Source organism: Vibrio sp. THAF190c, from assembly GCF_009363355.1.
Classification (GTDB): domain Bacteria; phylum Pseudomonadota; class Gammaproteobacteria; order Enterobacterales; family Vibrionaceae; genus Vibrio; species Vibrio fortis_A.
On sequence record NZ_CP045338.1, the window covers coordinates 1,959,760 to 2,017,430 of the forward strand.

Annotated in this window: 45 protein-coding genes (2 of these 45 only partly in view); 23 read left to right on the top strand and 22 right to left on the bottom strand. The window is 44.6% G+C overall.

Translation table 11 applies throughout. The annotated features are described in order from the left end of the window. On the bottom strand, positions 1 to 1,151 hold the 5' portion of the coding sequence (locus FIV04_RS08695) for a fumarate hydratase (protein ID WP_152468900.1). The gene continues 364 nt to the left of window position 1, outside the view; the window shows 1,151 of its 1,515 coding nt (coding positions 1–1,151); the start codon lies at positions 1,149 to 1,151; the stop codon falls past the left edge of the window. A 267-nt stretch (positions 1,152 to 1,418) separates the two neighbouring features. Here FIV04_RS08695 and pabB point away from each other — a divergent pair, with 267 nt between their 5' ends. Then, positions 1,419 to 2,789 carry an aminodeoxychorismate synthase component 1 gene (gene pabB / locus FIV04_RS08700; protein WP_152468901.1) on the top strand — a complete coding sequence of 457 codons (1,371 nt, stop codon included), beginning with the start codon at positions 1,419 to 1,421 and terminating at the stop codon, positions 2,787 to 2,789. A gap of 131 nt (positions 2,790 to 2,920) precedes the next feature. Here pabB and FIV04_RS08705 read toward each other — a convergent pair whose 3' ends face one another. Next, positions 2,921 to 4,636, bottom strand: a complete 1,716-nt coding sequence (locus FIV04_RS08705) for an ATP-binding protein (RefSeq protein ID WP_152468902.1) — start codon at positions 4,634 to 4,636, stop codon at positions 2,921 to 2,923. A 4-nt stretch (positions 4,637 to 4,640) separates the two neighbouring features. Continuing rightward, on the bottom strand, positions 4,641 to 5,180 hold the full coding sequence (locus tag FIV04_RS08710; RefSeq protein WP_152468903.1) for a heme NO-binding domain-containing protein: 540 nt from the start codon (positions 5,178 to 5,180) through the stop codon (positions 4,641 to 4,643). A gap of 293 nt (positions 5,181 to 5,473) precedes the next feature. Here FIV04_RS08710 and FIV04_RS08715 point away from each other — a divergent pair, with 293 nt between their 5' ends. From FIV04_RS08715 to FIV04_RS08725, 3 genes are all read left to right on the top strand, one after another. Next, positions 5,474 to 6,073: a CoA pyrophosphatase gene (locus tag FIV04_RS08715; RefSeq protein WP_152468904.1), complete on the top strand. Its 600-nt coding sequence runs from the start codon at positions 5,474 to 5,476 to the stop codon at positions 6,071 to 6,073. 309 nt (positions 6,074 to 6,382) lie between these two features. Then, positions 6,383 to 7,636: an aromatic amino acid transport family protein gene (locus FIV04_RS08720; protein ID WP_152468905.1), complete on the top strand. Its 1,254-nt coding sequence runs from the start codon at positions 6,383 to 6,385 to the stop codon at positions 7,634 to 7,636. Positions 7,637 to 7,769: 133 nt separating this feature from the next. After that, the gene (locus FIV04_RS08725) at positions 7,770 to 9,131 is read left to right on the top strand and encodes an L-serine ammonia-lyase (protein ID WP_032548739.1); all 1,362 of its coding nucleotides are present in this window, start codon (positions 7,770 to 7,772) and stop codon (positions 9,129 to 9,131) included. Between the two features lie 94 nt (positions 9,132 to 9,225). Here the strand turns inward: FIV04_RS08725 and FIV04_RS08730 are convergent, their stop codons facing one another. Both FIV04_RS08730 and FIV04_RS26910 read right to left on the bottom strand, forming a co-directional pair. Next, positions 9,226 to 10,380 carry an amino acid permease gene (locus tag FIV04_RS08730; protein ID WP_253895334.1) on the bottom strand — a complete coding sequence of 385 codons (1,155 nt, stop codon included), beginning with the start codon at positions 10,378 to 10,380 and terminating at the stop codon, positions 9,226 to 9,228. Between the two features lie 87 nt (positions 10,381 to 10,467). Then, positions 10,468 to 10,641 (bottom strand): hypothetical protein, encoded by a 174-nt coding sequence (locus FIV04_RS26910; protein ID WP_160168781.1) that lies wholly within the window; start codon positions 10,639 to 10,641, stop codon positions 10,468 to 10,470. A 527-nt stretch (positions 10,642 to 11,168) separates the two neighbouring features. Here FIV04_RS26910 and FIV04_RS08735 point away from each other — a divergent pair. Next, positions 11,169 to 12,791, top strand: coding sequence for a methyl-accepting chemotaxis protein (locus FIV04_RS08735; RefSeq protein WP_150894303.1), 1,623 nt, complete (start codon positions 11,169 to 11,171; stop codon positions 12,789 to 12,791). Positions 12,792 to 13,057: 266 nt separating this feature from the next. Beyond that, positions 13,058 to 14,458 (top strand): asparagine--tRNA ligase, encoded by a 1,401-nt coding sequence (gene asnS, locus FIV04_RS08740; protein ID WP_150868825.1) that lies wholly within the window; start codon positions 13,058 to 13,060, stop codon positions 14,456 to 14,458. An 83-nt stretch (positions 14,459 to 14,541) separates the two neighbouring features. On the opposite strand, the gene FIV04_RS08745 is transcribed toward asnS, so the two are convergent. The 4 genes from FIV04_RS08745 to FIV04_RS08760 all read right to left on the bottom strand — a co-directional run bounded on the left by FIV04_RS08745 (position 14,542) and on the right by FIV04_RS08760 (position 18,495). After that, complete coding sequence (locus FIV04_RS08745) at positions 14,542 to 15,720, bottom strand: serine protease (protein WP_152468906.1); 1,179 nt, start codon at positions 15,718 to 15,720, stop codon at positions 14,542 to 14,544. Positions 15,721 to 15,722: 2 nt separating this feature from the next. Then, complete coding sequence (locus FIV04_RS08750) at positions 15,723 to 16,412, bottom strand: hypothetical protein (RefSeq protein WP_152469552.1); 690 nt, start codon at positions 16,410 to 16,412, stop codon at positions 15,723 to 15,725. A gap of 363 nt (positions 16,413 to 16,775) precedes the next feature. Continuing rightward, the gene (locus tag FIV04_RS08755; protein ID WP_032548732.1) at positions 16,776 to 16,982 is read right to left on the bottom strand and encodes a hypothetical protein; all 207 of its coding nucleotides are present in this window, start codon (positions 16,980 to 16,982) and stop codon (positions 16,776 to 16,778) included. Between the two features lie 106 nt (positions 16,983 to 17,088). Next, complete coding sequence (locus tag FIV04_RS08760; RefSeq protein WP_152468907.1) at positions 17,089 to 18,495, bottom strand: PLP-dependent aminotransferase family protein; 1,407 nt, start codon at positions 18,493 to 18,495, stop codon at positions 17,089 to 17,091. A gap of 211 nt (positions 18,496 to 18,706) precedes the next feature. Here FIV04_RS08760 and FIV04_RS08765 point away from each other — a divergent pair, with 211 nt between their 5' ends. The 3 genes from FIV04_RS08765 to FIV04_RS08775 all read left to right on the top strand — a co-directional run bounded on the left by FIV04_RS08765 (position 18,707) and on the right by FIV04_RS08775 (position 22,140). Continuing rightward, on the top strand, positions 18,707 to 19,006 hold the full coding sequence (locus tag FIV04_RS08765) for a hypothetical protein (protein WP_032548730.1): 300 nt from the start codon (positions 18,707 to 18,709) through the stop codon (positions 19,004 to 19,006). Between the two features lie 238 nt (positions 19,007 to 19,244). After that, positions 19,245 to 20,747, top strand: coding sequence for an HD-GYP domain-containing protein (locus FIV04_RS08770; protein ID WP_152468908.1), 1,503 nt, complete (start codon positions 19,245 to 19,247; stop codon positions 20,745 to 20,747). A 202-nt stretch (positions 20,748 to 20,949) separates the two neighbouring features. Beyond that, a complete protein-coding gene (locus FIV04_RS08775) occupies positions 20,950 to 22,140 on the top strand; it encodes an amino acid aminotransferase (RefSeq protein WP_152468909.1) in 1,191 nt (396 codons plus the stop codon). A gap of 106 nt (positions 22,141 to 22,246) precedes the next feature. Here the strand turns inward: FIV04_RS08775 and FIV04_RS08780 are convergent, their stop codons facing one another. Then, positions 22,247 to 22,831, bottom strand: coding sequence for an outer membrane beta-barrel protein (locus tag FIV04_RS08780; RefSeq protein WP_253895407.1), 585 nt, complete (start codon positions 22,829 to 22,831; stop codon positions 22,247 to 22,249). Positions 22,832 to 23,037: 206 nt separating this feature from the next. Here FIV04_RS08780 and FIV04_RS08785 point away from each other — a divergent pair, with 206 nt between their 5' ends. Continuing rightward, complete coding sequence (locus tag FIV04_RS08785; protein WP_150868830.1) at positions 23,038 to 24,927, top strand: DUF294 nucleotidyltransferase-like domain-containing protein; 1,890 nt, start codon at positions 23,038 to 23,040, stop codon at positions 24,925 to 24,927. Between the two features lie 5 nt (positions 24,928 to 24,932). Beyond that, entirely contained in the window at positions 24,933 to 25,649 is a 717-nt protein-coding gene (locus FIV04_RS08790; RefSeq protein WP_150868831.1) for a 3'-5' exonuclease, read from the top strand. Positions 25,650 to 25,757: 108 nt separating this feature from the next. On the opposite strand, the gene FIV04_RS08795 is transcribed toward FIV04_RS08790, so the two are convergent. The 4 genes from FIV04_RS08795 to FIV04_RS08810 all read right to left on the bottom strand — a co-directional run bounded on the left by FIV04_RS08795 (position 25,758) and on the right by FIV04_RS08810 (position 31,719). Further along, a complete protein-coding gene (locus FIV04_RS08795; RefSeq protein ID WP_152469553.1) occupies positions 25,758 to 27,695 on the bottom strand; it encodes a GGDEF domain-containing protein in 1,938 nt (645 codons plus the stop codon). A gap of 23 nt (positions 27,696 to 27,718) precedes the next feature. Then, entirely contained in the window at positions 27,719 to 28,864 is a 1,146-nt protein-coding gene (locus FIV04_RS08800; RefSeq protein ID WP_152468910.1) for an extracellular solute-binding protein, read from the bottom strand. Positions 28,865 to 29,166: 302 nt separating this feature from the next. After that, positions 29,167 to 30,261, bottom strand: coding sequence for a 3-phosphoserine/phosphohydroxythreonine transaminase (gene serC / locus FIV04_RS08805; protein ID WP_152468911.1), 1,095 nt, complete (start codon positions 30,259 to 30,261; stop codon positions 29,167 to 29,169). Between the two features lie 195 nt (positions 30,262 to 30,456). Then, entirely contained in the window at positions 30,457 to 31,719 is a 1,263-nt protein-coding gene (locus tag FIV04_RS08810; RefSeq protein ID WP_152468912.1) for a DUF945 family protein, read from the bottom strand. 185 nt (positions 31,720 to 31,904) lie between these two features. Here FIV04_RS08810 and FIV04_RS08815 point away from each other — a divergent pair, with 185 nt between their 5' ends. The 3 genes from FIV04_RS08815 (at position 31,905) to FIV04_RS08825 (ending at position 35,068) form a co-directional block, all read left to right on the top strand. Beyond that, positions 31,905 to 33,848: an ATP-binding protein gene (locus FIV04_RS08815; RefSeq protein ID WP_152468913.1), complete on the top strand. Its 1,944-nt coding sequence runs from the start codon at positions 31,905 to 31,907 to the stop codon at positions 33,846 to 33,848. Then, the gene (locus tag FIV04_RS08820) at positions 33,841 to 34,338 is read left to right on the top strand and encodes a response regulator (protein WP_032548719.1); all 498 of its coding nucleotides are present in this window, start codon (positions 33,841 to 33,843) and stop codon (positions 34,336 to 34,338) included. The genes FIV04_RS08815 and FIV04_RS08820 overlap by 8 nt, the downstream gene beginning before the upstream one ends. Before the next feature lie 187 nt (positions 34,339 to 34,525). After that, the gene (locus FIV04_RS08825) at positions 34,526 to 35,068 is read left to right on the top strand and encodes a hypothetical protein (protein ID WP_032548717.1); all 543 of its coding nucleotides are present in this window, start codon (positions 34,526 to 34,528) and stop codon (positions 35,066 to 35,068) included. Between the two features lie 120 nt (positions 35,069 to 35,188). Here FIV04_RS08825 and FIV04_RS08830 read toward each other — a convergent pair whose 3' ends face one another. Continuing rightward, positions 35,189 to 35,770 carry a TfoX/Sxy family DNA transformation protein gene (locus tag FIV04_RS08830; RefSeq protein ID WP_150868835.1) on the bottom strand — a complete coding sequence of 194 codons (582 nt, stop codon included), beginning with the start codon at positions 35,768 to 35,770 and terminating at the stop codon, positions 35,189 to 35,191. A 364-nt stretch (positions 35,771 to 36,134) separates the two neighbouring features. Between FIV04_RS08830 and FIV04_RS08835 the strand changes: the two genes are divergently transcribed. From FIV04_RS08835 to FIV04_RS08855, 5 genes are all read left to right on the top strand, one after another. Then, entirely contained in the window at positions 36,135 to 37,055 is a 921-nt protein-coding gene (locus tag FIV04_RS08835; protein WP_150868836.1) for an HDOD domain-containing protein, read from the top strand. A gap of 34 nt (positions 37,056 to 37,089) precedes the next feature. After that, entirely contained in the window at positions 37,090 to 37,995 is a 906-nt protein-coding gene (locus FIV04_RS08840) for a lysine exporter LysO family protein (RefSeq protein ID WP_152468914.1), read from the top strand. A gap of 207 nt (positions 37,996 to 38,202) precedes the next feature. Next, entirely contained in the window at positions 38,203 to 38,730 is a 528-nt protein-coding gene (locus FIV04_RS08845) for a hypothetical protein (RefSeq protein ID WP_032548712.1), read from the top strand. Between the two features lie 133 nt (positions 38,731 to 38,863). Next, the gene (gene panP, locus FIV04_RS08850; protein ID WP_152468915.1) at positions 38,864 to 40,507 is read left to right on the top strand and encodes a pyridoxal-dependent aspartate 1-decarboxylase PanP; all 1,644 of its coding nucleotides are present in this window, start codon (positions 38,864 to 38,866) and stop codon (positions 40,505 to 40,507) included. Between the two features lie 370 nt (positions 40,508 to 40,877). Further along, positions 40,878 to 41,732, top strand: a complete 855-nt coding sequence (locus FIV04_RS08855) for a MurR/RpiR family transcriptional regulator (RefSeq protein ID WP_032548710.1) — start codon at positions 40,878 to 40,880, stop codon at positions 41,730 to 41,732. Positions 41,733 to 41,800: 68 nt separating this feature from the next. On the opposite strand, the gene FIV04_RS08860 is transcribed toward FIV04_RS08855, so the two are convergent. After that, positions 41,801 to 43,081, bottom strand: coding sequence for an iron-containing alcohol dehydrogenase (locus FIV04_RS08860; RefSeq protein WP_152468916.1), 1,281 nt, complete (start codon positions 43,079 to 43,081; stop codon positions 41,801 to 41,803). A gap of 436 nt (positions 43,082 to 43,517) precedes the next feature. On the opposite strand from FIV04_RS08860, the gene FIV04_RS08865 reads away from it, so the two are divergent. Beyond that, a complete protein-coding gene (locus FIV04_RS08865) occupies positions 43,518 to 43,781 on the top strand; it encodes a GrxA family glutaredoxin (protein ID WP_032548707.1) in 264 nt (87 codons plus the stop codon). Positions 43,782 to 44,015: 234 nt separating this feature from the next. Then, on the top strand, positions 44,016 to 45,698 hold the full coding sequence (locus FIV04_RS08870) for an aspartate:alanine antiporter (protein WP_150894274.1): 1,683 nt from the start codon (positions 44,016 to 44,018) through the stop codon (positions 45,696 to 45,698). Positions 45,699 to 45,978: 280 nt separating this feature from the next. On the opposite strand, the gene fabV is transcribed toward FIV04_RS08870, so the two are convergent. The 3 genes from fabV to FIV04_RS08890 form a co-directional block, all read right to left on the bottom strand. Beyond that, positions 45,979 to 47,181, bottom strand: coding sequence for an enoyl-ACP reductase FabV (gene fabV / locus FIV04_RS08875; protein WP_032548703.1), 1,203 nt, complete (start codon positions 47,179 to 47,181; stop codon positions 45,979 to 45,981). A gap of 209 nt (positions 47,182 to 47,390) precedes the next feature. Then, positions 47,391 to 49,673 (bottom strand): acyl-CoA dehydrogenase, encoded by a 2,283-nt coding sequence (locus FIV04_RS08885; protein WP_152468918.1) that lies wholly within the window; start codon positions 49,671 to 49,673, stop codon positions 47,391 to 47,393. A gap of 55 nt (positions 49,674 to 49,728) precedes the next feature. Further along, the gene (locus tag FIV04_RS08890; protein ID WP_032548700.1) at positions 49,729 to 50,358 is read right to left on the bottom strand and encodes a TetR/AcrR family transcriptional regulator; all 630 of its coding nucleotides are present in this window, start codon (positions 50,356 to 50,358) and stop codon (positions 49,729 to 49,731) included. A gap of 661 nt (positions 50,359 to 51,019) precedes the next feature. Between FIV04_RS08890 and FIV04_RS08895 the strand changes: the two genes are divergently transcribed. Then, complete coding sequence (locus FIV04_RS08895; RefSeq protein WP_152468919.1) at positions 51,020 to 52,327, top strand: TolC family outer membrane protein; 1,308 nt, start codon at positions 51,020 to 51,022, stop codon at positions 52,325 to 52,327. A 53-nt stretch (positions 52,328 to 52,380) separates the two neighbouring features. Beyond that, positions 52,381 to 52,935, top strand: a complete 555-nt coding sequence (locus FIV04_RS08900) for an OmpA family protein (protein WP_253895408.1) — start codon at positions 52,381 to 52,383, stop codon at positions 52,933 to 52,935. Positions 52,936 to 53,146: 211 nt separating this feature from the next. Here the strand turns inward: FIV04_RS08900 and nhaA are convergent, their stop codons facing one another. From nhaA to FIV04_RS08915, 3 genes are all read right to left on the bottom strand, one after another. Continuing rightward, positions 53,147 to 54,310, bottom strand: coding sequence for a Na+/H+ antiporter NhaA (gene nhaA / locus FIV04_RS08905; protein WP_152468921.1), 1,164 nt, complete (start codon positions 54,308 to 54,310; stop codon positions 53,147 to 53,149). A 275-nt stretch (positions 54,311 to 54,585) separates the two neighbouring features. After that, on the bottom strand, positions 54,586 to 55,722 hold the full coding sequence (locus FIV04_RS08910; protein ID WP_152468922.1) for a lipocalin-like domain-containing protein: 1,137 nt from the start codon (positions 55,720 to 55,722) through the stop codon (positions 54,586 to 54,588). After that, positions 55,723 to 57,671, bottom strand: partial view of an ABC transporter permease gene (locus FIV04_RS08915; protein WP_152468923.1) — the 3' portion only. 505 nt of this gene lie beyond the right edge of the window; only the last 1,949 of its 2,454 coding nucleotides appear in the window; the start codon falls outside the window, past its right edge; the stop codon is at positions 55,723 to 55,725.

Genomic DNA, 57,671 nt, shown 5'->3' on the forward strand with positions numbered 1-57,671 from the left:
TCACCTACTGCATCAACCGGACCTACGTAGTAGATAAACTTACCTTCGAAATCGACACCTTCAGGTAGACCTTCACCGCTCTCTAACATGCCTTGAATACGCTTATGCGCAGCATCACGGCCAGTAAGGATTTTGCCTGATAGAAGAACCGTTTCACCCGTCTTCCACTCTTGAACGTCTTCTTTAGTTACTTCATCAAGGTTAACACGACGTGTATTCGCGCCCGCTTCCCAAGTGATATCTGGCCACTCTTCTAGTTTAGGTGGCGTTAGCTCTGCCGGGCCGCTGCCGTCTAGCGTGAAGTGTACGTGACGAGTCGCTGCACAGTTAGGGATTAAACATACTGGCTTAGATGCTGCGTGTGTTGGCGCAGTTTTGATTTTTACATCAACAACGGTAGTTAGACCACCAAGGCCTTGTGCACCAATACCTAGTTTGTTTACGCGGTTGAAGATATCGAGACGAAGCTCCTCTTCTGCGTTCTCAGGGCCTTTTTCGATAAGCTCTTGGATATCGATGTGCTCCATTAGAGACTCTTTCGCCAGTACCGCCGCTTTTTCAGCCGTACCACCGATACCTATCCCTAGCATGCCCGGTGGACACCAACCTGCACCCATGGTTGGTAGTGTCTTTTCTACCCATTCTGCAATGTCATCAGAAGGGTTAAGCATGACCATCTTAGTTTTGTTTTCGCTGCCGCCGCCTTTCGCCGCGATTTGGATTTCAACCTTGTTACCTGGAACCATATTAATGTGAACAACCGCTGGCGTGTTGTCTTTGGTATTAATACGCTTACCTGCTGGGTCCATTAGGACAGATGCACGCAGTGGGTTATCTGGGTTGTTGTAAGCTTGACGAACGCCTTCATCAACCATCTCTTGAACTGTTAGGTCTGTTTCCCATTTCACATCCATACCGATGTTGACGAAACAGGTTACGATACCCGTATCTTGACAGATTGGACGATGACCTTCTGCCGACATACGAGAGTTAATCAGAATCTGAGCGATCGCATCTTTTGCTGCTTGGCTCTCTTCTTTCTCATAGGCTTTTTCTAGGGCTTGGACAAAGTCTAAAGGGTGGTAATAAGAAATGTACTGAAGTGCGTCAGCGACACTGCTGATCACATCTTGCTTACGAATAACCGTCATTGCATGCCTCTTTATTGTTCTAGTTCCATGTTGGGCTCATGGCTCTATGGGTGTTTAGCTTATTATAATGTTGAGCTTAATTTAGTTGCTTTAACACTCGCCTATCTGAGCCGTTAAATAACCAAGATAGTCGCCTGCTTCGCTTTGCACTAAACCCCTTGTTTTGAACTGTGTGAATCAGGAGCCCATTTTAATTTCAATTTATGATACTCTTGCTTCCTCTCACACGCCATGCAGTGATCGAACTCTTTGTCACAAATTAAACAAATGAATAACAACGAACTCCAGTCTATCCAAATCAAGCCGCTCGAATATCAATCAACTTTAGCTAAACAGCTGTTTTCAGATATAGAAACCCTACCGTGGGCAATGCTATTACGCTCAGCTTCAGAAAGCCATGTTGATAGTCGTTTTGACATTTTGGTTGCTCAACCGGTCGCCACATTCGAGACAATCGGTCAAAAAACCACGATAAATGTTCATGAAAATCGTATCGTTTCAGAGAACGATCCATTTGAGTTGCTGCATCAGTATCAACAGGAATTAATCCCCGATCTTGATTGTGAACATGACCTGCCGTTTGTTGGTGGTTCATTGGGTTATTTCAGCTACGATTTGGGACGTCGTGTAGAGACACTACCCGAGCTGGCGAAACACGATATTAGCGCGCCCGATATGGCTGTGGGCTTGTATGATTGGGCGGTTGTTGTTGACCATAAGCTCAAGACAGCGTGTGTAGTTGGTTTAAATGTTGAGGCGCGACTAGCATGGCTTCAAGATCATAGCCCTGTACCTCATACGCCATTTAGCTTAACCACTGAGTGGCAGTCGAACATGAGTCAGGATAGCTACGGCAATAAGTTCGATTCTGTTCAAGAGTACCTATTATCTGGCGACTGCTATCAGATCAACTTGGCGCAGCGCTTTAATGCTCAGTACCAAGGCTCAGAGTGGCAAGCGTATGAAAAGCTTGAGCAATACAACAGTGCACCGTTCTCTGGCTTTATTCGCCTTGAAGATTGCGCCATTTTAAGTGTCTCTCCAGAGCGCTTCCTTGAGCTAAAAGACAACACAATTGAGACCAAGCCAATCAAAGGTACCCGCCCTCGCTCTGAAGAAGCTCGAGCCGATGCTGAATACGCGAACGATTTAGCTAATGCAGAGAAAGACCAAGCAGAGAACCTGATGATTGTTGACCTGCTGCGCAATGACATTGGTCGCGTGGCAAAACCGGGCACAGTACACGTTCCGAAACTGTTTGATATCGAAAGCTTCCCTGCGGTGCATCACCTTGTGAGTACCATTCGTGCTGATCTCGATGAACAATACAACGCCGCTGACTTATTAAGAGCGTGCTTCCCAGGAGGCTCCATTACTGGTGCACCGAAAGTAAGAGCAATGCAGATCATTGAAGAGTTAGAGCCGCATAGACGCTCTGCTTATTGTGGCAGTATCGGTTATATCAGTCGCCACGGTCGTATGGATACTAGTATCACGATTCGAACCTTGGTTGCTGAGGACCAAACACTTTACGCATGGGCAGGTGGCGGCGTAGTTGCAGACAGTGATTGCCAATCTGAATATCAAGAGACACTAGACAAGCTCAGTAGAATCCTGCCTGTGCTTGCTCAAGACTAATCAAAAGCCAAACGCAGTGTTCTAGATGTGCTAACAAAATAAAAAACCAGAAGTCCGAGCTTCTGGTTTTTTTATTTGAGTCACACTAACAAAGTGTACAAGCTATTATCTTAATGCACTTTCCGCTGTACCTACTGAGTAACTGAGCTTACTCCCCACTTCTTGAGCATCTCTTTTAGATCGTTGGCTGTATAAGGCTTGCTGAGGATGTCATCCATCCCACATTCAATACAACGCTCTCGCTCCTCCAGAGTGGTGCCCGCAGTCAATGCCACAATCGATTTGGTGTAGCCTTTTGCACGTAGCTTCTCGGTCGCCTCAAAGCCATCCATTACTGGCATTCGACAATCCATGAATACCACGTCGTATTCATTGGCACTGGCAAGCTCAAAGCCTTCTACACCATTGTTAGCTATGGCTGGCTCAATCTCATGCTTGCGCAACATCTGCTGAATAATGATTTGATTCATCTTGATGTCGTCCACCACCAGCACTTTTAATAGTGATATACCTGTATCGGAAACGATGCTCTCTTTTACTTTCTCTTCGTAGTGAGACGTTTCTACTACGATGAGAGGCAGTGCGATGGTGAATGTGGTCCCAACACCTTGCTCACTTTTTACTGAGATATGGCCGTTCATCAGGCTCACTAATTTACGGCATATCGCAAGGCCTAAGCCGGTGCCTTCATAGTTTCGACTACTGGATCGGTCAGCTTGAGTGAACGGGTCGAACAAGGTGTTTATTGCGGTTTCGGCGATACCTACCCCGGTATCTTCCACAGCAAAAACGAATTGCCCATCTTTCCAGCTCACATCTACTCGGACGTAACCCTCTTCAGTGAACTTAATGGCATTGCCGATCAAATTCACAAACAACTGAGTGATTCGCTCCAAGTCACCATTAAAGTAGGCTGGAACCTGCTTGCCTATTGAAATCGTAAAGGCGAGCTGCTTCTCCGTCGCACGGTTGATGAAAATGCTTTCAATGGTGTTTTTCAGGTCGCGCAAAGCAAATGTTTTTGGAATCAGTTCCAGCATACCTGCGTTGATTTTACTGTAGTCGAGCAAATCATTGATGATGGTTCTGAGGAATTCACCAGACTGGCTGAGGTTGTTAATGATTTCACGTTGCGGCTCCGTCAGTTCTGTATCGCTAATCAGCTCTGCACTTCCTAACAATCCATTGAGTGGCGTTCGAAGTTCATGGTTAATCATCGCAACAAAGTCGCGTGTCGAACGTTCAGACTCTTCAGCTCGTCTTCTTGATTCGATGTTACGATTGATAGCCAGTTGGTGGGTAATGGCACTACAGATAAGATCCGTTACTAGCATCAGTTGGCTTTGGATGAAGTCGCCATCTTGATCACCGAGGTTTACCTTTACTAGCAGCGAACCAATAATAACCTTCTCTACCTCAAGTGGAATCACCAACACATCGCCTTGCCACATCAACTCTTGGGTATCCAAATCCACTCCACCGAGCGCAGCATCCCCATAGTCATTGGTTTTTAGTTCAGGCAGCAATTTTGGTGGCAGCACTAAACGGCTAGCTTCAATTAGATAACTGTTAGTGATGTTGGTGGTTAACTCTTGGAGCATAACGTCGTCTAGGTCGCTGCGTAAAAACGCTCGACCAAAATCGATCAACAAGTTATCTATCTGCTCTTGGAATTCGATCCGACGTATATTGGCGTTGGAGCGCTTCTCAAGCTGACGTAAAGCCAGTTCAAGCTGTTGGTTTGCTTCAAAGAGTTCTAGGCTTTTCTGCTCTAGTAATCTTTCTGCTTCTTTTCGTGCTGCAACTTGTCGTTTAAGCTTTCGCTCAATGGCCGACTCTGAACTCATACTGCTATTCTACTCTCAAGTTGAAACGAACAACGCTTTGGTCTTCATTTTGAGGAATCATCTCTATCGCGATAGATTCGTTGTGATATTCCGCGCACCCCTCTATTAAACCTAAGCAAACATGAGACATGCAGCGGGCGCTTTTATAGTCGAACACCAGTTGTGCTTCTTCCGTTGTTAAGAACGTAAACTGAGGAGGCTCAGCATCTGGATAGAGCTTCTTCACTTCTACGTGAATATAACGCTCTACATGCTGGATGAACTGAAAGGTGGTATTGCTATGGGTGAGACTGGCTTTATCAGGCAGAGAGTCGAGTAAGTTCTTGAATACAGACTGCCCAAATACGCGCTGCAGACTAGTTGCATCAATGTCAGTCTTTTTGCTGAGATTGATAATGAGTTTAACTAGGTCTTTGTGATCATAGCTGCCAACCGAGGTATAGATTCCTTCGTCGTCAGACATTTCAAGCACTTCCTCAAGAAGGTCAAGACCAAACTTATCTTCAACAAGCTCTAAGAATTCGGTAAATATGATTCCTTTCATTGCATACCTTCATTTTTTATTTTTTAGAATTATCACGCCGCTGCAGTTGCCGAGTCCGCTGGTCGCTATAGTCTCTAAGTAGCTATGATCTCTAGGTCGTTATGAGCGCTAGATTGCTAAGTACTTAACAGCCCAATGAAAACTTACAATATAGGCGGTGGTTTCTATCAATATAGCAAATATGCAACGCTTCGCATCCCTTCATTCCTAAAACTGTCGAGTGTTGCCGATTGGTGTTGAGCCAGAAGTTGTGCTTATACTTATTAGCATAATAATCAATACATTGGCTCAATATGGACAAACAGAACTTCTTACAGCAATTTCAACTTAACCCGATCGTGGGCTATCACCCAGAATCCATTGAACGCGTGGCTCAGATTCGTGATGAAGATCTACGCCAAGCTGCTGTGGTTGTCGGATTAGTAGAACGTGATAATGGACTTAACGTAATTTTTACTAAACGAGCTGCACATCTGAAACATCACCCCGGACAAGTGAGCTTTCCCGGCGGAAAATACGAACAAAGCGACCCGACATTGCAACATACCGCACTTAGAGAGCTACAAGAAGAGATCGGTATTGTTAAAGAGCAGGTCAAAGTGATAGGCCAGCTTCCCGCTCTGAATACCATCAGTAAATTTTCAGTAACGCCGATTGTTGCGCTGATTGATTCTAATTACGAGCCCAAAATTGATCGTAATGAAGTGGACTCAATTTTTGAAGTTCCTGCCGAATATGTGTTCGACCAAGCCAACTTACATAGTCATTTAGTGGATTTTAAAAAGGTCAAGCATCGCGTCTTCGCAATGCCGTTCAAAGACCAGTTGATCTGGGGTGTAACGGCACAAATTGTACAATCAATGCAGCAGCATGTAGTGAAACAGGTTACATAAAATGGAGGTTTCAGTTATTTTTTATTAACAAACGCTCAAAATTCCATGGAACAGATTTATTAATACGTTTTTACGCAAACGGTTACCTTGTATAAATCTAAAACAGCCCACCCTTCAGATAAAAAAAACTAATACCAGGCATGAGCAAAAATCACCTGTAGCACGCCAAAATCGTGATCACAAAACCGTTTTTCGCCTATCATATAACAAGCCGTTTCATTACATGATTTAGATCTATTTTTTGCCGAAGAAAATTCTGCAAAATTAGCCTCGACTTATTTCCTGTTCCCAAAAAATGAGTAATTTAACATGAATACAACAACTTCTTCGGCAAATGCCGTAAAAGACTCGAGCAAGTTTACTTATAAAGATTTTACTTGGTGCCTTTCTCTGTTCGGTACAGCAGTAGGTGCTGGCGTACTATTCCTTCCAATCAAAGCTGGTGCGGGTGGTTTTTGGCCATTAGTTATCCTAGCTCTAATCGCAGCACCAATGACTTGGTTTGCACATAAATCTCTAGCACGTTTTGTACTGTCTGCAAAAAATCCTGAAGCAGATATCACTGATACAGTAGAAGAACACTTTGGTAAGACTGGCGCGAACCTTATTACTTTCGCTTACTTTTTCGCTATCTACCCAATCGTTCTAATTTACGGTGTTGGTATCACAAACACTGTGGACTCTTTCCTTGTAAACCAAATGGGTATGGAATCTATTCCGCGTCCTCTTCTTTCTGGTGCACTTATCCTAGCTATGACTGCTGGTGTTGTATTCGGTAAAGAGCTAATGCTGAAAGCAACTTCAGCGATGGTTTACCCACTAGTATTCATCCTACTAGCACTGTCTTTCTACCTAGTTCCTGATTGGAACACATCTATGATGGACGTAAGCCCAGAATGGTCTTCTATGCCTTCTATCATCTGGCTAGCAATTCCAATCATCGTGTTCTCTTTTAACCACAGCCCAATCATCTCTCAGTTCTCTAAAGAGCAACGTCGTGTACACGGTGACAACGCAGTTAAGAAGACTGACGCTATCACTGGTGGCGCAGCAATGATGCTGATGGGTTTTGTAATGTTCTTCGTATTCTCTGTTGTACTTTCTCTATCTCCAGAGCAACTAGCAACAGCGCAAGCGCAAAACATCTCTGTACTTTCTTACCTAGCTAACGTTCACGAGTCTCCACTTATCTCTTACATGGGTCCTCTAGTAGCGTTCGCAGCAATCACTTCTAGCTACTTCGGTCACTTCCTAGGTGCACACGAAGGTCTAGTAGGTCTAATCAAATCTCGCTCTAACACTCAAGTAAGCAAGATTGAAAAAATCTCTCTAGCGTTCATCGTTGTGACTACTTGGATTGTTGCGGTAGTTAACCCAAGCATCCTAGGTATGATTGAAACAATGGGTGCTCCAATGATTGCAGCTATCCTGTTCCTAATGCCTGTATTCGCGATGAACAAAGTACCAGCAATGGCTAAGTACAAAACTTCAGCACCTGTACAAATCTTTACAGCTTTATGTGGTCTAGCGGCTATTACTTCTGTAATCTACGGCGCTCTTTAATCTCAGCACCATTACACTGACGCACATGAGTGAAGTATTACTCATTGATCAAGCTGAGCATTAAAACCAAATATAATGATAATAAATGAGCCTCCCTACTCCCCTTGGGAGGCTCTCTTTTGAGGTAATCACTATGATTAGTGTTTTTGATATCTATAAAATCGGTGTTGGTCCATCGAGCTCACACACAGTTGGACCAATGAAAGCGGGTAAAGAGTTTATTGATGATCTTCGTTCAATGGGAAAATTGCGCGACATCACTAAAATCACCGTGGACGTATATGGATCACTATCACTGACAGGGAAAGGTCACCACACAGATATCGCTATCATCATGGGTCTTGCTGGCAACACCCCTGAGAAAGTAGACATCGATTCTATTCCGGGCTTTATCGCTCGCGTAGAAGAAACTGAGCGCCTTCCTGTTGGCATGCACTGTCACACAGTATCGTTCCCGAAAGACGGTGGTATGAACTTCCATACTACTAACCTTGAGCTACACGAAAACGGCATGAGCATCCACGCTTGGATCGATGACGAAAAAGCGTACTCAAAGACTTATTATTCTATTGGTGGTGGCTTCATCGTTGACGAAGAGAACTTCGGCAAAGAAGAAGAGAACCCAATCAAGTCGCCTTACGAATTCACAACCGCTGAAGAGCTAGTGAACCAGTGTAAAGAGAGCGGCCTTTCTATCAGCACACTTGTGATGAAGAACCAGGCAGCCCTTCACTCTGATGAAGAGTCTCGCACTTACTTCGCGAACATCTGGAAAACGATGCGTGAATGTATGGATCGCGGCATGAACACTGAAGGTATTCTGCCTGGTCCACTACGTGTACCTCGTCGTGCTGCGGCACTTCGCCAACAGCTGATGACTTCAGAGAAAACGACTAACGACCCAATGTCAGTGGTTGACTGGGTTAACATGTTCGCTTTCGCTGTAAACGAAGAGAACGCAGCTGGCGGTCGTGTAGTTACTGCACCAACAAACGGCGCATGTGGCATCATCCCTGCTGTACTGGCTTACTACGACAAGTTTATCCAAACAGTAACAGAGAAAGACTACATCCGTTACTTCGCGGCTTCTGGCGCGATCGGTGGTCTTTACAAGCGTAACGCTTCTATCTCTGGTGCAGAAGTTGGCTGTCAGGGTGAAGTTGGTGTGGCATGTTCTATGGCTGCTGCAGGTCTTGCTGAGCTTATGGGTGGTAGCCCAGAGCAAGTATGTATGGCTGCAGAGATCGCGATGGAGCACAACCTAGGTCTAACATGTGACCCAGTTGCTGGCCAAGTACAAGTACCATGTATCGAGCGTAACGGTATCGCTGCGGTAAAAGCAATCAACTCGACTCGTATGGCACTGCGTCGTTCTTCTGCTCCTACTGTATCTCTAGATAAAGTTATCGAAACGATGCTAGAGACTGGTAAAGACATGAACGCGAAATACCGTGAGACTTCTCAAGGTGGTCTAGCAATCAAAGTGGTTTGCTAGTTAGCACTCACATTTAATTTGCTTATAAAGAAAAGGAACGCCGAGGCGTTCCTTTTTTGTATCTATTATTTTGATGCTTATGGCTAGCGTCGAATTAAATCACTTGAGAGATAATCAAGAAGCAACCAAACAGCAGAGAAAATAGCATCATCACGCTACCACCTTCCGCTGAGTATCTATCTTCAGCCACTTTCATAAATCGCTGCTTGTGCACCATCACTAGTGGGATAAACACCGCGAGGAACACCAAGATAATACCTGCGTAGTTCAATACCTGTAGGAACTTATCTGCAGCTAGCAATGAACCTGTAAGAGGCAGAATAAAGCTGATTACGTAAGTTACCGCAGTGTTCTGGTTAAACATGTCTCGGTTTTGGTTGAACAGAGCCATTGCTACACCGAAGAAAGAGGTTAACAGCGCCAAGCCCGTGAAGGTCGACAGGATATTACCAATCCAAGGTGACTTGGTCTCAAACGCGGCCATCAAGTCTGACACGTTATGGAAGCTTCTAAATTGCTCTTCGCTTAGGTTGCCCACTACGGCAAATAACCAACATAGGTAACACACAAGTGGAATCAAAGAACCGACAATCACCATATTGCGTAGTTGCTTGTCTGTCGCCTCTTGGTTGTAAGAAACCAGCGTAGGAATCACCACCATGAAACCAAAACTGGTAAACAAGATCGCACTGGTTTTAATTAGCGCGACGTGATCATAACTCGTTACTTGCGTCAGGTTTTCTTGTGTCATACCCGGAGCAAGGAACGTCATCGTAATCACAAGGCTTGCCAGCATCACAAAGAATAGCGCTCGGTTGAGCTTATCAATCACACCTGTACCACACGCAACCACTGCACCCGCAATCAAGGTAAATGCAATCTGGCCTGTCGTCGCACTGACATTAATGCCAAGGCTTGCAAGCAGTTGGCTTAGAAGATCGCCAGCACCTAGGATGTACGCCATCAATAAGCAGATTAGCAGAGCGTAAAGCAGGCCATTAGTAATCAGCTGCCCTTGTTTGCCGAGAGTTTTACGCGCGATTGAGTTCAAACCAAGGCCGCCACCAGCCTTGATTGTCGCTTCAAGAAGTAGAAGCGCCGCATAAGTAGTACCGAAGCAGATCAGTACCATCAAAAGTGAACCGTATAGCAATCCAAATTGAGCAAGTACCATTGGAATTGCAAGCATACCAGCACCCAGAGCGGTACCAGCGATAATTAGGGAGCTCCCTATCATTTTAATATTCATTGTCTTTAACTTATTTGTTTAGTTTTTAATAGGTGTACTTCTCTGTCATCAATCAAGATGCAAAGAAAATTCGAAAGAAGTTAAGCTTTAAAACGAATATCGATAGGAGCGATAAGCGGAGTTAAATCGCGAGAAGGCAGTAGAAAGCGAGCTGTGATAAAAGCGAGATTGTAGAGAAAGAGAGGCAACTGAAGAGTTCTGTTGCTGATGTGGTGAACCTTCTGTAGGTTCGATGATTGGTGATGTGATTTTGAATTTCATCTATGTGTCCAAAAAATTAATCACATTCCGTGTTATTACAAGCAGCGATCCTTTACTGCTTTCCTCAAGTATTGAGGTAAATTCATCTTAACGAAAGACACCTGAAAAACAACGGCACAACCTTATTTTCTGCTATTTTTTGTTCGTTTGTCTGTAATTTAAACAACCAGAGTTAAAAAACATCACATATATTCTAAATTACTCGTTCAAACGATCCTATTCGCCACATTTATTTAAAAGTCTTAACTCCTATTTACATGTTATTTTCATTTTCAATCTCACACCTATCACTATAGATAAATACATCAATTAAAAATCCCATTAGTTGAAAGAGGATCAAAATATGACGCTAAATGCGCTGTTTTTATGACGTTTTGACGCCAATTTTCCATCACAAAGCTGCTACATCACAGAAACATAACCACAATCGGAGTATGGTCACACAATTACCCCTTTATGGTAGGTACCGCATAACTTTGCCGCTACAGTATGCTCGTCATTATAATTAATAAAAATATGTGTTCGGTATGCGCTCAACAATAACGTTTAAGATTCTGGTAGCACTGGCCGTAGTTTTCTCCCTACTCCTCGCTATCTCTACATACTTTCAATACACGCAGCAAAAGCAACTTGTAAACTCAGTTTTGAGCGAGCAACTGCACGATAAAGCTAGTAACTATTTCGATAGCCTCAACATGATGATGCTGACAGGCACCATGTCGCAAAAAGAGACGCTACGTCATAAAGCACTGGCGCAAGAAGGCATCGAAGATGTTCGCGTGCTTAGAGCAGACACTGTCAGCAAACTTTATGGTCCTGGTAGTGCTGATCAGCAGCCGAAAGACGACATCGACAAACGTGCGCTCGCCGGTGAAACGGTCATTGAACCTTTCAGTGCAGATTGGGGTAAAGGACTGGTCATCGCCTTACCAATGAAATCGAGTGAGAATTACCGCGGTACCAATTGTGTATCTTGTCATATGGCACCGGAAGGCGAAGTGCTAGGCGCAATTCGTCTTGAGTACAACTTGAGCCATGTTAATGACCTTATCCATACGCAAACTGTGACTGCCATTGCCATCATGGCTGTGATCTCTTTCGTTGGCTTTGCTCTGACAATGGGGCTTATCCGCAAGATCATTGTCCGCCCTCTTCAGCAAACCGCTCGTTTCATGACGCGCGTCAGCGACGACAAAAACCTATCTGAAAGATTGCCAATTGAGCGTAATGACGAAATTGGTTCGCTATCAGCAGCGATCAACTCTTTTATGAAGACGGTCTCGAACAGTTTAGGTCAGGTACAAGACACCTCACATAAATTGAATGCGTCAGCAAACCAGTTAACGAGTGTTGCCCATATTACTGAGACAGCCGCCAGCGATCAGCAAGGCGAGACAGCCGAAGTGCAGAGCAATATTGAAGGGATTCAAGCGCAACAAGTAAGTGCTGAACAAGCCACTGTGACAGCTTCGAACCTTATCAACCATACCGCTGACGTCGCGTTCAAGAGCGCAAACCAAGCTCACGATGCAAGCAATGAGATTAAGAACCTAGTGACCAGCATCGAAGAGGTGAAAGATAAGATTTCTTCTCTCAATCAACAAACCGGTGAAGTGTCTTCTATCTTGACCGTGATTCATGGGATTGCCGAGCAAACCAACCTATTGGCGCTCAATGCAGCGATTGAAGCAGCGCGTGCCGGGGAACAAGGCCGCGGGTTTGCGGTGGTTGCCGATGAAGTTCGCCACCTAGCCTCTCGCACAGCAGAAGCCACAGGCAACATCGAGTCGATCATCAATCAATTCCAGCAAGGTAGTGAGCAATCTCTGCAATCTGCCGATCATGTATGTGCTCAGGCTTACCAAAGCTCGACCGATATCGACGCACTAGCAGAAGAGATGAATGGCGTTGTTGAGGAGATGAAGCAGGTATTAGCACACGCTCAAGATATTCAGCATCAAACTCAATCCACCACGCACGCAACGAAAGATGTGCAGAATAAGATTGAAGCTATTACATCTCATGCCAATAACACATCGCAATCAGCAGCAAGTACTCGTGACATCAGTAACGACCTTGAAGAGCTGTCTGATCACCTTGAGAGCTTGATCAACCAATTTACCCTTTCTAATAAGCAACAAGGAAGCTAATCACGCTTCTTCATATCTGCAACAAGGCCTGCTAATAGAGTAAAAAGTCGGCCTTTAAAGAAAAATAAGTCCATATAGGAAATATTTCTTTCTTCAACTAACAATAAAGGTTGAAGCTCTCTGTGTGACAGGTAATATGTTCCATTGATTTAAAAAGTTTATACAACTCAATGTTTCGATTGTTTTTTGTTCAAGTATCAGAAAATTAAAACTATCGTGATTTAGCATTGGGTTGAATTTGTCCCTCAATGGAGAATGAAACCAACATGACTTACGCGCCTGTAAAAGACGTACTTGGCGGCAAGCTAGCGGTAGACAGTGAAGTAACTGTTCGCGGCTGGATCCGTTCACGTCGTGATTCCAAAGCTGGAATCTCTTTCCTTGCCATTTATGACGGCTCTTGTTTCGACCCGATTCAGGCCGTGGTCCCTAATAATCTTAATAATTACGAAAACGAAGTACTAAAGCTGACTACAGGCTGCTCTGTTGAAGTAACTGGTAAGATTGTTGAGTCTCCTGCGAAAGGTCAAGACTTCGAACTTGCTGCAACTGACGTTAAAGTTGTAGGTTGGGTTGAAGACGCAGAAACTTACCCAATGGCGAAAACTCGTCACTCAATCGAGTACCTACGTGAAGTAGCGCACCTACGTCCACGTACTAACGTAATCGGTGCTGTTGCGCGTGTTCGTAACTGCCTATCTCAAGCAATCCACCGCTTCTACCACGAGCAGGGTTTCTTCTGGGTATCTGCTCCACTGATCACAGCTTCTGATGCAGAAGGTGCTGGTGAGATGTTCCGCGTTTCTACGCTAGACATGGAAAACCTACCTCGCACAGAGAAAGGCGATGTTGATTACAACGAAGATTTCTTCGGTAAAGAGACATTCCTAACGGTATCAGGTCAGCTAAACGCAGAAGCTTACGCTTGTGCACTAAGCAAAGTTTACACGTTCGGTCCTACGTTCCGTGCTGAAAACTCAAACACAAGCCGCCACCTAGCTGAGTTCTGGATGGTTGAGCCTGAAGTTGCATTCGCGGACCTAGAAGACGTTGCTAAGCTGTCTGAAGACATGCTTAAATTCGTGTTCAAAGCAGTACTTGAAGAGTGCCGTGATGACCTTGAGTTCTTCGCTCAACGCATCGACAAAGAAGCAATCACTCGTCTAGAGCAGTTTGTTTCTTCTGACTTCGCACAAGTTGACTACACTGACGCAATCCAGATTCTTCTAGATTCAGGTCGTGAGTTCGAATTCCCAGTTGAATGGGGTATCGACATGTCTTCTGAGCACGAGCGTTACCTAGCTGAAGAGCACTTCAAAGCACCAGTAATCGTGAAGAACTACCCGAAAGACATCAAAGCATTCTACATGCGTGCGAACGATGACGGTAAGACAGTAGCGGCAATGGACGTACTAGCACCTGGCATCGGTGAAATCATCGGTGGTTCTCAGCGTGAAGAGCGTCTAGACATTCTAGACGAGCGTATGCGTGAAGTGGGTATCGACCCAGAACACATGAGCTGGTACCGCGACCTACGTAAATACGGCACAGTGCCACACGCTGGTTTCGGCCTAGGTTTTGAGCGTCTAGTATCTTACGTTACAGGCATGGGCAACGTACGTGACGTTATCCCATTCCCACGTACTCCTCGCTCTGCGAACTTCTAATTCCGCATTAAGCTCGAATTAAAATAATGAAAACAAAAACCTCCGCAATTGCGGAGGTTTTTTTATTGGTTAAATCCGCGAAGCTATTCCCCTGCGTGTCGTACCAAGAAGTGATCTAACAGAATCTTCTCGACTGATTCATTGTTTTTGTCGATATTGATTGGCTTGAATTCGACAATCATTTGATCACCTTTCTGCTCAAAAGCGTTCACCTTCAACAGCAAACTCTCTTTGTCCGCCTTGATATTGTGGGCAACCTGACGACCATTGATAAAGAGGTCAAACGCGGGCGCCTTTGGATTCGCTGGAACAACCGTTTCAAAAGTATAACGTTCACCATCAGCAGCATACACTGTATTGTAGATACCACCATCTTCAGTCCAGTAAGTACCATTAAAGTCCATGTTTTCAGCGCGCCAGTAGCTGTAGAACGCATGTAGGTCCTCAACGGTGTACTGTGTTTCATGTGTCCATTTCACATCACCTAACTTAACGACTTCTGTGTAACTAAAGCCGTGTGTTTTCATGTCATGTTTAATGCTGTCTAAACGGCCGATAACGTCATCATAGGTATCTTGCCAACCGAGTTCACCGTAATACTGCAGGCCAATCTCACCCAAAATATAAAATTCACCATCACGTTCAATCGTAATACCCGAGCCTGAATCACCATGAATTGCCAACCATTGGAGGTTGCTCTGCGGCATGATGACAGGATCGTATTTGTATTCTGCCAACCATTTTTTATCGGTGTCGTTGTACTTGACGAATTTTCTACCTCCATTACGGCCATTGTAGTTTCCAAATCCAATGGTGTTCACTTCGTAGATTTCGTCATAGCTAAACATGCCTTTTTCAGGAAGCTTAGCGGGTTTGATACCCGTGATCGGCGTGTCTAAACGGACAAGTGCAAAGTCATACACACCATCCGTAAACTCGTATTCACCCCACACACCGTTAGGATCTGTACTTGCGCGTGATGAATATACTGTTTGATAAACACCATTCTCATCTTTTTTAAATGATGAGCACGTGACAGTGTTGCGATAGCCTTCACTCTTAGCTCCTGACACATGGTTCGCTGTGATGACCCAGTACGGGTCAATCAACGTCGCAGATCCGGCATTCATGTGGCATGCGAAATCAAATTTACTTTGTAGTGCAAATTCTTTGTGCTGAGTCACCGAGCGATCCATTTTTCCAATGCCAGCTTGCGCTGAAAATGTCGCCAAGATTGCTGATGCAAGAATCAGTTTTTTCATGATTATCGTACCTCCATAAACTGGATAGCTTCTAATGCGTGATACCCCTTATCTCGTTCAAAATCGAACTGTCTCGGGCTACGGCTATAGGTTACGACCAGTTGGTCATTTGGCGATGTAGATTGGAAGCGGATTGTGTTCTTCACGCTGGTCATGTGGAAAGAGATGTCGTTCTGAACAGTTGTACATTGATTTTTGAGGCAAGCAGTGACATCGGACGATGACAACCAATTGTGTGTATAAAGCTCAACAACAAACTCGCCCTCTTTTCCTGGAGTTACCGTAAACTGGTAACCACCATTGCCATGAATAATTGCAGAGTCTGCCAATTGGTCACTGTAATCTAGCGAGCTTCCTCCAGCCCAGTAATAACGGTTGCCGATAGCATTCTTAGTAGTACCGTTTTTTACTTTTTCTAAGTTGCCTGTTTCACGCACGTTTGAGATATAGCTGACTTCAGGCTTTGCTATATGTTGATGCTCACCGTACCAAAAAGACCAATCTAAGCCATCAAGGTCAACGTCGTTCGCATAGCGATAACGGCCTTCATCAAGCTCATAACCATGAAATTCACTTATCAATGTCAATCCGTGGCTTTCTACCTCAGTGACATTCGATAAGTCGTTTAGGTCAACGACAAGTTCACTACTGTGAGCAAAACTCGCCACCAGCCCGATTGCTAATACAATCATTTTATTCATATTTATTCCTCTCAACTGAACAATACGATTGTATGAGAGAGATATTTATATGGTGTAAGACACTGTAAGCACATCAACTTGTTTGCTAATTTGCGCACGACCAATAATTGACACAAATACAACAAGGTTTATTCGCTGATCAATTTATTAATAGCTTTAGAGTGGGGTCAACATTTTGGCTATGACTAACAATTTTTGAGAAAGCACTTACTCGGGCTTACATTTGACAAGGGGAATATATTTGGTGAGGACGAATAATCAGTGGTAATGAGTTGGACAAGCCAATTTGATTAGGAGTAAGAAATAGATTTTTCCTTCCCTACTCCCTAGTAGAAAGCTGTCATTGATAATCGGTTAAGATTCTTCTTGTTTTTCTGCGTAACGAATCGCCAGCGCACAGATACCGAATAGAACAAATGGAATAGCAGCTGTGGTGTATTCAGTCCATGCCATATCAGCAAATGCTTTTGCCAACAACACATGGCCGAAAATCAACAGTACCGCACATACAATAGCGACTAGGATAAGTTTGATTTCATTTCCAGCAGGTGATTTCAACATAACGGTTTCTCCAATATTTGGTCTACCGTTATTCAAACACAGATTATCTTGTTGAAAGGCGTACAGTTATGCCTGATTCAAGGCGTACAGTTTTTAATGTTGAGGTTTATGACTGACGCAACAGTTGGTGAGCGAGCTGGCCCACCGTTTTCAACGCAGAACGGCGCTCTTGAGTCAGCTCATGAGAGAAGTTAAGTCGAATCGCGTGAGAGACCATATCACTCTCGCTGAACAGGTCGCCCGAAGCGATACTAATCCCCTTCTCCATTGCTTGTTTATACAGCTTATGGCTGTCGAATGACTCAGGGAAACGAATCCAAATAAAGTAGCCACCCTGCGGCTCTTCTAATTCAATTGATATAGGGAAAGACTCTGTTACTGCCTCGATAAACTCTTGCTTCCTCGATTGTAGGTGCTTACGTAGTTTACGCAGGTGATTATCGTAGCTTTCATGAGTAAGGAAATGTGCCACGCCCAACTGTACCGGAGCACTGCTCGATAGCGTTGATAGAAGTTGCTGTTTTTGGATTTGGTTATGATAACGAGCATTGACTACCCAGCCCACACGATAGCCGGGACACAAACTCTTCGAATAAGAACCACACAGCAACACAGAGTCGTTGGTATCGTAGGCTTTAAGCGGCTTAGGTTTCTCCCCATCATAATAGAGGTCAGCATAAACATCATCTTCGATGATCAAAGCTTGATGTTCACGAGCGATCGCCACTACTTCTTTTTTGCTCTTGTCTGACAGGCAAGTTCCGGTTGGATTTTGGAATGTCGTCATCAACCAGCACGCTTTGACATCATGATCAACTAGCGCTTGTTTAAATGCAGTGATGTTCAATCCATCCTTAGGGCAAACCTCTACCTCTACTGCGTTCAATCCGAGCCTCTCGACCGCTTGCAGCGCGCCATAAAACGCAGGCGCTTCTATAACTACTGTGTCACCCGGTTTAGTCACCGTTTGCAGGCTAAGGTTTAGGGCTTCCATAGCGCCAGACGTAATCACAATATCTTGATGACTAACGACAATTCCTTGCTGTAGATAACGCTGGGCAATTTGACGCCTTAGAGATTCACTCCCAGGAGGAAGGTTATTAATAACACTCGCCCCTGTCATCTTACGTCCTGCACTTGCAAGATTTCTTGTCAAAACCGGAAGTGGGAACAGGTCCGGGTCAGGGAAAGCAGAACCAAAAGGCACCACGCCTTCAGCAGAGCTAGAGGTTAAAAAGTCGAACAACCTATCGTTAATCGCACGTTTTGGCTCTGAGACTTCAGGTAACGTCACCAAGCTCTCGATTTTGGGTGCAACAAAGTAGCCAGATTGGGGCTTGGCAATGATCCAGCCTTCACTCTCTAACAGTTGGTACGCCTGAAGAACCGTGCTGTTACTGACCTTATAGTTACGGCAGCTCATACGAACAGACGGGATCTTCTCGCCAGATCGCCAAGTATTGTTGGCTATCTGTGTGCGAATATCCTTTGCCAGCTCTTCGTAACGTGCCATAAGTTGTACTACCTAAAGAATCAATAAACCCAATACTCTAGCATTAACATGGGCTTAGATTGTAGCTATCCCACTGATTCAGCGTCATTTATATAATTGTGTGAAAAACTTCACAGAACTAATGAGCTGCTCTGCTAACTTTGATGCATAGCGAGATATTCATATCGCTCTAAACTTATACAGATGTTCACAATAATAATGCGAGACCATAATGAAAAAGATAGAAGCAGAACACTTAGAGTACAAAGGTGAATCAAATGGTGTCCACAGTTGGACAGCGCCAAGTGGACAACCTTACTACTGGCACCCAGATTGGCTACACATTGCTGAAGACGCAACTGGCTCACATCCAAAAGAGAAACTCGATGTTGTTGATGATCAGCCAGCTACTCAAAAACATGCCGTGTCGGCCATTCTAAAACACATCAACCAGTGGGCAGCGGACAAGCTTGCTTCACACCCAGAAATCGAAGCGGGTTCGGTTGAAGCAGAAATACACCTCAAGAAATAACGCTTCCATGGTTCACTGACTATTAGAGAAGTCAGTGAACCCAATTTCCTCTACCAATAACAACTCCCAGACAAACGCTACACTTAACAATTCTATAAAAGCTTTCACTTAGTTATATCAATTGCTCTTTCTCACCGATAGAATTATCAAAATCCATACAGAAGAAATATTTTTTAGCCTGTCTCGTTCTACTAATAAGTCATTGGAAGCAGACTAGGATAATAACAAGGATTAATTGATGGATTCTTCACACCACAATACCAATCTAACCGCTAAGCTGTACGTTCTCGCCGGTGTTCTTTTTGGGACATATGGCAGTCGAGTTTGTCCGATGTTAGAAACATTAACGGCTATGGAAACGATCACTCACGTCAGCATAGTGTTTGCTATTCTGTTTATGATTCGTTTTGTCATTGCCCCTCGCTGGTCTATTTACCAACAAGCGCAATATATTAAGCTAGATACGAGCCTATTCTTCGCGATTAGTATCCCACTCGCGACCTATTACAACCTAAGTTACGAGTTTCCCCTAGATAGCAACCTGAAGGTTCTATTCGGATTGGCGCTATTTGGATTCTTTACTGGTAGCATTCTAGAGCTCGACTCCAAGCTCAAGCAGATGGATACCTACCATGTACAAGGTGTCAGCAACGTTCAACTTAGCGGTGTTCGCCAATCTTTGGTTAAGCAACTGATAGGCTTGGTGATGGTACTGCTAACATCATTGACCCTGATGCTAAGTATGGTCGCAATCAAAGACGTATTTTGGCTCGAACACAATCCAGAGCGCATCTTAGACGGCACGGGCAAAATCAGCATAATGAAAGAGTTTGCCTACTTATCCTTGGTTCTAGGTGGTTACGCCGTGGTGATCATGACGATGTGGAGCAAATTGATTAAGAAGATTCTGTTAAGTCATGAATGCGCGTTGGTTGAAGTAACCAAAGGTAACATTCAATCCCGTCTACCTGTCTTCAATCACGATGAGTTGGGCTCGATGGCGTCATTGACAAATAACATGCTTGATAGCCTGCAATCCATTCAGCAAGAGGTTAAAACGACCCGTGACGTGGCAATCGTCAGTTTGTCTGCCTTAGCGGAATCTCGTGACAACGAAACAGGTGCACATATTCTACGCACGCAGGAGTATGTAAAAGCGTTGGCGGAACAAATGAGCCTATCACCAAAACACTCATCATTGCTCACACCTGAATACATTGAACTGCTCTACAAATCGGCACCACTGCATGATGTCGGAAAAGTAGGTGTTCCTGACAATGTGCTGCTCAAGCCAGGTAAATTGACAGATGAAGAGTTCAACATCATGAAAAAGCACCCAGAGATTGGTGCTGAGGCGCTGTCTATTGCTGAAGGTCAACTGGGTAGTAGCTCATTCCTAAGAGTAGCTAAAGAGATATCACTGACTCACCATGAAAAGTGGAACGGTCAAGGTTATCCGAATCAATTGGCAGGTGAAGACATTCCATTGTCTGGCCGCTTAATGGCATTGGCTGATGTGTACGACGCCTTGATATCGAAACGTGTATACAAACCCGCTTTTAGTCACGATAAAGCCAAAGGCATCATTATTGAGGGTAAAGGCCAGCACTTTGACCCTGAGGTTGTTGAAGCTTTCTTAGCGGTAGAACATCAATTTGTTGAGATTGCCGCAGCACACAAAGATGGCAAACACGACATCAGCGAACTTGAACGAGAAAACCTGACTTTACAGCCTGCATAGCTGATATAAAACTCGCTAACTTCTTACACCCTATTGGTTTATCCGTAGGGTGTTTTATTAGATATATTCGAGCTTTACTCATAAATTCCATCGAAATAGATTTTTTTTCCGCTTTCTTCTCAATTCATATTGTCTTCAAAATTTCATACAGGTATAAATACCACTAGATACTATCCCCTCTCAATTGACATGGATGAAGATTATGTTTGAAAAAGTACTCGCAGCACCAGCAGACCCTATTCTTGGCCTGACTGAAGAGTTTAAAAAAGACGCTCGTGCAGAAAAAATCAACCTTGGTGTTGGTATTTACAAAAACGAAGATGGCCAAACGCCAGTTCTAGCGACCGTTAAAAAAGCGGAAGCAGCTCTTCTAGAAAACGAGAAAACTAAATCTTACCTAACAATTGAAGGTACTGCGGAATACGGTCTAGCGGTACAGAAGCTGCTATTCGGCGCAGACGCTGAAATCGTTACTGCTCAACGTGCAAAAACAGCACAAGCTCCAGGTGGTACTGGTGCTCTACGTGTTGCTGGCGAATTCATTAAACGTCAACTTGGCGACGTAAAAATCTGGATCAGCAACCCAACGTGGGCAAACCACAATGGCGTATTCTCTGCTGCAGGTATTGAAACAGCTCAATACAGCTACTACAACGCTGAGACTAAAGACAAAGACTTCGCGGGCATGGTTGCTGACCTAGAGAAAGCATCTGAAGGCGATATCGTTCTACTACACGGCTGCTGTCACAACCCTACAGGTATCGACCCAACAGCGGAAGAGTGGGAAGTACTGGCTAAACTAGTTGCTGAGAAGAAGCTTCTTCCACTATTCGACTTTGCTTACCAAGGTTTTGCAAAAGGCGTTGAAGAAGATGCTGCTGGCCTGCGTACTTTCGCTAAGTACAACAAAGAGATCCTAGTCGCGAGCTCATTCTCTAAGAACTTTGGTCTATACAACGAGCGTGTAGGTGCATTCACGCTAGTAGCTGAATCAGCAGACGTTGCAAACACTGCATTCTCTCAAGTTAAGAGCATCATCCGTTCTATCTACTCTAACCCACCAGCGCACGGTAGTGCTGTTGTTACGCACATCCTAGGCGACACTGAGTTGCGTGCAGAATGGGAAGCAGAAGTAGCTGAAATGCGTGACCGTATCCAAGAGATGCGTGAACTATTCGTTGCAACTCTGAAAGAACAAGGCGTTGATGCAGACTTCACGTTCATCGAACGTCAAAACGGCATGTTCTCGTTCTCTGGTCTAACTAAAGAGCAAGTAACTCGCCTGAAAGAAGAGTTTGCAATCTACATTGTTGGCTCTGGCCGTATCAGTGTTGCAGGTATGACCAAGTCAAACATGCTACCTCTATGTAAAGGTATCGCTGCAGTACTATAAGCTTTAGCTCTTTTAAGTATCAAAAAAGCCAGCGTATATGCTGGCTTTTTATCATTTCGACACTTTTAGTTGCCTTACCGGCTATTTTAGAGACTTATCTAAACGGTTAGTACTCTAATCTAAACTCTAGACCAAGCTCGTTAGTTCGCTCTCCACCGTTATTTCCTTCGCCGTCTCGGTGCTGGTACGCTCCCTCAATAGAGAATTTAGACGTAACCTTGTAACGTAAACCTAAGTGGTAAACCTCTTCATCAAACAGATCGCTTCGATTGGCCTGAATACTACCGTTAGCAATCCATCGTTTCGCGAAACCATAATTCAACTCGACCTTACCACCATGGATAAATTCGGTATCCGATTCGAGCGTCTGGTTATTCGAATTGAGCTCAATTTCGCCCTTGGTTATCCCCAACAAATAGGATGCCACGATATCGAGATCTTTACGGATATTGAAACGGTAGCCCGCGCCGCCCATCAGAGTATCAATTCGAGTCGTACTCTCATCTGGATGAATAAAGCGCGCGGTGTAATCACCAATAAGCAACCACTCATCCGTCATTTCATAGCTAACACCCAATCCAAACACAGAAGCATTGTTATTGCCGCCTGCATCTGCATTTAGACTGCCTGAATAAACCGAAGCGGTGACATAATTATAATCAAGAATTGTTGGCTCATTATCTTGGGCCATAGCCCCTACTGAGAAAGCAGTACATACAGAGATTAAGCCCAGCTTCCATATCGACATTTAACTCTTCCTTAACACTGTCTTCTTTTTATCAAAGGTTAGTCTATCCATCAGACTTTAAAAAGGTTTTACCTCACAGAATGATTTGTCCCGGCAAATTATTATCAAATGATGTACCATGAATTCATATTAACTTACGGATGAACATTATGGATGCTGAGTTATTAGAGATTCAAAATTTCCTCGCACAATACCCTCCTTTCAGCGAATTACCGGAAGAGATGCTTACAAAAGTCACGAGCAGCGTGGAAATTTCCTATTATCGTCAGGACACACCGATAATTCACTTCGGCGACCAAATCCACGACTTATATGTGGTACGAAGTGGTGAGGTGGAAGTCTACCGACGTAAAGGAGAACTCTATAACCGTTTAGATCAAGGCGATCTGTTTGGTCAGATGGGCCTTCTGACCAATAACAAGGTACGTTTCCCAGTTAAAGCGATCGAAGATACCCTGCTTTACTGCATCCCAGAATCCATCTTTCAAGAGCTCTACGACAATTACGACTCGTTTGCCGACTTTGTTGAGGTTGAAGATAACGCGCGCTTACGCCAAGCCATCTCGAACAACAATGATGCCAACGATCTCACGACCTCAAAGGTAAAGACTCTGCTTACTAGCAGCGCACCAATGATAGAGCGTTCGCGAACTATCCAACAAGCGGCGACCATGATGGCAGAAGAGAATGTCTCTTCACTGCTGATTATTGATCCTGACATCGTAGAAGATGACGAAGACGATTCCACACCGGTTATCGGTATCATTACCGACCGAGATCTATGTACTCGTGTGCTCGCCGAAGGCTTAGACCCTTCTGATGAGGTTTCTAGTGTGATGACTGCCGAGGTTATCTCACTCGATCACAACGCCTACGTCTATGAAGCCATGCTCACCATGCTGCGCTATAACGTTCATCACCTACCCGTGCTCAAAGATAAAAAGCCAATAGGTATTATTGAAGCAACCGACATCGTTCGTTACGAATCACAAAACTCGCTGCTATTGGTGAGCAGTATCTTCCAGCAGCAGAGTATTGAAGACCTCAAAGTCCTGTCAGAACAGGTTAAAGACAGCTTTGTTCGCCTAGTTAACGAGGATGCGAACGCTCACATGGTGGGCAGTGCAATGTCGGTAATTGGCCGAAGCTTTAAGCAACGCATTATTGAACTCGCTGAGGAAACTCTGGGCAACGCGCCAATTCCATACTGTTTCCTTGCTTTGGGCTCTATGGGCCGCGATGAACAGTTGCTCGTTACAGACCAAGATAACGCGATTATTCTCGATGATACTTACGACGAAGCAAAACATGGTGCTTACTTTGAAGCATTCTCAAAGTTTATCTGCGACGGTTTAGATCAGTGTGGTTACAGCTACTGTACAGGCGACATTATGGCAACCAACCCGACTTGGCGCATGACGCGCACTGAATGGGAAGAATGCTTCGCAGATTGGATTGATAATCCGAATCCGAAAGCGCTACTTAACGCCTCTATCTTCTTCGACCTTGATGGTGTCTATGGCCGATTAAAGTGGGCAGAACAACTCAATAGTTTCATTGTACGACGTTCTCGCAAGAACAACCGATTCTTGGCGTGTTTGGCTCGTAATGCGCTCAACCGCACGCCACCACTTGGTTTCTTTAAAGATTTCGTGATGGAGAAGGATGGACGCCATAACAACTCCATCAACCTCAAACGACGCGGTACCGCGCCACTAGCCGACTTAATCCGTGTTCACTCACTCGCGGTCGCGTCACGCTCTAAGAACTCATTTGAGCGTCTCGACGACATTCTTGACGCAGGTATTTTGCCGAAAGGACGAGCTCAGGATCTTAAAGATGCGATGGAGTTTATCTCTATGGTACGTATCCGACATCAAGCTCTGGACGTTGATAATAATATTGAACCAGATAACAACATCGAACCAGAGAATCTATCGGACTTTGAGCGTCGTAACTTAAAAGATGCATTCCAGATTCTCAGTAACGCTCAGAACTTCCTCAAGTTCCGTTACCAAGCCAACAACAACTTTAAGTAGATACGATGACGAGAATATTTAAGTCACCCGCTGTAGATTGGCATTTCAAATTTGCCCAGAAGCTTGACCGTGTTAAGGATGAGCGTCTCAAAGAGTACTACAGCAAACCGCTACCAGCGGCTGACACTCCGATTTCTGAAGTTACCTTCTTGGCATTGGACTTTGAGACCACAGGACTTAACCCGTCTAAAGATGGCATTATCACCATTGGGTTAGTGCCATTTACACTCAACCGAGTCTATCTTAAACAAGCACGTCACTGGACGCTAAGGCCAAGACAAAAGCTGGAAGAAGAGTCGGTGGTTATCCATGGCATTACTCACAACGATATCCTTAACGCCCCGGATTTAAACGAAGTGCTAGATGAAGTGCTTAAAGCAATGGCAGGACATATCCCGGTTGTTCACTATCGACGCATAGAACGTAACTTCCTAGATAACGCGCTCCGCTCACGTCTGGGTGAAGGTATTGAGTTCCCTGTATTAGATACCTTGGAAATTGAATCTCAAGTGCAGCATAAGCTTGCTGGCGGTTTGTGGAACAAACTAAAAGGCAAGAAGCCGGGCTCGGTTAGATTAGGTCAAAGTCGTCGCCGTTATCACCTCCCCGACTACACGCCACACCATGCGTTGACAGATGCCATTGCGACAGCAGAGCTGCTACAAGCGCAGATTGCACACCACTATGATGCAAGTAGACCACTGAAAGAGTTCTGGTTGTAATCGGCTAGTCAGTTTTTGAACCGCCTATACCAAAGAGCTCCAGCTAAAGAGCCCCAAACTAAAAAGGAGCAACATTGCTCCTTTTTAGTACCGTACGTTCTAGAGTAATTAAGAGTCGCCCTGAGCTTCGTAAAAACGACGTTTCTCTGTATACATGTCTTGATCGGCATTACTGAACATGTCTCTCAATGCCGAACTGTCACTCTGAGAGAAGCCGATGGAAAACAGCACTGGAATAGGATGACCCTTTATTAAGATATGAGACTGCGCTTGGTCGGCGTATAACTGCTCTTTGAGTGTCTCGACCTCAGGGACAGCGCTCGGCGTCAAAGTCAACACCGCAAACTCATCGCCTCCCAATCGATACATATTGCTATGACCTTGCAGACGCTCCTGAACAACATCCACACAGGCTTTAATCAACCTATCACCTGCCTGGTGACCATAGACATCATTGGTCTGTTTTAAGCCATTGACGTCGATAACCAACAAAGACAGCACCCAACCTTTCTCAATGACCTTACGCTCGCAGTAACTTAAATCATCATCAAATGCCTTGCGATTAAAACACCCCGAAGCAAGGTCTACTCGCGTCATATTTTCCAGCTCAATCCAAGCTGCGAGCTGTTTCTGGTAAAGATCAAAGATGAGTTGATCTTCATCGTTCAACGTTAGGTGTTCACTACTGTGATTAAAGTAGCCGATGACCTGCCCCTTCGAATCCAACAGAGATTGCACTCGGTTAGTATTAGATACACCTGAAGTCGGTTTAGTAAACGAGAATTGAATACTCTTACCCGAGAGCAACGCCGCTAATTGGGTTTCTACCAAGTTCGGTATTAACCGATACTCGACACCTTGTCGCATCGAAGCAAACTCAACAATCCGCATAATATTACGCTTTTGATCAGCCTCTCTTTGCAGCGAGTGCGTCAAGCGATACGTTTTCTCCTCAACAGTTTGCTCAAGCTGAACATTGAAGTTTTCAAGTTGCGCGTTGTTTACTTTTATCTGTTGATACGCGGACTTGAGCTTATCATTGCGTATGGTGAGTTCATCTAGCTGGTACCCGATACGCCGCCACATCTTGTCGAGTAACACACTGAATGCGTAAAACTCTGTAAACCTATGCTGCTCGGGTTTAATAGTGGGCAACTTCTCTTTCGAGTAAGATTCAACCGACTCTAACAACAGATTCAATTGACGTGAGAACCAGTGATTGAGTACCAAAGCAAACACCACGGCGAGCAAAAACGTAGCAAATAGAATCCGAACAAAAACCACTTGCGCTTGCTGCATCTCTTGTTGCCGCGCTTCATCAGACACATTGTGCTTCACTGCAATGGAAAGCGGATCTAAGAACAATGGGTTGGCTATTTTTACTAGGTGTTCGTGCTCACTACCCGAATTCAAATCGACTGAATGGGAGTAATGAAATTCAACCGACTCTTTTTCAAAAAGAAACGGCGCAACCTTTGTCTCCAACCTGTCGTAGCCCATCAACACAACTAGATAGCCTTGCGGGGAATATTCCGACCCTTCCACCAATCGATAAGGCAGAATTGGCGCCACAATTGCGATGCCAGATTTAGATTCGTTCGCTAGCGACGGTTCTGCGAACTCGCGATGGAAAATCTTTCCTTGAATATAAGTGGATTTAGGGCGCTTTATCTCACTCAATAACTGGCTGTTTTCAAAATGGTACAGACTGCCTTTGCTGTCGTAGATTGGACGCCAATCTTTGTCCAAGATGTATGTTGCTGACACACTATCAGCAAGCTCATTGAAGCGAGCCATTTTTTCCCACACCACGCTCGAGAAGAACACATTGCTGCCTGCCTTTAATAGCGAGCGGTCTTGGGCGTACCATTCAGTAAGACGTAATGTCAGATCGAGCTCACTCTTCACCGTCTGGGTAATACCTTGGGTCGAGTTATTGAGCTTAATAGCCTTCTGCTCTAACAAGGTTTCAGACTGCTTGTTCAATATCAGCTGACCAGCAAAATAGACAGGTAGAATCGCACAGCAGAAAAGCACTAGGCCCATAGTGTATTTGAGAGAAAACTTCATTATTGATGCTCTCCGATTCGTTCAGCATAGCGCGCAACAAAGTCATCATAAAATGCAGGAATCTCATTTTTAGGCATGCCCAACTTGTAACGCTCTAGGGCACGTGCAGCCGCCTCCCAAACGATCGCCATATAGTAGTCACTCGACATCATTTGTGCTGCTTGAAACTGTTGATACATCTGAGCAAAACTGCCTTGATTTGATGTCATTCGCTTTTGATTCACATCCTTGAATGGCGACATCATCGCGTCACTTCGCGCTAAGTAGCTGAATCTATTTGACTGTAGAAAACTGACCATTTCACGCAATACCATCTGTTTATCAATATCTTGCATGCCTTTTTCCGTTATCGCGAACACCTTGGCGCCGCTGAATGACGCCATACCTTTACCTTGATAAGTTGGCAAAGCATTAATGGTAAGGTTAGGTTCCGATTCAATGAGTTCGCTGTAGGCCCAATCACCATCGATTAGGTAGTCTACTTGACCACTAAGAAAGCGTTGACGCGCGCAAACATTATCGCACTCGCGAGCAATAACACCCTGCTGTTCTAACTGTTGAATAAAACGAAATATCGCGACAACGCTCTCGCCATCTATGCTTCGTGATGACAATTGTTGGTTTGAAAAAAGCTGATGAAAAGCCAGATAGAAGTACATATTGGGGTTTGGAAAGGTTATGGCTTCACGTGATGACTCATGTGATAAATGAGTAAGCTTCTCCCATGACATCTGGGTGCTACTTTGATGACGAGAATAAAGAACCAGTTGGTTACCAATAGCCACTGGAAGTGCCTTAAGCTGACCATTGAATTCGACCACTTCAAGGGCTTTTTCCTCATAACGGCTCTCGTTAACCCAAGTGTCAGGAATGGTTGAAATATCAATATAATCTGACAAGCCGAGGAAATCGGAAGGCACCCAAATTGCGTCAGGGAAAGCGGTATCTCGAGGGTCTGCGACCACAAGCTCAGCACGAATTGAATTGATATCAAAACGGCGAACTTCGACCGTATGTTCAGTTAAGGTTTCAATATGCTGCTTTACCTTCTGAGCTGTTTCAAACTCAATGCCAGCCCATATTTCAATGGTCGCCGCATATGCTATCAAAGGGAAAAACGCTACGAGCCCCGTTAGTATTCTCAAACCTGCCTCATCACCAAATCAAACACTGTGAATACCGCAGATTTGCGGCGATACGTTATACAGTATTTGTCCATTAAAAAGAAGAAAATTCACTATGGCTCCTCCTCTTTCAAAGTTCGATCCAAGGAGAACACCCAAAGTCATTTACAATAACCCGTACGGTTATAATTGGCGAGCGAATTGTCATCAGGGCTTGAGCTAGCTCATCATATGTAGACCTTCAAAATAAAAATTTTATAAAAGATACAAAAAAGGGTGTCACAGTGTGACACCCTAACTAATAAGTATTGTGTATTTAACGACTACGCGTTCTCTTGCTCGAACTGTTTCATAAAGTTCACCAACACTTGTACACCTTCAAGCGTCATCGCATTGTAGATAGATGCGCGCATACCACCCACAGCTCGGTGACCTTTTAGAGACTTAAGACCCGCTTTGTCCGCTAGCTCTAGAAACTTGCCATCAAGCTCTGGTTTAGCCAATTGGAAAGGTACGTTCATGCGAGAACGGTTTGCTGGGTGAACTTCGTTACGATAGAAGTCTGATTCATCAATTGCGTTGTAAAGAAGCTGAGCTTTCTCTTGGTTCACTTGCTCAACTGCTTCAACACCACCTTCTGCTTTCAACCACTTAAATACTAGGCCAGACAAGTACCAAGCAAACGTAGGTGGAGTATTGAACATAGAATCTTTCTCTGCCAATACCTTGTAGTTCAAGATACTTGGTAGAACTGAGTTGGCCAGTTCTAGAAGGTCATCACGAACAATCACGATACAGATACCAGCAGGGCCAATGTTCTTCTGAGCACCCGCGTAAATCACACCGTATTTTGATACGTCAATTTTACGAGAAAGAATATTTGAAGACATGTCCGCAACAATTGGCTTGTCTGTTACAGGCAGTTCGTTGATTTCGATACCATCAATGGTTTCATTCGGGCAGAAATGAACGTAAGCCGCTTCTGGGTCAATCTTCCATTCACTTGCTGGAACTACCGCAGCTTTACCATCGACGGTTTTCTTAGCGTTGAACACGTCAATCTCTGCGTATTTGCTCGCCTCTTTTACTGCACTCTCAGCCCAGTAGCCAGCATCAACGTAAGTTGCTTTTGTTTTGTCACCCAGTAGGTTTAGTGGAACTGCTGCAAATTGAGCACGCGCACCGCCCTGACAAAAAAGAACTTTGTAGTTGTCTGGGATGTTCAGAAGATCACGTAAGTCTTGCTCCGACTCATCCGCGACTTGAATAAATTCTTTGCTGCGATGGCTGATTTCCATCACGGATGTGCCTAGGCCATTCCAGTCAATAAAATCCGCTTGCGCTTGCTTCATTACTGGTTTTGGTAATGCTGCTGGACCTGCACTGAAATTAAAAACGTTATCTAAAGTGTTTTCCATGGGGGGTGATGCTCCTGCTCGATAATAACTGTGGCTCGATGTAACTGTAAATCGATATATCTATGCAAGTAATACCACGTTTTACTCAACATAAAAAGCAACAAAAGAGGTCTACAGACCTCTTTTGTTGTGTATCGATTAAAAACCTTAGCTTTGGCTAGCTAATAGGCGTATTCACGATGCTTGTGCTTCAAATTACTGCATTAAAGCAGGCATTAACAGCGCAATTAATGGAATTTCTTGCCCATTTTCAAAGACTAAATTTCCATTTTCTAGTGCAGCGTGAATTTCGTAGCCAGTTTCCGTTTGCTCAATCATCTCCATAACGATCAATTCGTCGATGCCTTCCTGAATAAATGGGTACTCTTGTACCAGTTCATTAGAAAAGCTTGAGCTAATGTCACCCTTTAGAGCTGGGATGATAAGGCTTGGATCGCTGCTAATGTTTTCGGTGCCTTCTGGAACACTGACTAGCCACTTAGAGTGAAACTCACCGTTACCCAAATCCAACGAGATGTTCTTCATCGAAAGGTCAAAACCTTTTGCGAACAGGGTATCAATGTAAGGAATGATCTGCTCAATATCTTCCTGCGTGAGCACAGGGTTTGACTGATAAATCTCAAACACTTTCTCGAAAGATTGGCTATCTAGCTTATCAATCTCAAAATCAACATTAAGGTTGTTCACCTCACCGTCGCTGGTTTGAATCGATGCAATGTTCAGTTTCAGATTACTGCGCAGGCGTTTCGTTGCCTCATCAAGGTGTGATTCAAAATCGTATTGAGAGTTTTGAATAGACACATACGGCTGCATTTGCGCATCCGTTACAGCAAACGAATCAATGGTGAAGTTCTGAGTACCTAACCAGTAGCCCTTTGCTTGTTTACCCTCTCCCACACCTTTCAGGTTAGATAAGGTCATCTCTTCGCCAGATGGGAAATCAATCTGAATAGAAGGAATATCAAGCTTGTAATCAATCTGTCCCAGTACAGTTGCATGGCCAGATATAGTCGACTTAGTAATAGAAACTGAGGTTTCATTCTCAGCAGTACCTTGGTGGTTCAACTGGCTCAGTTCTAAATTAAAGCTGGTGTTACCATTCAACTCAGTGCTCGTGGTTAGAGTCAGAGGTAGATCCGGTTGGTCTTCCAGAGTCGATAGCGCATCAAGACCAATCAGGCCATGGCTGACGTCACTGTTAACAACATATTCAGTTGGCAAGCCATCGATGGCTAGCTGCTCTTTTAAGCTCTCATCGATAATCGTGATTCGTGTTTTTACATTTGATGAGAAGTAGCCGCGGTCGTAATCAACAATTTCAGCCTGAATGCTAGAACTGTTCAATGTTGCGATACCATCTGTAATCGCATTCTGCCCAATCTGGCCAACGGCAAGTGGCCAACAGAGTGCTAATGAAATGGCGCCACCAATGGCACCGATTTTTCTAAGCTGTTCCATGTGTTCTCTTTAATTACGATCGTTTGTAATACTCAGTCTAACCTAACAATAGCAATCAGGAAACATTGAGTTAAATCAGTCTATTGCTGAATACTTCAATCAGCTCAACAAATTACCAACTAGCTCTCATCCTTTACTGACGCATATTGGTACTCTATGGCTAGGGAAGTTATAGAGGGAAAAACGTGAATCAATACGCTGTTATTTGTTTAGATAATAATCCAATTAGCATTGAGCGAATTAGGATTGAGCTCGCGCCACTTTCTGCGACGTTCGATATCTACACGGCCGAAGATCTCGACGAAGCCCATCAAGCCTTAAAAGACATTCACGACAACCACCAAACCGTCGCTTTGGTGATTACCCATCATCACTCTCAGTTTGATGGAGTTCAGTTCCTTATCGAGCTTGAACAACTGCCTCATACTAATACGGCGCGTACGATTTTGGTTAGCGCATCGTCAGATATCCAAATTATCTTAACTGCTGTCAATGAAGGACGCTTGAATCACTGTTTGACCAAACCTGTTCCAGACCAAGTGCTGTTCAAGTCTGCCCAAAAAGAGCTCACGTCTTTTATCATCAAATATGCGGCAGACGACCTACTCACTTATAGCCAGGTACTGGACCAGCAGCGAATCTTGCGTGCTCACATCGAACAGAAAATACGTTCATTCCAGTCCGGCTTTATTCACGACTTCCATCAGCTCTCCGATGCAGCTTTGGCAGAGAAAGTCGTTAACGCGCTGCAAGATTTCTTCTCTCAAGATGATAAGACCAAAGCAATTCGCGCCTACTCTTCTGACCACCTTTTAACTAAGGAAGGTGAAGACAACCGTTTCTTGTGGTTTATCACTGAAGGTGAAGTCGCTCTATATAAAAAAGATGAGCTAGGCCAGCAACGTGAAGTGGTAAGACACACCAAAGGGAACATTGTTGGCGGTATGTCATTTGTGACTGGCGAGCCCTCTTTTTCTACTGCGATTACGCTAACACCAACGCACGTTATCAAGCTAGACCGAGATGTATTCTCGCAAGTGATGCATTCGAACAGCACCCTATTACCACTGTTCACCAATCTACTGCTTCGCCACTTCAACCGCCGCCTGCAACGCAGTATTACCACTAAGCTTCGCTTACAAGAGACGCTAGAGTCACTTGAGTCTGCCCACCAGCAACTAATTGAGAAAGAGAAGATGGCGATGCTTGGCCAGCTAGTTGCAGGTGTTGCTCATGAGTTGAATAACCCTATAGCCGCGATTCTACGTAGTATCGAAACACTTGCTGATAACCTTGACTCGATTCTATTGAATTCAACCCTACCGAATTCATCATTGGCCACTCAAGTGCTCGACACAGCCAAGCAATCTAAACCACTTTCGACCGCCCAAGAGAGAGACTTAGTCAAAGCCCTCTCTTCAACAATTAGTGATCGCGCAATTGCGAAGAAAGCGGTGAAATTGAATCTAACCGACCAACCGCAGGTAATTGAGACACTACAACAGTCTCCAACAGCAGCCAAAGAATTGCTCAACGATTTAGAGCATTACCACTTAGTTGGAAACTCTATTCGCTCGATCCATGTTTGCAGCAAACGAATTGCGGATATGGTCAAAAGCCTTAAAGGTTACGCAAGGCAAGACGACGAGGCCAAACTGCATGCTGACCTTCATGAAGGACTTGAAGATACGCTGGTGATTTTTGAAAACAGGCTGAAGGTTCATAACGTAGATAAACACTACGACAGCAGCCTACCTCGACTGCTTTGCCAACCATTGGCGTTGCAGCAAGTTTGGACAAATCTTTTATCTAATGCCTTGGATGCCCTACCCGAGCGCGGCACGATTGAGATTACAACGTCTCAAAAATACCGTGACCAACAAGCTTACTGGGTTGTCGAAATAAAGGACAACGGACATGGTATCGACAGCGCCAATCTTGAAACCATTTTTAGCCCCAATTTCACGACCAAGAAGGAAGGAAACTTCGGTCTAGGAATTGGACTTTCTATTTCCCAACAAATTGTGACTGCGCACAGCGGATTCATTACTGTTGACTCAGAGCCGGGCAACTATACCTCGATGCAGGTATGGTTACCTCTCGATTCACAAGGAGCCTCAAATGAATAAGTACCTAATACTATGTGTTGATGACGAGCCAGAAGTGCTCAATAGTGTTCTTCAAGACCTTGCACCATTTGAAGACGATTTTGTGGTTGAAGGCGCTGAGTCAGTCGACGAGGCAAAAGAAGTGATCAAAGAGATGCAACAAGACGGCGTAAAATTGGCGCTGATACTCTGCGACCACATCATGCCAGACAAAACTGGCATCGATTTTCTGATTGAGTTGAACCAGCAGCCTTCAACTCAACCCACTCGTAAACTCCTTTTGACTGGGCAAGCGGGTTTAGAAGACACGGTAACGGCAATCAATAACGCAGCGCTCGACTTCTACATCTCGAAACCTTGGCGTGGTAACGAACTCAGAGCCACCATTACCCAACAACTGACCGACTATGTGATTCAAGAAGACGACAATTTGTTGCAATGGACAGCGATCCTCGATACCGAAAGAATTCTTACAACTATGGCGAATAAACGCACCAGTTTTGGCGAGTAGACTGCAAATCTAGCAATCAAAGTTGCACAATGGCACTCAATTTGCTTACTTTTTAGCTAAATGACAAATGAATGACATTTAAAAGGATTACTTTTCTACAAGTTAGACTAGAATGTCTCGATATTTATTGTTTGTGCCACTGGGTGCAGACACAGGGAATTAACATTAATAAAGGTTTACTGTCGTTATGCGTAAAATTCTACTGACTACCGCTATGCTTCTGGCATCTAGCCAAGCATTTGCAGCCGATGACCAACCACAAGTAATGAGCAACTTTAGCTACGATTACTTTGAAGCTCGTATCGGCGCAAGCCCAGTTACTTTCGGTGGCGCGTTCAGTAAGTCAATCCACCCAAATGCTCACGCTGTAGCACGTATCGACTCTGAGTTTGAAGGCGATTTCGATTCTGGCGTTGGTCTTGGTTTCCACTCTCCAATCAACAACTGGGCAGATCTTACTGGTGAAATGCTAATGCGTATCGTACAGCCAGAAGACTCTAGCTCTACTGATCTGGGTATGGAGCTGAACCTAGGTGTTCGTCAATGGTTAGGTCCACAACTTGAGGTTGGTGGTAAAGCGGGTTACGTATCTATCGATGACAACGATGATTGGATCGGTTCTGTTTACGCTCGTTTCCACTCTACAGAGCTATTCTCTCTAGGTGCAGAAGCTCGTATCAACGACTTCTACGGTGATCAAATCATGTTCACTACTCGCTTCAAGTTCTAATAGACTTTAAGCTGCCCCCACAAGGGTAGCTAAGTAAGCGATTGAATAGATAAACAAAAACCGAGGATTATGTCCTCGGTTTTTATTTGTATTGAATAATCTTAAGCATATAGGTGGATTCTAGTGGCAGCTCTTCAATAGCTGTTGTTTGCGAGGTTCTTGAAGCAGTTTCCAGTGAATACCATCAATTGCACCAGCAAATTTCCAAAGTAGCTTTAGGTCTACATCGTTGCCGTAAGTTTTACGAACCTTACTGAAAACTTCAGATGCGCCTAACTGCATGAACATAGAGACGTCTTCAACGCCCGCCTTTTTAACCATACGCTCTAACGTGAGTTGCATGTTAGGTAGGTCGCGCAAACGGCGGCTAGCAGTCGATTTCTTGAAACTACGTTGTTGAACTGAATTATCGATAGAAGTTCGAATAATGCTATCCAGCTCAGGGTGCTCACACGTAAACAGATCGGTAATATCGTAGTAATTTACAGTGGCTGTTGTCTGCTTTTTGACGTGGCGATATTTTTCACAGTCTAGATCCGTCAATTTTTCATCTAACGACTCGCCACCGCGAATAAATAAACAACCTTCGCTAATCAATGCAAACATCGCATCGCTCTGAAAGAGGCCCGTACCTCCAAACATTGAACGTTTTTGGTGCTCACCAAACTTACTTACGTAATTAATAAATGCTGTCTCGGTCATATCCATTGATCCTTAATCAAATTACCCCGATTAGTACGATCACCAGATAAGCAGCTTTTTGTATGCGAAAATAAAATGTTCTAAATATAGGTGAATATTATGAGTTGCTTTCCACCTTTGAAATAAATCATACTTCGAAAAGAAAATTAAGTCTGGACTTAGCTCACAGCAATTAATTGACTATCGCAAAATTTCATGACTTGCATCACATTACGCCATTATTTGGCGCTTTCATTTTGACGCCTAGTGTTATCCCGGTTCAAATTTAGTTGTTTTTAGCCAAAGCTGATTTTTGCTTTTGTACTATTGCACGGCAGCATTGCGGCTTGTAAACTGGAACCGTCTTACAATTTACTCTCTCTATATGAATCATTTATCCTTCTATTGGCTTCCTGAGAACAAAGCACTTCTACTCAAAGGACTTGAAACTGAGTTCGCACAACTGGTTAGTAGCTCTATTGCCTCTGGTAAAATCAACTTACCTCCCATCCCAGATGTGGTTTTGAAAATTCAGAAACTTTGTACCCTCGAATCAACAGGAATCGCCGATGTAGCAAAATGTTTGCTAGAGGATCCAGGATTAACAGCCATCGTGATTCGTGTTGCCAATTCCGTAGTGTTCAACCGCCGCAACATCACCTGTGTCGATATCATGACTGCCGTTTCTCGTCTCGGGATTCTGCGCGTTCGCGACATTGTGACCGCTCAAGCGATAGAACAACTCAAACACAGCGTCAATCTAAGCCAAGATTGTAATCAGTTGCTAAGACAAAGTGCGTCGATTTCAAAAGAGCTTGGCGCAACTATGGTGTTGGTTACAAACCAGTTTAAAGAGTACGAGCCACAAGAATACAGCTACCTAGAACAAGAAAAAGCCTTATTGGTCGGCTTACTTGCTGATATCGGTCTGTTCTGTTTGGTTAGCGAGTACCACAACTACTTGGAGAGAGGGAATTACCTCGACCAAGACATCGCCTTACAAATCTTCCAGACCCAATGTTCTGCTACCAGTCAATTGGTCTTGAAACAATGGGGTTTTGATAGTGATTTTATTGATGTCTCCTCGAATAAGTCCTCTATAAACAGTGAGAAAGACGTTTCTTACCTCGATATTGCACGAATTGCTAATCATCTCTTGATGTTTAGAAACAATGATGAAAACATCGACTCTCACGAAGTCGAACTTAACGTCACTGGAGCTGAAGTTCTCTATCAACTCAGCAACTTAAATGACAATGAGTTCCACGGACAGCTTAACGACGTTATCAATGCGAGCGGTTTATAAGGCGATAGACCGCTAAATCAGCATCGAGGGAATCATGTTTACAGGGATGATCTTCATTTTTGCCCCGCTTGTGGTGGGGTACCTATTTTCTATTTCTAATGAAAAGACACTGGATACGATTAATCGTGCTACGTCTTCTCTGATATACGTCATTCTTGGTTTAATGGGGTTAAGCCTCGCCGCACTCGACAACCTAGGTAGCAACCTACAAACGATTTTGCTCTACACTGCAACATTCTTTGTCTGCCTAAGCGCATGCAATCTACTGGCGTTGCCTTTAATTGATAAGGCCCTTCCACTTCAAACAGACAGTAGTCAGAAGAAACTACCACTCTCTTCTATGGCGCTCGAATCTGCCAAATTGATTTTAGTGGTTGGTACTGGTCTTATTGCTGGTCTTCTGCTGCCAATCGGCTTGAGCTGGGTGGATACAGCCAGCGAGTGGATTCTGTTCGCACTGCTGTTCTTCATTGGTATTCAACTTCGAAACAGTGGCCTAACACTACGCCAAATTCTCTTGAACAAACATGGTATGGTGATTGCCGCCACTATTATCGTTACCTCCATGCTAGGCGGTGTGATTGCCGCCTACCTGCTAGATATCCCACTGTTTCGTGCTTTAGCAATGTCATCTGGCTTTGGTTGGTATTCGCTTGCCGGGATTTTAATGGGTGACGCCTTTGGTCCGGTTTATGGCGGCGCCTCTTTTATGCTGGAGTTACTACGTGAATTGATCGCTCTGGTCGTGATTCCGATGTTGATACGAAGCTACCCTTGTACTTCTATTGGATATGCGGGCGCGACAGCGATGGACTTCACCCTTCCCGTGATACAGACAACAGGCGGTGTACGTTGTGTACCTATTGCGATTGTCAGTGGCTTCATTTTGAGTCTGTTAGTTCCGGTATTGATGCTATTCTTTGTATCTCTTGCTAACTAGATCGCAGGAATGGCACCTATTTTCCATTAGAATGCGTCGGTGTCTCTGTACTCGATACACTGAAATTGCCCAAGATACTGAAACAGTTACCGAAATAAAAAGACATTAAGTGTCGTTGCTCAACAAATACTAACCACGGTAATCTGTGAAGACATAGTTCTACATAAAAATTAGTTCTAAAAAGAATAAACCCAAAAAGGAACCACTATGAAACGCCTTTGTGTCGCACTACTGCTAGCATCAACTTCTACTTTCTCTTTTGCAGCAGAGAGCTTAACTGGAAACCAACAATGTCTTGCTGAAAAATACGATGCGTACATCGACGCATCTCTAAACTGGTACTCAGATCTTGCTGATCTAACTTCAGCTCAATACCCAGAGCTTAAAGAAGTGAGTCAGTGGTTCCTTGAAGGCCGTAAGCACCACTTTGAATTAAACCGTGCTGCAGTTCGCTACTACCTAGTTAACGATTCAAGCAAAGTCGCTACGGAGCGTTCTGTTGAAGGTTGGCTGAAGCTAGAACAACATGACATCAAAGCACTATCACAGCGTGATGATGAGCTAGGCAAAATTGCAAAGACAACCTTCGATGATCGTCAGTCTAAGCCACACGCTCAAAACTACGAGCTACGTTCTGCATTTGCAGAGCTGTTGAGCCACCCGAAACAGATCGATACTGCCCTTCAGCGTTACAACCAATCTATCGCTAAAGTAGAAAATACTCAGTGTAAATAGCGACATAAACGTGACTTCTTCTAGAAAGTTACGTTTATGGGAAGTGGGATTTCATAATTAAGACGGGACTTTGTGCCCGTTTTCGTTTAGATTGTCCCGCTCGCGTCAATATTAGAAAAATAACTCGCTTGCTATGGTTACGGAACAAAAAACAGCAGATGTAAGCTTTGACAGCCTACTGCGTATCTTCACGGTACCAGAAGGTCCAGACTCAACACTTACACAAATCGAAGACAAACTGTCACAAAACCTGAATCAATTTCTACGAGAGCACATCGTGGCTGAAGAGAAGCCGCTCCGTGAGATTGAGAAGGACTTTTCTAATGCTCATATCCCAGAGCAGCCAGAGTTTGTTTCTGAACATACCGAGCACCTACTCGATTCACTTGTTTCTCACTCAGTTCACACATCAGCGCCAAGCTTTATTGGTCATATGACGTCGGCTCTGCCGTACTTCTTGATGCCGCTGTCAAAGATCATGATTGCGCTCAATCAGAACTTAGTGAAAATCGAAACTTCAAAAGCATTCACACCACTTGAGCGTCAAGTGTTGGGGATGCTGCACCGCCTTATCTACCAGCAAGACGACACCTTCTACTCTCGCTGGATGCACAGTGCTAACCATTCATTGGGTGCTTTCTGCTCAGGCGGGACGATTGCTAATATCACCGCACTTTGGGTTGCACGTAACAATGCACTTAAGGCACAAGGCGAGTTTAAGGGCGTTGAGAAAGAGGGCCTGTTCAAGGCTATGAAGCACTACGGCTATGAAGGCCTAGCGATTTTGGTTTCTGAACGTGGTCACTACTCTCTGAAAAAAGCCGCAGATGTACTGGGTATCGGTCAAGAAGGTCTTGTGTCGGTTAAAACTAATAACGACAACAAGATTTGTACCGAAGATCTGAAGCGTAAGATCACTGAGCTAAAAAGTAAAAACATCAAGCCGTTTGCAGTAATCGGTGTTGCGGGTACAACAGAAACTGGCAACATTGACCCACTGAAGAGAATGGCTGAAATTTGTGCCGAAGAAGCGTGTCACTTCCACGTAGATGCTGCTTGGGGTGGTGCAACGCTCATGTCGAACAACCATCGTCATCTGTTAGATGGTATTGAATTGGCAGACTCAGTGACGATTGATGCGCATAAACAGCTCTACATCCCTATGGGTGCGGGTATGGTGCTATTCAAGCAGCCTGACGCTATGACGGCCATTGAACACCACGCGCAGTACATTCTACGTAAAGGTTCAAAAGACCTAGGAAGCCATACTTTAGAAGGCTCTCGCTCTGGTATGGCGATGCTTGTGTACGCAGCCATGCACATCATTAGTCGTCCAGGTTACGAGCTACTGATCGACCAAAGCATTAATAAGGCACGCTATTTTGCCGACCTTATTAAACAACAAAGTGACTTCGAGCTCGTTTCTGAGCCTGAATTGTGCCTTCTGACTTACCGTTATGTGCCTGAAAGCGTTAAACTAGCTCTCGAAAAAGCTGATGATGCTGACCGTACAGAACTTAACGAACTGCTCAACGAACTGACGAAGTTCATTCAGAAGAAACAGCGTGAAACGGGTAAGTCTTTTGTGTCTCGTACACGTCTTAACCCTGAAGCCTGGTCACACCAACACATCATCGTGTTCCGTGTAGTTCTTGCCAACCCGCTAACGGGTAATGAGATCCTAACCTCAGTGTTAGAGGAACAGCGCGAAATCGCTAAGCTAGCTCCGAACCTAATGGGTAAGATCACAACACTAGTCAGTAAGATTCACTCATAGTTATTCAAATTTAGTTGCATCAGATTGAAAATTTATTTCTTTTTGATGTAACTAACACGTCATTTCCACGCCTATTTGCACTTTTTTTACTCAAATCATCTTCCAGTTTTGTAGTTTTCTAAAATTTTGTTGAGGTTTGTCATATTCTGAAGCATTCATCCCGTGTTTTTGTATTAGTAAATAGTGTGTTAGGTTTATACTTATCCTATGGTGCTAGTTAAATGTATATCTATTTGAAACGGCAGTACTAAAGAGCATTATCGTTGTAGCTTGTTTTTGCTTGATAACTCTTCACTGCTATTTGTTTCAGCCACTCCCCTGGTCAGCGGATATTAACTAGCAAGTTGTTCTCTATACCCTCGTGAACACTATGAATACATTAGAAAAAATACAAAAAAACCTGGAAAATTTCAGCAAGTCTGAGCGTAAAGTCGCCGAAGTCATTATGGCTTCCCCTCAAACTGCTATTCATTCTAGTATCGCTACATTGGCAAAAATGGCCGATGTGAGTGAGCCTACTGTTAACCGCTTCTGTCGTCGTTTAGATACGAAAGGCTTTCCTGACTTCAAATTGCACCTAGCTCAGAGCTTGGCAAACGGAACTCCTTATGTGAACCGTAACGTTGAAGAAGATGATGGCCCAGATGCTTACACGCATAAGATTTTCGAATCAACAATGGCGTGTTTAGATGTGGCTAAAAATAGCCTAGATTCAATGCAAGTAAACCGCGCGGTTGACCTGCTAACGCAAGCTAAGCGCATCTCTTTCTTTGGTTTGGGTGCGTCTTCGTCTGTTGCAAGAGATGCTCAAAACAAGTTCATCCGTTTCAATATCCCAATCACCTGTTTTGAAGACATCGTGATGCAACGTATGAGCTGCATTAACTGTAGCGACAACGACGTTATCGTTCTGATTTCACACACTGGCCGTACTAAGAGCCAAGTTGAAATTGCGAACCTAGCTCGTGAAAATGGCGCAACAGTTATCGCCATCACGGCTAAAGACTCTCCACTGGATAAGGCAAGCTCACTGTCTATTTCATTGGACGTGCCTGAGGACACTGACGTTTACATGCCAATGGCAAGTCGTGTGGTTCAGATGACAGTTATCGATGTCCTGGCGACAGGCTTCACGCTGCGTCGTGGCACTGGTTTCCGCGAAAACCTAAAACGTGTTAAAGAGTCACTGCGTGATTCACGCTACGAAAAATACTCTCAGTTCTAAACTGAATGTAGACATATTAAAAACGGAGCCTCATGGCTCCGTTTTTGTTTTACCAAACTTATTCATCTTCATATCGTCCAGCTATTGCCCTTTTCGACAACGCTGTTTTCCGAAGCGTAAGAGTTAATAATCGTAAAACTCGATTCCGCTCCGTTTTCACGGTAGCTCTTATGCTGCAATTGTGAAGAATCACAACTGCAGTCACGACAAACCTTCTCTAAGATGTGTACCAGTCGCGCCTTATTAAGTGGCAGTGGGTTTCCCTTGATCGCTACCGACTTCATCGCATCCTCAGCAACATCTTCAAACGGTGTTTTACATACTCCGAAGTGAAGGAGACTCGGTATTTCAAGCGTCTCGAGTAACCCTGAAAGCCAACTGACTGACTGCTCCTCAATTGCGTTCTCATCCCCCGTTACGATTGCAGCAATACGCTGATACCGAGCCAAGATATCGTCGCGACCCTGCTCTCTAGCGACTTCTATATTCTCAAGCATCACCAAAGGCGCCAAACGACCAGTAATGATGCTGTGTGGCACGTGTATCTTTCCTCCTAATGCCGATGCCAAGCCATGTGCTGCTCCCAATTTAGCATTAGTAATTGCCATGCCACCTAGCATCGACGCAAACGCCAGATCAGCGCGAGCTTGAGGTTGGTCTTCTACACACGCTTTCACCACCGACGCACTCAACTTTCTTAATCCTTCTTCACAAATCATATCAGTGAGTGGATTTGGATCGCCACAAACATAGGCTTCCATTAAGTGAGTAAAGGCATCCATTGCCCCGCGGCCTGACAGATACAAGCTAGTACCATAAGTAAGTGTTGGGTCGACAATCGCCACGTCAGCAAGCATATCTGGACTACGTAAACTGATTTTGACCTGATCTTGGCCAGATTTTAGTACCGCATTTTTGGTGACTTCAGCCCCCGTACTTGCCGTGGTTGGAATCGCAATAAAAGGTAATGGCTTCGTCTTCAAAGGCACATTGCGTCCAACGACTTCTACATAGTCATACACATTGCCCTGATTGGGCAAAATCGCCGCCAACGCTTTCCCCATATCAATTGCACTGCCACCGCCCATAGCAATCACCATATCGGGCTTAAAGCGGCGTGCAGAAGTGGCGGCCTCTTCGACCATGGTTATGTTCGGCTCACCCGACACGGCGATGTGCTGATAACGCATACTCTGTGCGTCGAGATATTCGGTAACAATCGTGGTTCTGTCTAGGTTACTCCCAGTCACCAGTAACACGCTGTAGCCATACTGATTAAACTGAGACAGTGAAGACGGTAATGCTCCTTCACCAAAGATGATCTTTGTAGATGTCATAAATTGAAACATGGTGCCTCCTGCGCCTATGACCAAACAATACTACGAACTCTTTGTTGTTGTGGTTTGCTAAAACTTCTATGCGGTTATCTGTTTATTTGAATGCTATATGATTTATCTAACAACAAGATGCCCGTAACTGAATCGATTTTTTTTGACTCGGTGCAACTTGTCGCATTAAAAACGCCTCAAAGTCAGATTATTAGCGCTGATTCACATTCTGTACCCTATCTCCTTGCGTCTAGCGAGGGCATTAGAGGAAAGCGGAGGTGTGGGTGAATATTATTTAAGCTGATAGGTAAAACCTATCGCATTAACAGGCAATTCCATCTTTATTTCCCCATAGCATTGAGGCATAGTTGGTTTTAAGAATTTTGAGTCGTATCCCTGTAAGAATAGTTAACATATTTGGGTTAACGAGCCTCATCCCGTATTTAGGAGAAATGAAATGTTTGTAGTAATCTTTGGTCGCCCTGCTTGTCCATTCTGTGTTCGTGCTAAAGAGCACGCTGAGACTCTTAAAGCTAAGCGCGATGACTTCAACTACCGTTATGTTGACATTCACGCAGAAGGCATCAGCAAAGCTGACCTAGAGAAAACTGTAGGTAAGCCTGTTGAAACTGTTCCTCAAATCTTCGTAGACCAAGAGCACATCGGTGGCTGTGATGACTTCGAAGCATACGCAAAAGCAAACCTAGGTCTTTTCGATTAATCGAAAGCGTTGATTAAAATAGGTTAAGCCTGACGCAAAGCCTATCAAATCATTGAAGAAACCTTATTCTAAAGCTCACGTGATTCACGTGAGCTTTTTTAATACCTAGAACAAAAATGAATCACGTTAAAATCAAGTGAAATAGCAAATTAGCGCTTATAATTTATCTATAATTAGATACAATTCACATCTCTACACTATCTTATGTTTCACGCCTTATACTGAGCTGCTGCTGTGAATATCGACGTTGTACTTTTGCTTGAGCAAAACCCTATTCTTCTCATCTTTGTCGTATTAGCGATTGGCCTTGCCATTGGTAAAATCCGCTTTGGAAATCTTCAACTAGGTAACTCTATTGGTGTCTTAATCACCTCATTAGTAATGGGTCACCTTGGCTTCTCGTTCAACGCAGAAGCGCTAACCATCGGCTTCATGCTGTTTATCTATTGTGTTGGTATTGAGGCTGGACCTAACTTCTTTGGTATCTTTTTTAGAGATGGCAAACACTACCTCATCTTGAGCTTAGTTGTGCTCTCAACCGCTATCGCCCTCACCTACTTCTGTAGTGAATACTTGGGGCTAGGGTTTGGTTTGTCAGCGGGTATGATGGCTGGTGCACTCACCGCAACGCCAATTCTTGTTGGCGCACAAGATGCCCTCAACTCTGGGCTCGCAGAAGTACCGCGCAACATGGACATTAGCCTAGTTATCGAAAACCTTTCGGTTGGCTATGCGATGGCATACTTAGTCGGCTTGATCAGCATGATCATGTTCGCGCGTTTGATTCCAAAACTGCAAAAGGTAAACCTGCATGACTCTGCAGAGCAGATAGCTCAAGAGCGTGGTTTAGGTGCATCTGGTCAGCGTAAAGTTTACCTGCCAATCATTCGTGCATACCGCGTAGGACAAGAGCTCATTGACTGGACAGACGGCAAGAACCTGCGTGAGCTAGGTATCTACCGTCAAACTGGTTGTTACATTGAACGTATCCGTCGTAACGGCATTCTTGCCCACCCAGATGGTGACGCAATTCTTCAAGAAGGCGATGAGATCGCACTAGTGGGTTTCCCAGACAGCCATGCTCGTCTTGATCCTAGCTTTAGAAACGGTAAAGAGGTATTCGACCGTAACCTTCTTGACCTACGTATCGTAGAAGAAGAGATCGTCGTAAAAAGTGACAGTATCGCGGGTAAACGCCTTTCAGACCTCAACCTGTCTGAATATGGCTGTTTCTTGAACCGTGTAGTGCGTGCTCAAATCGAAATGCCGATGGATTTAAACATCGTATTAGCCAAGGGTGACGTTCTACAAGTCAGTGGTGAGAAGAGTCGTGTTCATGGCCTAGCTGAGAAAATCGGTTTCATCTCGATTCACAGCCAAATGGCAGACTTAATGGCTTTCTGTAGCTTCTTCATTCTGGGGATTCTATTCGGTCTAATTACAATGACATTCGGCCAAGTTTCGTTTGGGCTGGGTAATGCTGTTGGCCTACTGCTTTCAGGCATTATGCTGGGCTTCTTACGAGCAAACCACCCTACCTTTGGTTATGTACCTCAGGGTGCTCTGAACATGGTCAAAGACCTAGGTTTAATGTTCTTTATGGTTGGTATTGGACTTAGCGCCGGTGGCAAGATATTTGAGCACTTAACTCAAGTCGGCCCTCAAGTCATAGGGATTGCGTTGATAGTAAGTGTGCTGCCGGTAATATTCGCGTACCTAGTCGGCGCTTACATTCTTAAGATGAACCGCGCGCTGCTATTTGGTGCCATCATCGGTGCAAGAACCTGCGCACCCGCGATGGACATCGTAAACGACCACGCTCGCTCAACTATCCCTGCTCTGGGCTATGCCGGTACGTACGCGATAGCCAACATATTGATGACCCTAGCCGGTACTTTCATCATCATTATCAGCTAACGACTAGATTCGTTCAGAATTTTCCAATGCACTAATTCGAAAGAGTTAGTGCATTTTTTATGACTTGTTTTTAACAGTTCAAGCCTCGCTCCTGCTCTTAACTCCCTTCGTATCTCGCCACCCGTATCTGCTCTCAACTCCTCTCGCATCCTGCCACTCGCATCCCGCATCTGCTTTTTCAAATCCCTTCGCATCTCGAAATTCGTATCTCGCATCCGCCCCTAGATCAAAAAAAGGCGCTCAATGAGCGCCTTTTAGTATTTAGACCTAGCTAATTAGATTAGATGTCTGCTACATCAAACTCAACAGCTGGGTTAACGTCTGCATCGTAGTCTACGCCTTCAACGCCGAAACCGAATAGTTTCAAGAACTCTTCTTTGTACTCTACGTAGTCAGTCAGCTCTTTTAGGTTTTCAGTCGTGATTTGTGGCCATAGGTTGCGGCAGTGTTCTTGGATATCTTCACGAAGTTCCCAGTCATCTAGACGTAGACGGTTCTTCTCATCCACTTCTGCTGCGCTGCCGTCTTCTTTGTATAGACGTTGGCTGAACATGCGGAAGATCTGTTCCATACAACCTTCGTGTACGCCTTCTTCACGCATCTTCTTGAATACCATTGCGATGTACAGTGGCATTACTGGAATTGCAGAGCTTGCTTGAGTCACAACAGACTTAAGAACAGCAACGTTCGCAGTACCGCCAGTTTGACCTAGCTTCTCGTTAAGAGCCGCTGCAGCACGGTCTAGGTCCATCTTCGCTTTACCTAGCGCGCCATCCCAGTAGATTGGCCACGTTAGCTCAGTACCGATGTAACTGTAGGCAACTGTCTTACAACCGTCAGCAAGAACACCAGCTTCAGAAAGAGCGTTGATCCAAAGTTCCCAGTCTTCACCGCCCATTACGGTTACTGTGTCTTTGATCTCTTCTTCTGTTGCAGGCTCTACGCTTGCTTCAATGATCGTGTCTTTGTTTGTATCAACTGCTGTTGAAGTGTAAGTCTCACCGATAGGCTTAAGAGAAGAACGAACAACTTCGCCAGTCTCAGGCATTTTACGTACTGGAGAAGCCAGAGAGTAAACCACCATGTCAACTTGACCTAGGTCTTCTTTAATTAGGTCGATTGTCTTTTGCTTAGCTTCGTTAGAGAAAGCATCGCCATTTAGGCTTTTCGAGTATAGGCCTTCTTCTTTTGCTAGCTTGTCGAATGCTGCTGAGTTGTAGTAGCCAGCTGTGCCCGGCTTTTTCTCAGTACCAGCTTTTTCGAAGAAAACACCGATAGTTGAAGCGCCGCCACCAAATGCAGCTGCGATACGAGAAGACAAGCCATAGCCACTTGAAGAACCCACAACAAGTACACGTTTTGGTGCATTTGCAATTGGGCCTTGAGCTTTGGTGTAAGCGATTTGTTCTTTTACGTTAGCTTCACAACCAACTGGGTGTGTTGTAGTACAGATGAATCCGCGAATTCGAGGTTTGATGATCATATTCAACTTCCTTAAAAAATCCCTGTTAGGATAAAAGTTTCGTCTACAAATGGCATCTAATTTCTTCAAAAATGTGGCTAAAATGCAAGTGGTTGGAGCACTCGGGTTGTATTTGCAGACATTTGTTCAAAATTCTAGCAAAGTTCTGGTTGTGTGCCGTACAAATACAAAAACGGCACCTCGAAAGGTGCCTTTTGATGATATTTCTATCAAGCAACGCTATTTAGCTTAGGTTTCAGCTCTTTTCGCGTCAAAGTTTCACTATAGTCGTGACTAAAGTGGTCAACTTGAATTGCAGCATAGCGCAGTTTGTCTGCTGCTAAGATTTGGTCAACTTCAGCTTGTGTTAACACTTCAGCAGCCAATGCTTGCTCTAGTCGGTCAGCCAACAGACCTTTGCGTGCTACCTTACCTTCTTTCACTGCTTTGAAGATCTTACGCTCTAGTGGTTTGATATCGTACATCGCAATGAATGCGTTCTCCATCAAACCAACGCTGTCATCTTCGTCTTGGCCAATGTAGCAAAGGTGCGTTAGGCGCTCACGGTGCGCTCCTGGAGTCATTAGACTTTCAGCAAGTTTCACTGTTAGCGTGTCGCTAGGCTTCTCGAAGTGGTTACCCACTGGGAAGATTAGCCCTTTCAGAATCTTACCCACTACTTTGTTAGGGAAGTTGCGGTACGCTTCCTGTAGCGACTTAGCCGCGTGGTGGAAACAGTGCTGTACTGCGTAGTGCAAGTAATCTAGGTCAGCTTGTTGACGACCTTCATCTTCATACTTCTTAAGCGCTGCAGAAGCCATGTATAGGTAACTTAGACCATCACCTAGACGTGCAGAAATTAGCTCTTTACGTTTCAGTTCACCACCCAGAGTTAGCATTGCAAAGTCAGCACTCACTGCAAGAGCACGGCTTAGACGAGTTAAGTCTTGGTAGTATGGTTTCGTTGGACCGCTCATATCCGCTTTGATGAACTTAGAGCCTGTTAGTGCAGCGCCGAAAGCACCAAACGTGTTCTTAGTTGCGTGAGAGATGTGTTTGAATAGTAGATCATCGAACTCTTTCGCGCCTTGTTTCTCATCTGGATTTGCCGCAGCTTCCATCTCACGAAGTACGTAAGGGTGACAACGCGTTGCACCTTGACCGAAGATCATCAGGTTACGTGTCAGGATGTTTGCCCCTTCCACCGTAATCGCAACTGGAATACCTAGGTACGGTGCAGCCAGATAGTTCATCGGACCGTCTTGGATTGCACGACCAGAGTGGATGTCCATCGAGTCGTTCAAAATGGTACGCGCCATTTCCGTCATGTGGTATTTGGCAATCGCGGTTACGATACCCGGTTTCTCTTTTAGGTCGAGAGAAGTCGTCGTCAGTGTACGCGTTGCTTCAAGTAAATAAGTTAAGCCACCAATGCGACCTAGGCTTTCTGCGACACCTTCAAACTTACCAATCGACATACCAAATTGCTTACGAACGTATGCGTATGCACCGGTTGTACGCGCTGTGAGGTGGCCCATTGCCGTACCTAGAGCCGGTAACGAGATACCACGACCTGCAGACAGACACTCCACCAGCATACGCCAGCCTTTGCCTGCGTAGTCTGCACCACCGATTAGCCATTCCATTGGGATAAACACATCGTGACCACGTGTCGGACCGTTCATGAACGCAAGACCAAGTGGGTCATGACGCTCACCAATCACTACACCTTCGTGATCAGCTGGGATAAGAGCACACGTAATGCCGATATCTTCTTTGTCGCCTAGAAGCTTTTCTGGATCGTGCAGTTTGAATGCAAGACCAAGTACGGTAGCAACCGGCGCTAGCGTGATATAACGCTTGTTCCAGTTAAGACGAATACCTAACGTCTCTTTACCTTCGTGCATGCCCATGCACACAGTACCAACATCTGGGATACCGCCTGCATCAGAACCGGCTTCAGGACCCGTTAGAGCGAAACATGGAATATCTGTACCGTCAGCTAAACGAGGTAACCAGTAGTCTTTTTGCTCTTGAGTACCATAGTGAGACAGTAGCTCACCCGGGCCAAGAGAGTTTGGAACCATTACCGATACTGCAGCACTGATACTGCGAGTAGCGATCTTGGTTACGATTGTTGAGTTCGCAAGCGACGAGAAGTTTCGACCACCATACTCTTTCGAGATGATCAGTGAGAAGAAACGCTCTTTTCTTAAGAAATCCCACACTTCTTTTGGAAGGTCACGGTCTTCTTTAACGATCTTATGGTCATCAAGCATCTCTAGAAGAGTTTCAAGCTCGTTGTCCATGAAAGACTTCTCTTCTGCTGTCAGCTCCGGTTTTGGATATTGATGCAGTTTTTGGAAGTCTGGCTTACCAGAAAAAAGCTCTCCATCCCACCAAACACTACCGGCTTCCATCGCTTCTTTCTCAGTGCTAGAAAGCGGCGGCAGGACTTTTTTGAAGAGTTTAAAAGCTGGGTCGCTTACCCATTTTTGTCTTAGAGAGCTCATAGTTCAGATCCTTTTGTTCACTATTTTTGGTGTGAATTTATGCTTCTTATTGTTCTTACTCTTTAGCTGACATGCCTGCCGCTAAATAAGGAATCAAGATATCGACAACAGCTTTCGCATCAACCTCTCTTCCATAATCATTTTCTGATATTTCCATCAGTGCTTGGCTTGACGCCATGGTGAATACACATGTCCCGAGGGTAAAGTGCAGTCGCCAAAATAACTGTTCTTGAGTGAGGTCTGGATTGGCCTTCATTACCGAGCTGGTAAATAGCCCCAAAACGTCACTGTAACGAGTAGTAATGAACCAACGCAGGTGACCTTGCACATCGGTATAACCACGTCCAATTAACAACATGAAGCGGCTTGTGCCGTCTGGTCTCACATCGTTAAGCGAGCGTAGTGGCGATCTCAAAGATTCGAACACGTCACTCATCGTATACGTTTCGTTCAAATTAAGGTTCACTAGTGCATCTTGAAGTGCAGGCATGAACGCTTCTAAGTAACGATTGATTACTGCTCGAACCAAGGTCTTTTTATCGCCGAAGTGGTAATTTACCGAAGCTAGGTTCACATTTGCTTTACTTGTTATGGTACGTAACGAAGTGTCGTTAAAGCCATGCTCAGCAAACAATCCCTCTGCTACATCCAGTATCTTCTCTTTGGTCGAACTTCTTGGTGCCATTTCAATCACTCGTATTAAACAACTGTTTGAAATATACCCATAGAACATTTATTTAACAAGTAAGCAACATCACATTTTCACCCATTGGTCGTACCAGTTTTAAAAATAGTTTGGTAACACCCTGAATTACCTGTGTTTTAGAAAAACAGAAAAAAAGAACAAATTTTCTTGGAACTGATTGGAAGTTGGCGGGTCATAAAAAGGGTAACAAGAAGCGCATTTTTAAGTCTTTCTGGCCGTCAGACTTGTTTCACTCTCTTGTTACTCACTGCAATTTCCTTATTAACTCCTATACTTGTATCCGCCCAAACCGAGTTGGTTTGGGCTTTTTTTTGCCCATAGTTAGTGAGTTTTGGCTGTTTAACCTCATTCCTCGCCTATCGTTACTCCTTTTAAAAGTCCCTCTCAAATTCACAAAGCAAGCTATTGAGATAATTAACAATAAGAAACCGGAAATTTGTATCTATCAACAGCGTGCACTGCACCTTTTACATAAGTAGGGCTAAGTTCGCTGTACAGTATCCGCATTAACGTTAATTTTTTTGTCTAAACTTCTCATTTTCCAAGCAAATGTCCTAAGCTTCGAATACAAGGTCAGTTTTTTCTCACCACCTGAACTTGTCATCATAAAGAGACAGTCAAAAGTAGAAGGAGAACTACTTTGAAATTGTTCAAATTATCTTTGTTGAGTTGCGTCATTGTTGCAACTCCTCTTGGGGCACAAACGCTAGAACAAGCAGTCGCTATAACGCTTGCTACAAATCCAGAGTTAAAAAGCATCTTTAATGAGTTTTCGAGTGTTCGAAGCCAAAATGATGCAGCGGGAGGCGCGTATCTCCCGAGCATCGATCTAGATGCAGGCATCGGGTATGAAGGGATAAATCCAGCCCCCAACAACGGCCCAGATACTGACCTAACTCGAAAAGAAGCAACCATTTCGTTGACTCAACTCATTTGGGATGGCTCTGCCACGCTCTACAACATAGACCGTACTGCTGCTGAAGCAGAATCGGTTCGCTTACAGCTGCTCGCAGATGCAGAAGACAAGGCGTTGGAAGTTACGCAAGTCTATCTCGACGCAGTAAAAGCAACGGAAGTCTTAGCGCTATCGGAAAGTAACCTCTCGGTTCACAAGAAGATATACAAAGACATCAAACGCAGAGCTGAGTCTGGTATTGGCTCGACGGCGGATGTGTCGCAAGTAGAGGCTCGTATTGCGAAAGCTCACGGTAACCTGCTGGCGGCGCAGAACAACCTGATTGATACACACACCCAGTTTAGAAGGATCGTTGGTCAAGAACCTCTAGGGTTGGTATACCCTCGGGCTGATGTATCTAAGATCCCTCTCTCACTCTCTGATGCCCTGGTGTTTGCTTATGATCACCATCCAGTGATTCAGATTTCGGGTGCCGATGTCGATGCCGCCCACTTTCAATACAAGCAATCCAAAGGGGTTAACTACCCGACCTTCTCTATAGAAGCTTCCCAAACGTGGAGAGATGACGCTGGCGGCGATGAAGGTTCAAGCCAAGAAACGCTCGCCATGTTGCGTATGAGATACAACTTGTACAACGGTGGTAGCGACTCTGCTGAAAGTGAAAGTGCAGCCTACCAGTTGAACAAAGCCAAAGATCTGCGTGATACCGCTTATCGTCAAGTGGAAGAAGGGCTTCGTTTGTCATGGAGTGCTCTAGATTTAACACTTCAACAAAAGAACTTTCTATCCGATCACGTAGACTCTGCAGCCGAAACTGTTATTGCTTATCAAAAGCAGTATCGAATTGGACAACGAACTTTACTTGATGTGCTCAATACAGAGAACGAGTTGTTTGAAGCTCGTAAAGACTACTTAGACGCACACTACGCTGAACAATACGCTAAATACCGTGTATTGAACGCAACGGGAACCCTGCTCGATGCTATGTTGGTTGATGTTCCTGAAGAGTGGACAAGAGGAATGGAGTATTAATTATGAAATCTTTGTATCTCATTTTACCCACTTGTCTAATTTGCCAGCCATTAATGGCGTATGAAGAAGAGCCTTACGGTGAAACGCCTGTGGCAGTGCAGATAGCCGACCTTAAAGACGACGATCTAGATGGTGTAATTAATGCCCGAGACGATTGCCCTTCTACCCCTAGAGGCGCGCTAGTTGACAACGAGGGCTGCGGCGAAAAAATACGTGCACAAGAAGTTAAGCAGTTGCGAATCCTTTTTGCCAATAACTCTTATGAAATTAACCCTGTATTCTCTGACCAGATTCGCCAGATGGCACTCTTCTTAGAGACTTATCAATCGGCCTCTATTGAAGTTCAAGGCTATGCGAGCAAAGTTGGCTCCGCTGAACACAACCTTGCACTATCGAAAGAGAGAGCGCATGCGGTTGAAGACAGATTGATTGCTAATGGGGTTGAGCCTGAACGAGTACGCATTGTCGGTTACGGTGACACAAAACCAGAAAGTGCCGGTGATGATGCAACGTCTCATGCGTTAAATCGACGCGTAACAGCAACGGTTGTAGGTTTAAATGAAGAGATTGTTGAAGAGTGGACTATCTTCACTACACTAGAAAAATAGATTCTTTACGTGACCAACAAACCCAATGTTTAGCAAAACAAATCCAAACAACGCGGATGATTAGGAACATGCTTAGTTGAGAATAGGCTTAAACAATAAAGCCGTGATGAACAGTCATCACGGCTTTTTCGTTTCTTTGTCATTATGTTTTTAAAAGTGTTGGTGGCTACTGTCCTAACCAGCCAACCCTTTCAAACATGTTTTGTAATGATTACAGCTTAACTTCTTGATGCTTTGTCTTAGGTAACGAGACACTCAATAGTACGTAACCCAGAACTGCCGCTGTCGTTGAGCCCATCAAGATACCTAGTCGAGCCAGCGTATCGAAATCTGCGTTCGTTGGGCCAAATGCCAATGACGAGATGAAGATAGACATCGTAAAGCCGATACCACACAGCACAGACACCGCGAAGATATTCATGAAGTTCACACCTTCAGGAAGCTTAGCTACCCCTGTTTTCACTGCGCCCCAGCTGAATAGGAAGATACCCAGTGGCTTACCAATCAATAGACCTAGAGCAATACCAAGCGGTAGCATGCCTGTCAGGTTTGAAATTGAGATGCCTTCCAGTGAGATACCTGCGTTTGCAAATGCGAAGATTGGCAAGATTGCAAAAGCTACGTACGGGTGCAGAGCATGCTCTAGGTGTTTCAGCGGAGAGTGCTCCCCTTTGTTGCCTTTAAGCGGGATCGCAAAACCGATAACCACACCAGCAAGTGTTGCGTGAACACCAGACTTCAATACTGCGAACCACAGAATTGCACCAACAATCAGATAAGCGCTCAGTTTGGTCACATGCTTATTGTTTAGCATGAACAGCACACCTGTTGCGATGAAGCCAACTGTTAGCGCCAGTGTCGATAGGTCACCTGAGTAGAACAGTGCAATGATAACAACAACACCTAGGTCATCGATGATTGCTAGTGCCAACAGGAACACCTTCAAGCTTACCGGTACACGGTTACCAAGAAGTGCCATGATACCCAATGCGAATGCGATATCTGTAGCTGCTGGGATAGCCCAACCTTGAAGCGCTTCAGGGTTACTTGAGTTGAATAGCACATAAATTAGTGCAGGAGCTAGCATACCACCTACCGCAGCGATGGCTGGGAAGATTGCTGTCTCTTTAGATTTTAATGCGCCTTCTAAAAGCTCACGCTTTACTTCAAGGCCGATAAGTAGGAAGAAGACTGCCATTAGGCCGTCGTTGATCCAGTGAGACACGGACATACCAAATACGTATGTGTGTAGCATACCCTGATACATTTCGTTCAGAGGTGAGTTCGCTACGAACATTGCAACTGCCGCAGCAATTACCAAAATGATGCCGCCAGCAGATTCCATTTTAAAGAAGTCACGGATGACGTCGTTCATGATTTCGCCCTTATATTTATTATTTAAATAAACGAATAACAAAGAATAGACACGAGTGTATAGCCAACTTTCGACGATACATAATCACTTCTTTGGATGTTTAACTTCGGTTTTTCCTACAAATACTAAACAATACGTCGTATATTCCATAATGTTGTTACTCACACTAAATTAAGTATAGATGACCAATATTATAAGTGTAAGCTAGACGAACCCTCCATAAAGTGAGTTAACGTGCATAAAAAAGGCTATCAAATGATAGCCTTATATAAAAATCAATAACCAGTCAGTTGCATAAACCCTGACGCCTCATGGCTTCCACTGGCCATAATGGGTCCCTCCCAATAAGGGATAACAAACGGTAGCCACATGTCCCTACGTTGAATCCGAGTTGTGAGGTTGATCTCATATTTAGGCACGTTGATGATCCACTGAAGCGGCATTCTGCGCCCGTTGAGCAGAGTACTAGTAGGCAATGGTGTGATGTCGATATCTGAATCAGAGAGCTGATAAACCTTTCCTGAGCGAGTTGCTAGCGTACCAAACACATATGGCATCTGCTCATTGCTCCGGTAACGACTCACACTCAGAGCAGAACCATCATCTAAGTTAAAGACAAACCAATCCCAACCTTGCTGCCCTTCACCAAGTAGACCGCTGCCCCACTCTTTATGAAGCCAGGCGTTACCAGACACTTCAATTTCTTTACCATCAAGCATCAGTTTGCCATTCAGAGCCAAGAACGGCGCACTAAAGTTGTATGAAGCAATAGGAAGCAAATCGTGTTTCTTCTGATAGCCGTTTTCGCCATTCAGCACGTAAGGGCCTTTGGTCACTGAATCGAGTTCTAAACCAAATGTGTCGGTTTCAATGCTCAAACGCCCCGGGAACGGGGTCGCACCAAGCGCACGCCAGTTCCAGTTATCAATCCAGATACGGAATGGACGATTAGTCATTCCTGCTTGGCCAATACCGCCACGTGCGAGTCTTTGTTCTTTCCACACTTGAGTGGCTGAGGTAACAACCACATTAGAGATATAGATTTGTGGGCTTTGCCAACCGCGCGCCTCTCGTTCATCGGTCGCGATTCTAAAAAAGCTCCATTGAACGGAGTAGTCTTTACCATTGGCATCTTCTAAAGTCGCGAAGTAATGCCACCACTCATGTTGGAACTCAGGATGGAATTGGAAATCTTTCGGCAGTGAAACGGTACGGTCAGGCAATACTGGTTCAAACACCTTAAATTGCTCACTCACCAACACAGAATTGACTTCATTGATACCCTCTTCACCTACATCAGCGAAGTAAGAGTAATAAGACCAAATACCAACAAACAGACCAAAGAAGCCGACCAGTAGAGCAGCAGAGAGGACTCTATTTCTCGGTTTTTTCACGCCTTTTCTTTGACCCATTTACAGCGCATCCCTAAGTGATTTCATCGGTGTATTACCTATCATACGCAATACTGGCAAGGCTCCAGCAATCATCAACGCCGCCATCGACCATGCAAAGGTCATGAAGTAGTCCCAAGGTATGACTTGCAGCTCTAAAGACCAACCGAAAGACTGCTTAATCACGATATCTACAATCAGGTTAGCCAACGCTAAACCAAGTGGTATCGCTATCAGTGACGATATCAGACCAAAGACAAACAACTGCAGACTTCCCGTAAAGATCAGCTCTTTTGCCGACACGCCTAAGCAGCGCTGCAGCGAAATATGTCGTTGCCTTGATACCTCACCCGCAACGGTCGCGAAGAAGATACCAAACACAGCAATAACCAATGTAATGTTGCCCAAGGTATCTGCAATCGCAAAAGTACGGTCAAAGACACGCATCGCTTGGCTATGAATATTGTTATTGTCAAAGATGCGCTCAGAGCTCAATCTAAATACCGACTCTAGCCTGCTACGCAGCCCGGTTGGGTTTACATCTTCTTTAAGTATGACACCTAATCCAACATTGCCCCGCCCCGCAAAGCCGTATAGCCAGTTACGATGCGACATCATGACTTGATGATAAGGATTACCGTAGTCGTAATATACACCGACAACTTGCCATCCAGAGCCAAGACTATCGTACATATCGATGTAGTCACCCGGTCGAATGCCTAGCTTGAGCGACATCGACTCACTAATAAGGACGCCCTTAGAGTGATGTAGGTGGTACCAGTAGTTCGGGATACCCAGTTTAATGGTTAACGCCTCTAGCTCCCCTTCAGAAGGACCAGTACTCACAACTTGGATACTGCCTACTGGAGAAGGAATATCTTTCTCCCAGCGCCACCATACCGAGTCTACTTCTGGCTGATCTGATAGCCAGTTGCTCATGCGTGCTGCAGAGTTATTGGTTGGGTAGATATACAAGTCTGCCGCAAGACGCTGAGACAACCATTTATCAGTAGTATCTCGGAAGCTACCTACCATGGTTTCAACACCGATGTTTGCCGTCATCGCTAGCATAAACGCCATAGTAGCAACGCCGCGGTAACTCATGCTCGCAGCTGCATCCGCGAAGAACCAACGCGCGCGAACCCAGCGCAGAGAGTATGAGAAGCTATTGAACAGTTTCCACATTAAAAAAGGTGTAAACAGCGCAACACTCACTAGCATCAGTGCAATGATGGCAAAGCCAGACTCTTGTGTTTGAGGAGCTTGATATACCGCCACAGCAGCTACACAGAAACCACAACCGATCAACGCTTGCCATGTAAACTCAGTACCCGCGAAACGCATCAGAGACAAACGAGATGAGAGTCGAATTGGCTGAGACTTTAGCAAACGGATCAAAGGCCAAGCACACGCTAAAAATGCACCGATTAATGCCATAGCAAAACTGTAGACGCTCGCTTTCCAGCTCCAGTCGATACTCAGGCCGACATTAGCGTCGTAAAGGTCACCGAGGCTTGAGGACACGGCTGGCAGCAATTGATTTGCCAACATCACACCAAAGACGTTACCGCAGATCCAACTAACAACAACTAGCGCTAGCAACTCAAAACAGAGTGCTTTGGTTAACTGCCAACCGGATACACCAGTTTGTCTCAGAACCCCAACCAAAGGTTGTCTCTGGATAAAAGAGAGCGACATGGCTTGATAGAAGATGAACAGGCCTACAACAAACGAAAGCATTCCCATCGCCGTCAAGTTCAAGTGGAATGCACTGGTTAGCGACTCCAACTCAGCTTTAGAGCTGCGAGAGATGGTTAAGCCATTCGGCAGCATGCTCTTGAGACGCTCAAACTTCGCTTCCGACATATCTGAACAGGCGATAACGGATAGGCCAGAACTGCGTTTCAACATTCTCAGTAAAGAGATGTCCGCAATCAAACGTGTTCCGTTAATCATCTTGTTCTGGTCGA

What these genes read in the sequence shown, in the direction of transcription:
- FIV04_RS08735 (WP_150894303.1), top strand. Translation starts at nt 11,169, where the DNA reads ATGCGCTCAACAATAACGTTTAAGATTCTGGTAGCACTGGCCGTAGTT.
- nhaA (WP_152468921.1), bottom strand. Translation starts at nt 54,310, where the DNA reads ATGAACGACGTCATCCGTGACTTCTTTAAAATGGAATCTGCTGGCGGC.
- pabB (WP_152468901.1), top strand. Translation starts at nt 1,419, where the DNA reads ATGAATAACAACGAACTCCAGTCTATCCAAATCAAGCCGCTCGAATAT.
- FIV04_RS08785 (WP_150868830.1), top strand. Translation starts at nt 23,038, where the DNA reads ATGGATGCTGAGTTATTAGAGATTCAAAATTTCCTCGCACAATACCCT.
- FIV04_RS08830 (WP_150868835.1), bottom strand. Translation starts at nt 35,770, where the DNA reads ATGACCGAGACAGCATTTATTAATTACGTAAGTAAGTTTGGTGAGCAC.
- FIV04_RS08770 (WP_152468908.1), top strand. Translation starts at nt 19,245, where the DNA reads ATGGATTCTTCACACCACAATACCAATCTAACCGCTAAGCTGTACGTT.
- FIV04_RS08725 (WP_032548739.1), top strand. Translation starts at nt 7,770, where the DNA reads ATGATTAGTGTTTTTGATATCTATAAAATCGGTGTTGGTCCATCGAGC.
- FIV04_RS08750 (WP_152469552.1), bottom strand. Translation starts at nt 16,412, where the DNA reads ATGATTGTATTAGCAATCGGGCTGGTGGCGAGTTTTGCTCACAGTAGT.
- FIV04_RS08890 (WP_032548700.1), bottom strand. Translation starts at nt 50,358, where the DNA reads ATGGCACCAAGAAGTTCGACCAAAGAGAAGATACTGGATGTAGCAGAG.
- FIV04_RS08745 (WP_152468906.1), bottom strand. Translation starts at nt 15,720, where the DNA reads ATGAAAAAACTGATTCTTGCATCAGCAATCTTGGCGACATTTTCAGCG.
- FIV04_RS08835 (WP_150868836.1), top strand. Translation starts at nt 36,135, where the DNA reads ATGAATCATTTATCCTTCTATTGGCTTCCTGAGAACAAAGCACTTCTA.
- FIV04_RS08810 (WP_152468912.1), bottom strand. Translation starts at nt 31,719, where the DNA reads ATGGAACAGCTTAGAAAAATCGGTGCCATTGGTGGCGCCATTTCATTA.
- FIV04_RS08865 (WP_032548707.1), top strand. Translation starts at nt 43,518, where the DNA reads ATGTTTGTAGTAATCTTTGGTCGCCCTGCTTGTCCATTCTGTGTTCGT.
- serC (WP_152468911.1), bottom strand. Translation starts at nt 30,261, where the DNA reads ATGGAAAACACTTTAGATAACGTTTTTAATTTCAGTGCAGGTCCAGCA.
- FIV04_RS08840 (WP_152468914.1), top strand. Translation starts at nt 37,090, where the DNA reads ATGTTTACAGGGATGATCTTCATTTTTGCCCCGCTTGTGGTGGGGTAC.
- FIV04_RS08765 (WP_032548730.1), top strand. Translation starts at nt 18,707, where the DNA reads ATGAAAAAGATAGAAGCAGAACACTTAGAGTACAAAGGTGAATCAAAT.
- panP (WP_152468915.1), top strand. Translation starts at nt 38,864, where the DNA reads ATGGTTACGGAACAAAAAACAGCAGATGTAAGCTTTGACAGCCTACTG.
- FIV04_RS08710 (WP_152468903.1), bottom strand. Translation starts at nt 5,180, where the DNA reads ATGAAAGGAATCATATTTACCGAATTCTTAGAGCTTGTTGAAGATAAG.
- FIV04_RS08795 (WP_152469553.1), bottom strand. Translation starts at nt 27,695, where the DNA reads ATGGGCCTAGTGCTTTTCTGCTGTGCGATTCTACCTGTCTATTTTGCT.
- FIV04_RS08855 (WP_032548710.1), top strand. Translation starts at nt 40,878, where the DNA reads ATGAATACATTAGAAAAAATACAAAAAAACCTGGAAAATTTCAGCAAG.
- FIV04_RS08705 (WP_152468902.1), bottom strand. Translation starts at nt 4,636, where the DNA reads ATGAGTTCAGAGTCGGCCATTGAGCGAAAGCTTAAACGACAAGTTGCA.
- FIV04_RS08790 (WP_150868831.1), top strand. Translation starts at nt 24,933, where the DNA reads ATGACGAGAATATTTAAGTCACCCGCTGTAGATTGGCATTTCAAATTT.
- FIV04_RS08825 (WP_032548717.1), top strand. Translation starts at nt 34,526, where the DNA reads ATGCGTAAAATTCTACTGACTACCGCTATGCTTCTGGCATCTAGCCAA.
- FIV04_RS08755 (WP_032548732.1), bottom strand. Translation starts at nt 16,982, where the DNA reads ATGTTGAAATCACCTGCTGGAAATGAAATCAAACTTATCCTAGTCGCT.
- FIV04_RS08900 (WP_253895408.1), top strand. Translation starts at nt 52,381, where the DNA reads ATGGCGTATGAAGAAGAGCCTTACGGTGAAACGCCTGTGGCAGTGCAG.
- FIV04_RS08730 (WP_253895334.1), bottom strand. Translation starts at nt 10,380, where the DNA reads ATGAATATTAAAATGATAGGGAGCTCCCTAATTATCGCTGGTACCGCT.
- FIV04_RS08910 (WP_152468922.1), bottom strand. Translation starts at nt 55,722, where the DNA reads ATGGGTCAAAGAAAAGGCGTGAAAAAACCGAGAAATAGAGTCCTCTCT.
- fabV (WP_032548703.1), bottom strand. Translation starts at nt 47,181, where the DNA reads ATGATCATCAAACCTCGAATTCGCGGATTCATCTGTACTACAACACAC.
- FIV04_RS08780 (WP_253895407.1), bottom strand. Translation starts at nt 22,831, where the DNA reads ATGGCCCAAGATAATGAGCCAACAATTCTTGATTATAATTATGTCACC.
- FIV04_RS08885 (WP_152468918.1), bottom strand. Translation starts at nt 49,673, where the DNA reads ATGAGCTCTCTAAGACAAAAATGGGTAAGCGACCCAGCTTTTAAACTC.
- FIV04_RS08845 (WP_032548712.1), top strand. Translation starts at nt 38,203, where the DNA reads ATGAAACGCCTTTGTGTCGCACTACTGCTAGCATCAACTTCTACTTTC.
- FIV04_RS08820 (WP_032548719.1), top strand. Translation starts at nt 33,841, where the DNA reads ATGAATAAGTACCTAATACTATGTGTTGATGACGAGCCAGAAGTGCTC.
- asnS (WP_150868825.1), top strand. Translation starts at nt 13,058, where the DNA reads ATGACTTACGCGCCTGTAAAAGACGTACTTGGCGGCAAGCTAGCGGTA.
- FIV04_RS26910 (WP_160168781.1), bottom strand. Translation starts at nt 10,641, where the DNA reads ATGAAATTCAAAATCACATCACCAATCATCGAACCTACAGAAGGTTCA.
- FIV04_RS08720 (WP_152468905.1), top strand. Translation starts at nt 6,383, where the DNA reads ATGAATACAACAACTTCTTCGGCAAATGCCGTAAAAGACTCGAGCAAG.
- FIV04_RS08715 (WP_152468904.1), top strand. Translation starts at nt 5,474, where the DNA reads ATGGACAAACAGAACTTCTTACAGCAATTTCAACTTAACCCGATCGTG.
- FIV04_RS08775 (WP_152468909.1), top strand. Translation starts at nt 20,950, where the DNA reads ATGTTTGAAAAAGTACTCGCAGCACCAGCAGACCCTATTCTTGGCCTG.
- FIV04_RS08760 (WP_152468907.1), bottom strand. Translation starts at nt 18,495, where the DNA reads ATGGCACGTTACGAAGAGCTGGCAAAGGATATTCGCACACAGATAGCC.
- FIV04_RS08860 (WP_152468916.1), bottom strand. Translation starts at nt 43,081, where the DNA reads ATGTTTCAATTTATGACATCTACAAAGATCATCTTTGGTGAAGGAGCA.